We start from the raw sequence: 55,300 nt of genomic DNA, 5'->3' as shown, positions 1-55,300 counted from the left end.
TTTTTAGTAAGTGATATCGACGAACTCCACTATCACAACGGTCAGCTGATAGGAGGATATACCGAAGTAGATAGCGAGCGCAACGCCATATACCATTGGCTCATTGGCAAATCGACAAATTGACAAATCGGTATGTTTGAACTCAACAACGAACAACGCAAATACGTAGGCTTAGACCCTATATTACCTCATTGGGATAGGGTTTTATTGGCAGGCGACAAACACCGCCCAGAGAGCATATTGTATTTTGACGGCGATATCATCAAAAGGCAAATCATCTCCACAAAGGAAAAATATATTGAAAAACAGTACGAGGAAGCAACACGCAACCGCGAAACATTGTTACCTAAAACCTCAAAAGGTAAAGAAGTGCCTTTGCAAGCCAATCATTTTGAAAAACGCACCCCTATTGGCGTGTGGGTAGAAATCAAAAATGACCGGTTGGCAATAACGAGCTACACTTCCGAAATCACTTTTTACGACACTCTTTGGGAAAAGCCTTCCGATAGAAAGCAAACCTCTATCCCACAGCAAATAGCTGATTTTATCGCTCAATCACCAGCAAATCATTTAGAGGAAATAGCCGAATTTAAACAACAGAAACGCAAGCACGTAAAATTCAAAAAAGGCGATATTTTCTGTTTTAAACTCAATCGCACCCAATACGGATTTGGCAGAGTGGTTTTAGATATCTATAAGATTCAAAAAGAAAATATGATTCCTAAAAACCATTTTTGGAGATTTCTTTTTGGTCGAGCTGTGATGATACAGTTCTTTGTATATGCTTCCGATACTAAAAATGTAGCTATAGAAGTATTGCAACAGCAGAAAACAATGCCCTCTAACGTGATGATGGACAACAATTTGTTCTATGGCGAATACGAAATTATAGGCAACGTTCCTATCCCCGATGAAGAATACGACTTCCCTATCAACTTTGAAGACGATGGATTTATGTTATACGGCGGTCCTAAATATTTTTTGCAATGGGGATTGATACAATTAGGAATGAGTGAAGCCGCCTTTGATGAAAGAGCCGAAAAACTCAAAACCCTCACCGATAATTTGGATTATAACAATAGAGGAAATGGTATTTCACCACAGATGTATAGAAAACATCGTTTAGCGCAAATGCTCAGTGGCGAGGACTTATGCTGGTGTGATAGAGATTTGCGCGCTCCTTTCAACAAAGCTATCAAAGATGAAATCCTTACAATTTTCGGTCTTGACCCTACAGCAAGCTATGCCGCAAATTGCAAGAAGTTATACACAATACCCTTACCAAGTGAATTAAAAGATTAAGAAGATGAATTTAAAAGAAAAATGGGTTACTGCCTTCGAGGCATTCCCTCATAAAGACGATATATTAAAAGACATTCGCAAAGAAGCCCTTAGTTTCTTTGCCGAAAAAGGTTTCCCGCATAAAAAAGTAGAAGCGTGGAAATACACTTCACTCTCTGACCTCCAAGCTACTGATTACAGTTTGTGGCAACCTATTCACAATAAAACAACCCTCTCACCCGAAGTGTTGCACAAGTACGCTATCGCAGATTGCTATCAGCTTGTGTTTGTAAACGGCTATTACTGCCCCGAAATGTCGAGCAAAGAGATTGCAGGCGCTACTATTAGCCCTCTATTAGAGGCGTTGCACAAGGGCGGAGAAGCCTTTATCAAAAAATACTTCAACTCCAATACCGAAAAAGGTGATATATTCACAGCCCTCAACACAGCTTTTACCTCAGAAGGGCTCTATATAGAAGTACCTAAAGGAAAAATAGTAGATAAACCTATACAATTGTTATATTTCAACGACAGAAAAGAAACCACTTGTTATCAGCCGCGCAATATTATTGCCGTGGGAGAGAATGCACAGCTCAAAGTCATTGAAGTACACCAAAACCTATCGGATACTGCTACGGCTATCCTTACCAATGCAGTAACCGAGGCATTTGTAGCCAAAGAAGCTTTCCTCGACTATTACAAATTGCAAAACGATAGTCTTACCGCTTCTCTTATTGATAACACCTATATTTCGCAAGAAGCAAATAGCCACGCCAGCGTACATACCTTCTCATTTGGGGGCACACTCACTCGCAACAACCTCAATTTCTATCACCAAGGCGAGCATTTAGAATCTACCCTCAAAGGGTTGAGTATCCTCAAAGGCTCACAACACACCGATCATTATACGTTGGTGAACCACGCATATCCTAACTGTGAGAGTCATCAGGATTATAAGAGTATCGTAAGCGATGAAGCTACCAATGTGTTCAATGGTAAGATAATGGTAGAACAAATCGCCCAGAAAACAAATGCTTATCAGCAGAACGACAACATCCTCCTCTCCGATAAGGCAACAGTATACACCAAGCCCCAACTCGAAATCTTCGCCGATGATGTGAAGTGTTCGCACGGTTGTACTGTAGGCTCTCTCAGTGCAGACTCTTTATTCTATCTGCAAACACGAGGCATAGGCAAAAAAGAAGCGGCTGCCCTACTCACTTATGCTTTTGCTAATACTGTATTAGAAAGCGTAAAAATCCCCGCTCTTTCGGAGTATATCAATGCTATTATTGCTAAAAAATTAGGCGTAACCGTAGATTTTTAAGAGAAGAAGTATGAGCTAACAACGTGTAAAATACTCTTTAATAAACATAACCAACATAAGTATATGGCAGTAAAATCAAATGACACCAATCTTTCTGAATTGCTTAAGACAGTAGGCAATGGGAAAAGCCAATTACCCGACTTTCAACGTAGTTGGGTATGGGATGATATGAGAATTTGCAAACTCATAGAAAGTTTAACATCAGATTTCCCTATGGGAGCAGCAATGTTTCTTGATTATAGTGCAGATACAGGTATAAAATTCAAGTATCGTTTATTTGAGGGGGTAGACAAGCAATACGAGAGTGTAGTGCCCGATTCATTGGTTTTGGATGGACAACAGCGCCTCACCACTCTCTACCAAGTGTTTATGAGTAAAAATCCTGTTGTTACAAGAATGGACACAGATAAAGATAGTACCATCAAACGATACTATTATATTGATATAGAGAAAGCAATTGACCCAGAAATAGACCGATTAGATGCTATTATATCAATATCTGAGGATAAAATTAAGACAGAAAATATAGGACGAGAAATCATTCTTGATTTGCGTACAAGAGAAGATGAGTATAAGAATCTGATGTTTCCTCTTAACCTAACCTTTTCAGACACTATGGATTGGATATGGGGATTAATCACTTATAATAAAGACGCAATGCCTATTGTTCAAAAGTTTCAGCAAGAAATTTTGGAACCTTTGAAGAAATATACATTCCCTGTTATCACCCTTGCCAAAGATACTACTCCAGAGGCTGTATGCCAAATTTTTGAGAATGTAAATACAGGCGGTGTTACACTCACAGTATTCGAGCTTGTTACAGCAAAATTCGCTGCAATGGGCAGTAAAAATCTAAGAGAAGAGTGGAATAAGCTAAAAACAGATTTCAACGAAAGAAGCGACAAATTACTTAAAGACCTTTCAGGACCAAATTTTCTTACCTCAATGACATTGCTTTTATCATACTTAAAAATGAAAAAAGGAGTGCGACAAACAGTATCTTGTAAGAAAAAGGATGTGTTAAAGTTAGAATATGATGATTTTTTCACCCATCTTGAAGATTTGAAGCAGGGTTTCACTTGTGCCACTAATTTTATGGTTCAACAAGGAATCTACAAATCAATAGACATTCCCTATAGTACTCAGCTCATTCCACTTGCAGCCATTTTTGCATACGATAATTTGAATGGCAAAAAACTAAGTTTAATGCAAAATTTGGATTTATTAGCTAAATGGTTTTGGTGTGGTGTTTTTGGTGAACTTTATGGCAGTGCCAATGAAACTAGATTTGCCCAAGATATAGTAGGAATCTTTGAATGGATGGAGAATGAGAATGCTGTGCCTGAAACCGTTACAAGAGCAACTTTTGATGCTACTCGGTTATTATGGTTGCAAACTCGCAACAGTGCTGCATACAAAGGTGTTATGGCTTTAATCAACAAGCAACACCCTAAAGATTTTATGAGCGGACAAGATATGGAAATTGCTAATTATCTCTTAGAACTTACGGATATTCATCATATTTTCCCACAAGCATATTGCACAAAGGAAAATCTGCCACAAAGAAAATGGAACTCTGTAATAAATAAGACACCCATCTACGCTACAACCAATCGTTCAATAGGTGGTAAAGCTCCAAGTCTTTATATTCAGACCATTCGAAATAAAGGTATATCAGAAGATAAAATAGATAATGCTTTAGAATCCCATAATATAAACCCAACTTTACTTAAAATAGATAGTTTTGATGCCTTTATTGTAGATAGAGCGAAACGCCTTCTCAATCTAATTGAAAAGGCTATGGGCAAAGCTGTTTCTGGAAGAGAAAGTAATTCAACAATTCAACATTTTGGGCAAGCTCTAACTGAATAGTTATAAACAAGTTTGAACTATTTTTTAAAGATATAATACCTCTCTCAGTGCTATTTTACTATGATTATTGCTAAAAAATTAGGGGTAACCGTAGATTTTTAAGAGAAGAAGTATCAGCTAACAACGTGTAAAATGAGAAAGTTATACAAAATTTCCGTGTAGCGTATATACAAAAAACTGTAATTTCATTTTTCGGCACGAAGTATTAAAATTTTATTTAACGCTGATAATAAGCAACTTATATGTAAAACAGATAGACTTTCCATTTTTGGCACGCTATTTTCTATATAGTAAGTGTAAGTTTGACAGACGGGATGTTAGTAAAACTTGCAAGTGCATCATAAATCATAATAAATGATTATACTGAAAATTGCTTGAAAAAACTGAATTAAACAAATTACTGAAAAATTGCTATAAGAAACATTGTTAGATAAAGATTATTTCATTGAAAACAAGATTTTGAGAAACAGAGATTGCTAATATGTTAATCAAAATTGCTTACTATAAGAAACATCATTAAAGCAAAATTTGAAAAAAATTAAATTACTGAAAAAGATCATTTATTAAGCTATTTATAGACAAAATTTTATGAGAAAAACAAATACTTTTAAGTTCATAAAATTTTTTATAAGCTTAAAAGTATTAATTTTGGAGTTAGTAGTAGTATTTATATGCATTGTGAAAAAAGGCTCTTCCGAAAGGGAGAGTCTTTTTTTCATTAGCACATTCAACTAATTATCAATTAACAATTATTCGTTGTTTACTACAAGTCTTACGGTCTCTATTTTGGTTTGAGAACAAGCCTCTATAACAAAAGAAAATGGGGGAATTTGTATGAGATCGCCTTGGGTGGGGATACCCTCGTTGTGAAGTACTATAAAGCCGCCTAAAGTCTCGTATTCTTCACTTTCGGGAATTTCTAAGTGATAGGTTTCATTGAGGTATTCCACCTCCAAACGAGCTGAAAATAGGTATTCCGTTTCCGATAGTTGTTCTTCTATAAATTTATCTTTATCGTGTTCGTCTTCAATTTCGCCAAAGAGTTCTTCTACAATATCCTCTAAGGTTACAATCCCCGAGGTACCGCCATACTCATCGAGTACTACCGCCATACTTTTGCGTTTGCGGGTAAGAATATTCAACACTTCGTTTATCTGAATAGTTTCAGGGATATTCACGATAGGAATAAGCACCTCTTTGATATTTTTGGGTTTCTTGAACATATCAAACGAGTGTACATACCCCAAAATATCATCAATATTTTCGTTGTATATCAATATTTTAGAGAATCCTGAAGAGACAAAAGTAGCAATCAGATTTTCTATAGACTCATTGAGTTCTACAGCTACTATTTCGGTACGTGGTATCATTATCTCACGCGCTTTTACTCCCGAAAACTCTAAAGCGTTCTGGAACATCTGCACTTCACTATCCATTTCCTCTTTTTTAGGCACATTTTCGAGCTGTTCGGAGATGTAGTCTACTAATTCTACTTTAGTAAACGAAAGAGGCACGTAATCCCCTTTTGTTTTGAAGAATACTCGCAATACAAAATCGGAAATCCACATCACCAAACTTGAAAGCGGGTAGAACAACAAGTAGAAAAAGTAAGCAGGAATAGCAAACAGTTTCAACAACTGATTGGCGTAAATCTGGAAGAATACTTTAGGCATAAACTCTGCCGTGATGAGGATAATAAGAGTGGAAATGATAGTATGCCAAAGCACATTTTGGAAGAAATCGGGTAGAAGGGCGGTCATTACTTTGCCCATTTCAAACCCATAGACTACTAAGGCAACATTATTGCCCACGAGCATAGTAGCCAACAGTTTAGAAGGCTTTCGGGTGAGTTTAGTAAGGACATTTGCTATCACACCCTCTTGTTTTTTAAGGATTTCTAAGTGTACTTTGTTAGACGATACGTAGGCTATTTCAAAGCCCGAAAAAAAGGCTGAAAGTACCAGCGTAGTAAGGATAATAATTATAGAAATAGGTTCAACCATAAGAATAATAGAAAAAGGCAGTTGCTACCAACTGCCTTTTATTTATGAAAAGAATTTTTACTTGGTAGCCTTAGCTTTTACTACTAACTCTACATCATCGTTGATGAATTTGTCTTTCAAATCATCAAACACTGATTTAGAACCATAGTTTACTCCAAAATCTACACGATTGATTTTGAAAGGTTGAGAAGCGATGCTCACTTCATTATCGGTAATAGTAACAGTAGCAGGGAAAGACACTTCTTTAGTTTTACCTTTGATAGTAAGGTCACCAGTAAGGTTTTTACCATCGAATTTTTTGAACACGAAAGAAGCTGTAGGGAAATCTTTCACATTGAAAAAGTGGTCTACTTTTTCAGGATCAGTACCTTTAAGGTGAGCTTCGAGGTCTTCTTTACCTTTGCCAGCTTGAAGGTCGAGTACTGTAATGGTATTCATATCCAATACAAATTCGGCTTTGGTAATAGCTCCATTTTCTACATTTACACCCCCTTTGGTAACGTTTACAGTACCATTGTGTTTGCCAGCAGGTTTGCTACCTACCCATTCTACTACTGAAGTAGGATCAACTAAGTAAGCAAAAGCAGGAGCTTGAACAGCTTCAGGAGCAGTTGCTTGCTCGGTAGTAGGGGTAGTTGTTTCAGCATTTTGCTGAGTGTTTGTGTTATTGCAACTCACAAGTGCAACGCTTGCTATAACAGCTAAGCTCAAAACGATTTTTTTCATTAGTGTTTTTTATTTTAAGTTATTAATTGGGCAAAAGTATGAAATATATTTTATTCTGCCAAATTTATTTAGGAAACGAAAAGAGGCTTGCCGTGGCAAACCTCTTTATTTTTATTAACTTTAACAACTGTAATTATTCAGCTGCTTCAGCTTTAACTTCAGATTTTACTTCTGTTTTTGCTTCAGTTGCAGTTTCTTCAGTTGCTTTTTTTCTACCACGACGAGTAGTTTTCTTTTTAGCTGCTTTATTAGCTACGTTGTAAGTAGTGTTATAGTCTACGAACTCAATCATAGCCATTTCGGCGTTATCGCCTAAACGATTTCCTAATTTGATGATACGAGTGTATCCACCTGGGCGGTCGCCTACTTTCACTGCTACTCCTTTGAAGAGTTCGGTTACAGCGTATTTGTTGCGCAATTTACTAAAAGCGATACGACGATTGTGAGTAGTATCTTCTTTAGATTTAGTTACCAATGGCTCTACAAAAAGTTTTAGAGCTTTTGCTTTTGCCAAGGTAGTATTGATGCGTTTATGCTCGATAAGAGAGCAAGCCATATTGGCGAGCATTGAATTTCTATGAGCAGATTTTCTTCCTAAATGATTAATTTTATTTCCGTGTCTCATTTTTCCTTAGTTAAAATATCGCAAGAGCGAGTTAATCTTTATCCAATTTATACTTTGAGGTATCCATACCGAACACCAAACCTTTGTTAGCCACTAATTCGTCGAGCTCGATGAGAGATTTTTTACCGAAGTTTCTAAATTTCATCAAATCGGCTTTGTTGAATGACACTAAGTCGCCTAATGTTTCTACTTCAGCGGCTTTCAAGCAGTTGAGAGCGCGCACTGAAAGGTCCATATCTACCAATTTAGTTTTGAGTAACTGACGCATGTGCAATGATTCTTCATCGTAAGCATCGGTTTGAGCTACTTCATCGGCTTCGAGGGTAATTCTCTCATCGGAGAATAGCATAAAGTGGTGGATAAGTGTTTTAGCGGCTTCAGTAAGCGCTTGTTTAGGGTGGATGGAACCGTCGGTTTTAATTTCGAAGACTAATTTTTCGTAGTCAGTTTTTTGTTCAACACGATAATTTTCAATGGTGTATTTCACGTTTTTGATAGGAGTAAAGATTGAATCGGTAGCAATCACTCCTATAGCGGCGTTTGGTTTTGCGTTTTCTTCGGCAGATACGTAACCACGACCTTTTTCAATGGTAATTTCCATTGTAAAGGATGCAGAAGTTTCCATATTGCAAATTACCAAATCGGGGTTTAGCACTTGAAAACCTGAAAGAGTTTTTTGAAAATCACCGGCAGTCAATTGTTTTTTACCAGAAACAGTAATGGTAGCTGTTTCATCTTCTACGTCTTCCACTTGGCGTTTGAAGCGAACTTGTTTCAAGTTGAGAATGATTTCGGTTACATCTTCTCTCACGCCTGGTATAGTAGAAAATTCGTGGTCTACTTTATCAAATTTCACAGAGGTAATAGCGAAACCTTCGAGAGAAGAGAGCATAACTCTGCGCAATGCGTTACCTATAGTTAAACCATATCCTGGTTCCAAAGGGCGAAATTCAAATCGCCCTTCGAAATCAGATGATTCAATCATTATAACTTTATCTGGTTTTTGAAAGTTAAATAATGCCATATTTTGACTGCTGTCTTTTTTATTTATTATTTAGAGTACAACTCTACGATTAACTGTTCTTTAATATTTTCAGGAATCTGAATACGTTGAGGTACAGCTACGAAAGTACCTTCTAATTTTTCAGGGTTCCAAGTGATCCATTCGTATACGGTGCTGTGAGCAGCCAATGAATTTTCGATCACGCTTAAAGATTTTGATTTTTCGCGAACGCCTACTACATCACCAGGTTTAAGGGAATAAGAAGGGATGTTTACGATGTTACCGTTCACAGTGATGTGGCGGTGAGACACCAATTGACGGGCGGCGCTACGAGTAGGAGCGATACCCATACGGTATACGACGTTGTCTAAGCGAGATTCGCAAAGTTGAAGAAGCACCTCACCGGTGATGTGTTTACTTCTTTTAGCTTTTTCATATAGGTTATGGAATTGTTTTTCGAGGATTCCATAAGTATATTTAGCTTTTTGTTTTTCTTGTAGCTGGATGGCGTATTCAGAGCGTTTTGCTCTACGGCGAGCCAAGCCGTGTTGTCCGGGAGGATAGTTTTTTCTTTCAAAAGATTTATCATCTCCGAAGATAGCTTCACCAAATTTACGAGCTATTTTAGTTTTTGGTCCTGTATATCTTGCCATTTTGAATTGTTTAAAATGAAAGGCAGTTATGAATTAAGGCATTCCTTCGATAACAACTCACCTTTCTTAAATGTTATTAAAAATTATACTCTACGTTTTTTAGGAGGGCGGCATCCGTTGTGAGGAAGAGGAGTAACGTCGATAATTTCAGTTACTTCGATACCAGCGTTGTGGATAGTACGGATAGCGGATTCTCTACCGTTACCTGGACCTTTTACGTATACTTTTACTTTTTTAAGTCCGGCGTCGAAAGCTACTTTAGCAGCATCTTCGGCGGCTACTTGTGCGGCGTAAGGGGTATTTTTCTTAGAGCCTCTGAAGCCCATTTTACCTGCTGACGACCAAGCAATTACATCTCCTTTTTTATTGGTAAGAGAAATGATAACATTATTGAAAGTAGCTGAAACGTGAGCTTCGCCAACAGATTCAACGACTACTTTTCTCTTTTTAGAGACTTTTGCATTTTTTGCATTTTGTTTTGCCATACTCTACTACTTATTATTTAGTTGCTTTTTTCTTGTTCGCAACAGTTTTTCTTTTACCTTTTCTTGTACGAGAATTGTTTTTAGTTTTTTGACCGCGCAAAGGTAATCCGTTACGGTGGCGGATACCGCGGTAGCAACCGATGTCCATCAAACGTTTGATGTTCAATTGGATTTCGGAGCGCAATTCTCCTTCGATTTTATAAGACGCAACGATTTCGCGAATACGGCTGATTTCGTCATCATTCCATTCGCTTACTTTAGTGTCTTCGTTTACTTGAGCTCTACTTAAGATTTCTTTAGCTCTACTTTTTCCGATACCAAAAATGTAGGTTAAACCAATAACCCCTCTTTTGTTTTTTGGTAAGTCAATACCTGCAATTCGTGCCATAATTATCCTTGTCGTTGTTTAAATTTAGGATTTTTCTTGTTAATTACGTACAATCGTCCTTTTCTGCGCACAATGATGCACTCGGAACTTCTTTTTTTAATTGATGCTCTAACTTTCATTTTGTTTTGTTTATATCAATAGAGTGTGCAAAACTACAATTTTTTTTTGTAATAGCCACATTTTTAGTGTACAAAAATTTCATTTTGCATTTAATTCACTCGTTTTTGAGCGTAAATTTTATATTCAACAAATTGAATACAAATGTTTTACGCTAAAAATACCACAAATAAAAAATTCTTATTTTATGATTGTAATTTCTCACAGATATAACTAAAATGGTTTTATCTGTGAGAAATTATCAACCAAAATATTGGAAGAATTCTCTTAATTAAAACTAATAACGGTAGGTGATGCGAGCTTTGCTTAGGTCGTAAGGGCTCATTTCGAGTTTTACTTTATCGCCTGGGAGTAGTTTGATGTAGTGCATACGCATTTTTCCTGAGATGTGTGCAATCACTACGTGTCCATTGTCTAACTCCACTCTGAACATTGCATTAGACAGTGCTTCTACAATAGTTCCGTCCTGTTCAATTGCTGCTTGTTTAGCCATAAATTTTAATTAAGATACTTTTCTATTTTTACCTGTTTTCATCAAACCATCATAATGGCGATTGAGCAGATATGAATTTACTTGTTGCATAGTATCAATAGCAACCCCTACTAAGATGAGTAGTGAGGTACCTCCGTAGAACAATGCCCATTGGTCTTGCATACCAATAATTTTGAGCAGTGATGGGAAGATAGCTACCAAGGCTATACATATAGAACCAGGGAATGTGATGAGCGACATAATTTTATCTAAATAGTCGCCTGTTTCTTTACCTGGGCGTATACCTGGGATGAAACCTCCGCTGCGTTTTAGGTCATCGGCCATTTTATTGGTAGGTACTGTGATTGCAGTATAGAAATACGTGAATAGTATAATCATAGCTGCGAATAGCAGATTGTACCAAAAACCGAAGACATTAGAGAAGGCTGCTTGAACGCTTTTAGCAAATTCGGATTGTGATAATCCGGCTACAGTGGCTGGAATGAACATCAGGGCTTGAGCGAAGATGATAGGCATTACCCCTGCAGCGTTGAGTTTTAAAGGAATGTATTGACGAGCGCCAAATATATTTTTCTCGTTAGCGACTCCTCCGTCGGCTGTTCTACGGGCGTACTGTACTGGGATTTGTCGTACTGCTTTGATCAGGTAGATACATAGCAGGATGATGACGAACCAAAGGATTATCTCGATTAGGATTAAAAGAGGTCCTCCAGTACCGGTAAGTCTAGAAGCGGTTTCGGAGAGGAATGCGCGAGGGAGGCGTGCGATGATACCTACCATAATGAGTAGGGAGATACCGTTACCAATTCCTTTATCGGTGATTTTTTCACCTAACCACATTGCGAAAATAGTTCCTGTTACTAAGATAAGCACCGCTGGTACTATAAAAGAGAGTCCCTTGCCTAAAAGGAAGGCAGCATCAGGGACTCCTAATCTATTGATACCGTATAGGTATACGGGTGCTTGTACAATACATATTGCAATAGTAAGCCATCGAGTGATTTGGTTTATCTTTCGGCGTCCGCTTTCACCTTCTTTTTGTAGTTTTTGGAGATAAGGAATAGCGATTCCCATCAACTGAACGACGATAGAAGCTGAGATGTAGGGCATAATCCCGAGGGCGAATACTGAGGCATTAGAGAAAGCGCCACCAGTAAAAGCGTTGAGGATGTCGAGGAGACCACCGCCAGAGGTTTTAGTAGACAACTCGTGCAATTGAGCGGAGTCGATACCAGGGAGGACGATGTGAGCTCCGAAGCGATAAACTAACAAAATTCCGAGAGTTAAAATGATTCTATTTTTTAACTCTTCAATTTTCCAAATATTGGTCAGGTTCTCGATAAACTTCTTCATAAATTGAATATTACAAGGTTACTGCTTCGCCACCAGCAGCTTCGATAGCGGCTTTAGCACTTGCAGTAAACTTATGAACAGATATTTTTAGTTTAGATTTTAGTTCGCCACCACCTAGTATTTTGACTAAGTCAGATTTTTTAGCTAGGTTTAGTTGAACTAAGGTTTCGAGGTCGACTTTATCAGTAATTTTGCCGTTATCAACGAGTTCTTGGATGCGACCCAAGTTGATACCGACGTATTCTTTACGGTTAAAGTTTTTGAAACCGAATTTTGGTACGCGTCGTTGTAGGGGCATTTGACCACCTTCGAAGCCAATCTTATTAGAAAAGCCAGAACGAGATTTAGCTCCTTTGTGACCGCGGGTAGAAGTTCCTCCTTTACCAGAACCTTGACCGCGACCTACGCGCTTCCCTTCTCTGTGAATTGAACCCTGTGCGGGTTGTAAATTACTCAAGTTCATAACTTTGTATAAAAATATTATTTAACTTCTTCTACAGAAATTAAGTGTTTTACCTTATTGATCATACCAAGGATGCTTGGTGTAGCGTCGTGTTCGACAGTTCTACCGATACGAGTAAGACCTAATGCTTCGAGAGTAAGTTTTTGGTCTTTAGGGCGTTTGATGCTACTTTTAATTTGAGTTACTTTAATTTTTGCCATAGCTATATAAATTAACCTTTAAACAATTTTTCTAAAGAGATGCCACGTTGAGCAGCGACAGTTTTAGCGCTACGCAATTGTAATAAAGCGTCGAAAGTAGCTTTCACCACGTTGTGAGGGTTAGAAGAGCCTTGAGATTTAGAGAGTACGTTATGGATACCTACGGATTCCAAAACGGCACGTACTGCACCACCAGCAATAACTCCAGTACCATCGGTAGCGGGTTGTAGGAATACACGGGCACCGCCGTATTTTCCTTTTTGTTCGTGAGGCAAGGTAGTACCGTTGAGGGGGATACGCACTAAGTTTTTCTTAGCGTCTTCCACAGCTTTAGCGATAGCTTCGGAAACCTCTTTAGATTTACCTAAACCGTGACCTACGACTCCGTTTTCGTCGCCAACTACAACGATAGCGGAGAAACCGAAAGCGCGACCACCTTTAGTTACTTTAGTAACACGTTGTACTCCTACCAAACGGTCTTTCAATTCCAAACCACTTGGTTTTACATATTCTACATTTTTATATTTCTGATACATAGTTATTAGAATTTAAGTCCGCCTTCTCTAGCACCGTCGGCTAATGATTTTACACGTCCGTGGTAAAGGTATCCTCCGCGATCGAAGGATACTTTTTCGATACCTTGTTTCAAAGCTTTTTCAGCAATAGCTTTACCGACCAATGCTGCTTTTTCAGTTTTAGTACCTTTGGCGGCACTAATTTCTTTATCACGTGAAGATGCAGCCAACAGGGTAGTACCTTTAGTATCGTCTATGATTTGGACATAGATTTCGTTATTACTTCTGAAAACAGCCAAACGAGGTTGTTCAGCAGTACCTTTTACTACTTTTCTGATTCTGCTTTTAATACGTTGTCTTCTTTCTATTCTTGATAATGCCATTGTTCTAACTATTAAGCTGATTTACCTGCTTTTCTTCTCAACACTTCGCCTACGAATTTAACGCCTTTACCTTTGTAAGGTTCAGGTTTACGGAAGCTACGGATTTTAGCCGCTACTTGACCGAGTAGTTGTTTGTCGTGAGAAGTTAATTTAATGATAGGGTTTTTACCTTTCTCGTTGATTGTCTCGAGTTTAATTTCGGTTGGCAATTCGAGAATGATGTTGTGAGAGAAACCAAGGGCTAAGTCTAGCTTTTGACCTTGGTTAGCTGCACGGTATCCAACCCCTACTAACTCTAATTCTTTAGTGAAACCTTCAGAGACACCTACGACCATATTGTGTACTAAGGCACGGTATAGACCGTGTTTAGCGTTTTGGTCTTTGGTAGTATCTGTAGTTTCAAACACTAAATGTCCATCTTCTTGCTTTACAGCAATGTCTTTAACCTCTTGGGTTAATTCGCCTAATTTCCCCTTTACTGTTACGACGTTATCTTTGATAGTAACGGTAACTCCTGCGGGAATATTGATGGGTGCTTTACCTATTCTTGACATTGTTTATTGTCTTTTTATTGATTAGTAAACGTAACAAATTACCTCTCCACCGATATTGAGTTCTCTAGCTTTTTTACCTGTCATCACGCCTTGTGATGTAGAGATAATAGCGATACCCAAACCGTTTAATACGCGAGGTAGGTTATCAGCGCCAGCGTACTTTCTCAGACCTGGGCGGCTGGCTCTTTCAATATGCCTAATAACGGGTTCTTTGGTTACTTTGTCGTATTTCAAAGCTATTTTGATGGTACCTTGTACGGTAGAGTCATCGAATTTATAGCTAAGGATAAACCCTTGGTCAAAAAGGATTTTAGTAATTTCCTTTTTGAGTTTAGAGGCTGGGATCTCAACGACTCTGTGACCAGCGCTATTAGCATTTCTAATTCTTGTTAAATAATCTGCGATAGGATCTGTATACATAAATTTTGTCCTTTTAAATTATTACCAACTTGCTTTTTTTACACCAGGAATTAATCCTTTGTTTGCCATTTCGCGGAATAACACACGTGAAATTCCAAAGGTGCGCATATACCCTTTAGGGCGACCTGTAAGTTTGCAACGGTTATGCAGACGGACAGGAGAAGCATTTTTAGGGATTAGCTGAAGTGCTTCATAATCACCAGCTTCTTTTAGAGCTTTGCGTTTAGCAGCGTATTTAGCTACTAACTTTTGACGTTTCACCTCGCGGGCTTTCATTGATTCTTTAGCCATATACTTAGTTCTTTTTAAAAGGTAATCCTAATTCGCTTAATAATGATTTAGCTTCTTTATCAGTGTGAGCTGAAGTAACGAAGGTAATATCCATACCTGCGATCTTGTTGATTTTATCAATGTCGATTTCAGGGAATATGATTTGTTCGGTAACGCCTAAATTGTAGTTACCTCTACCATCGAAGCCATTTGCTTTCACGCCTTGGAAGTCTCTTACACGAGGAAGAGCTGTAGTGATAAGGCGGTCTAAGAACTCATACATTCTTTCGCCACGAAGGGTAACTTTGGCACCGATAGCCATACCTTTACGGAGTTTGAAAGAAGCTACGTCCTTTTTAGAATAAGTGGCAACAGCTTTCTGACCAGTAATTTTGGTAAGTTCGTCTACAGCATAGTCGATTTGTTTTTTATCGGCTACTGCAGAACCAACACCGCGGCTCACAACTATTTTTTCAAGTTTAGGAACCTGCATTACATTTTTATAGCCAAATTCTTCTTTTAGAGCCGCAACGATGCGCTCTTTGTATTCTTGTTTTAATCTAGGTACGTAAGCCATATTATATTACTACATTAGATTTTTTAGAAATTCGCACTTTTTTACCGTCACGTTCTTCGATACCTACACGAGTAGTTTTTTTCGTTTTAGGGTCGATGAGTGCGAGGTTAGAAATGTGAATAGATGCTTCTTTTTCTACGATTCCACCTTGAGGGTTTTGAGCGTTAGGTTTGGTGTGTTTTTTGACCAAGTTTAGCCCCTCAACAATCGCTCTGTTCTTCTCGCGATCTACACGTAATACTTTGCCTTCTTTACCTTTTTCTTCTCCAGCAATTATTTTTACGGTATCTCCAGTTTTAATTTTTAGTTTCATCATTTACTTTATTAAAAATTAAAGCACTTCTGGTGCTAATGAAACGATCTTCATAAATTGTTTATCACGAAGTTCTCTCGCTACGGGTCCGAATACACGGGTACCTCTCATTTCACCAGCTGCGTTCAAGAGAACGCAAGCGTTTTCATCAAATCGGATATAAGAACCATCGGCACGGCGTACTTCTTTTTTAGTTCTTACTACCACCGCTGTAGAAACTTGTCCTTTTTTTACGTTTCCGTTAGGAGTAGCTTCTTTGACGGTAACTACAATCTTATCGCCTACTGAGGCATATCTGCGCTTGGTACCACCGAGTACACGGATAGTAAGCACTTCTTTAGCGCCAGTATTATCGGCTACTTTTAGTCTTGATTCTTGTTGTACCATAATTACTTAGCTCTTTCAATGATTTCTACTAATCTCCAGCATTTGGTTTTGCTCAATGGACGTGTTTCCATTATACGCACAGTATCACCAATGTTGCAATCGTTTTTTTCGTCGTGCGCAACATATTTTTTAGTGCGCAACACGAACTTACCATACATAGGGTGTTTTACACGTTTCACTTCTGAAACTACGATAGATTTATCCATTTTGTTGCTTGTAACAACCCCTATTCTTTCTTTTCTTAAATTTCTTTTTTCCATAAGGCAGGTTCGAATTATTGTAATTCTCGTTTAGTTAGCTCACAAGCCAATCTCGCGATAGTTCTTCTTACGTTACGTAATTGAATTGGTTTTTCCAATGACGAAATTGCGTGTGCCATTTTCAAATCTGCATACGATTTCTTAAACTCACCAAGCTTTTCTTGTAGCTCAGTTATTGTCAATTTGTTAATTTCAGACTGTTTCATTGTTCTTTAATTAATTTTGATAATCTCTTGCTACAACGAATTTTGTTTTTACGGGTAGCTTTTGAGCTGCGAGGCGTAGCGCTTCTTTAGCTACGTCGAGCGGCACGCCGCCTACCTCAAACATTATTCTTCCTGGTTTTACTACGGCTGCCCAGTATTCTACGGCACCTTTACCTTTACCCATACGTACTTCCAAAGGCTTTTTGGTAATAGGTTTATCTGGGAAGATTTTGATCCAAAGTTGACCTTCACGTTTCATATAACGGGTAGCAGCTACACGAGCTGACTCGATTTGGCGAGAAGTGATGAATGCTGAATCTAACGATTTAATTCCGAAAGTACCATTAGAAAGGAGCGCACCGCGGTGAGCTACGCCTTTCATTCTGCCTTTTTGTTGTTTACGATATTTCGTTCTTTTTGGCTGTAACATCTTTCTTGTTCTTTAAAAAATTACTTTTTGCGACGCGCTCTTTTGGGTGCACCAGCAGGCTTGTCAGTTGATTTACCAGAGAAATTTCCGCCAGTGGCTTTTTTAGTCATACCTACGAGTGGGGAGAGTTCTCTTTTACCATAGATTTCGCCTTTCATAATCCACACTTTGATGCCCATACGGCCATAAGTAGTGTGAGCTTCGTCAATAGCGTAATCGATATCAGCTCTAAAGGTTGAAAGAGGGATACGACCTTCTTTAAAGCTTTCGGAACGTGCCATTTCGGCTCCATTCAAACGACCTGAAATCATTACCTTGATACCTTCAGCGTTCATACGCATAGCTGAAGCGATAGCCATTTTGATAGCGCGTTTGTAAGAAACACGACCTTCGATTTGGCGGGCGATGCTTGCTGCAACGAGAGCTGCGTCGAGTTCAGGGCGTTTGATTTCAAAAATGTTGATTTGGATGTCTTTACCGGTGATTTTCTTAAGTTCTTCTTTCAACTTGTCTACCTCCTGACCGCCTTTACCGATGATGATACCAGGGCGAGCGGTGGTGATAGTAACGGTTACAAGTTTGAAAGTACGTTCGATAATCACGTGAGCAACACTAGCTTTAGATAAACGAGCGAGAACATATTTTCTGATTTTGTCGTCTTCAGCGAGTTTATCTCCGTAATCATTGCCTCCATACCAGTTAGACTCCCATCCTCTGATAATTCCTAGGCGATTTCCGATTGGATTTGTCTTTTGTCCCATAGTTTATCTTAGCTTTCTGTGTTAAAATTTTTAGCTCCAAGTACCAAAGTTATGTGGTTAGAGCGTTTTCTAATTCTGTGTGCTCTTCCTTGTGGGGCTGGGCGTAAGCGTTTAAGGATAGCGCCACCATCCACGCGGATTTCTTTGATGAATACTCCTGCTTCTTCCAAGTTAGCGTCCTCGTTTTTAGCTTGCCAGTTAGCGATAGCTGAACGCAACAATTTTTCTAAACGAGCTGCTGCTTCTTTTTGGTTGAATTTCAAAATAGCCAAGGCTTTGTCTACTTGCTGTCCACGAACTAAATCCGCTACTAAGCGCATTTTTCGAGGAGAAGTAGGGCAGTTATTTAACTTCGCGAAAGCCAAGCTTTTTTTAGCTTCTTTAATTTCGTCTGCTCTTAATTTTTTTCTAACTCCCATAGCCTTAATTATTTTTTACCTTTATTTTTTGCACCTGCGTGTCCACGGAAGGAACGAGTAGGTGAAAATTCTCCTAATTTATGTCCCACCATATTTTCAGTGATGTATACAGGGACAAACTGACGACCGTTGTGAACTGCAATAGTTTGGCCAACAAAGTCTGGAGTAATCATAGAAGCGCGTGACCAAGTTTTGATAACGTTTTTCTTACCAGACTGTATATTTTGTTGGATTTTCTTTTCCAAGCTATAGTGAACGTAAGGTCCTTTTTTTAATGAACGTGCCATTTGTTAGTCTCTTATTTTTTTCTGCGTTCTACAATATACTTATTACTTGCTTTGGTTTTAGAACGAGTTCTATAACCTTTCGCTGGAATGCCTTTACGTGAGCGTGGGTGACCACCGGTAGCACGACCTTCACCACCACCCATTGGGTGATCGACAGGGTTCATAACTACAGCACGAGTACGAGGACGGCGTCCTAACCAGCGTGAGCGACCTGCTTTACCTGAAAGTACCAATTGGTGATCAGAGTTTGATACGGCTCCTATGGTTGCTAAGCAAGTGAGGAGGATCATACGAGTTTCACCTGAAGGTAGCTTTACAGTAGCATACTTACCATCTTTTGCCATTAGTTGAGCAAAAGTTCCTGCAGAACGAGCGATGTTAGCTCCTTGTCCAGGGCGCAATTCAATACAAGAAATTACAGTACCGAGAGGGATTTGAGAGAGCGGCATTGCGTTACCGATTTCAGGGGCGATGTTTTCTTGACCTGAAACGATTACTTGATCTACTTTCAAACCAGCGGGAGCGATGATGTAACGCTTTTCACCGTCGGTGTATTGAACGAGAGCAATAAACGCTGTTCTGTTTGGGTCGTACTCGATAGAAACTACTTTGGCGTCTACGCCGAATTTGTTTCGTTTGAAGTCGATGATACGGTACTTTTTCTTATGACCACCACCAATGTAACGCATGGTCATTTTTCCTTGATTGTTTCTACCACCGGTCTTTTTCAACGGAACGAGCAAGCTCTTTTCCGGCTTATCAGTAGTAATGGTGTCGAATTCGTTTACTACTCTAAAACGCTGACCAGGGGTAATCGGTTTTAATTTTCTAACTGACATTTTTGTCTATTTGTTAAATACTTATATATTACTATAAAAATCTATAGTTCCATCTTCTACTTGCACTACTGCTTTTTTCACTGCGTTAGTTTTAGCGATTTGCAAGCCTGTTTTTGTATAACGAGTAGATCGTTTAGGACCGTAGTTAAGGGTACGTACGGATTTCACTTTAACGCCATAAGTAGCTTCAACTTCATTTTTGATTTGAATCTTGTTAGCGTCCTTAGCTACTACGAATGTATAGCAGTTTCTCAACTCGCTATTTTCGTTTGCTTTTTCTGTATTTACAGGTTTAATTAATACGCTCATTTTCTTCTTATTTTGTTAAAATTGACTCTAAAACTGCTACTGAGCTCTCAGTAAGTACTACATTTGAAGCGTTCACCAATTGATAAGTGTTTAATTCTGAAGCAGTTACTACGCTTGAAGTAGGTACATTACGAGAGGACAAATATACGTTATTATTTGTATTTGGCAACACAAAAATTGATTTTTTATTTTCTAAGCCCAAAGATTTTACAACAGCTGTGAAATCTTTAGTTTTTGGAGCGTCGAAATTTAAATCTTCAACTACAACGAGGGCTTGGTTTTGCACTTTAGCGCTGAGGGCAGAACGGCGAGCCAAGCGTTTTACGTTTTTAGTAAGTTTTTGTGTATAGTCTTTAGGACGAGGACCGAATATGCGTCCGCCACCCACAAATACAGGAGATTTTACGCTACCTGCACGAGCTGTACCAGTACCTTTTTGTTTTTTGATTTTGCGAGTACTTCCAGCCACTTCGTTTCTTTCTTTAGCCTTGTGAGTACCTTGACGTTTGTTAGCTAAATAGCGTTTAACATCTAAGTATACTACGTGATTGTTAGGCTCGATACCGAACACAGCATCAGAAAGGGTTACCTTTCTACCTGTTTCTTTTCCTTGTATGTTTAATACTGCTACTTCCATTATTTGTGAATAGTTACGTAAGCATTTTTGTGACCTGGAATACAACCTTTTACTACTAAAAGATTTTTCTCAGCAACCACTTTCAATACTTTCAAGTTTTGTACTGTTACCTTTTCAGCTCCCATACGTCCAGCCATACGCATACCTTTGAATACGCGAGAAGGGTAAGACGAAGCACCTACTGAACCTGGTGCTCTTAGGCGGTTGTGCTGACCGTGAGTAGTTTGGCCTACTCCGCCAAAACCGTGGCGACGTACCACCCCTTGGAAACCTTTACCTTTAGAAACGCCTGTGATATCCACAAACTCTCCTTCGGTGAAGAAATCTACGGTGATAGTATCACCTAATTTGTAATTGTCTTCAAAACCTTGGAATTCAACAACTTTTTTCTTTACAGAAGTACCTGCTTTTTTGAAGTGACCAAGCTCTGCTTTGGTAGCACGTTTTTCTGCTTTGTCATCGAAACCAAGTTGAAGAGCATCATAGCCATCAACCTCTTTGGTTCTGACTTGGGTAACTACGCAAGGACCTGCTTCGATGATGGTACAAGGAATATTTTTTCCGTTCTCATCAAAAATGCTGGTCATTCCTACTTTTTTTCCGATTAACCCAGACATAAAATTAAATATTAAATTAGTTATTAGTTTTTTATTTAGGAGTTAGGGGGCAGGTGTAAGGTATCAGGGAATGATACCTATAAATGTTTCAGGGTCAAAAAATGCCCGAGGCTTTTTAACCCTGAATCATTTTTATCCGTTTTTCCCTAACCCGCAGTTTCGGGACATTTTAGTAAAGTTACTTAAACTTTGATATCTACGTCTACACCGCTTGGTAATTCCAATTTCATCAAAGCATCGATAGTTTTAGATGAAGAGCTGTAGATGTCGAGAAGACGTTTGTGAGAGCTCAATTGGAATTGCTCACGAGCTTTTTTGTTTACGTGAGGAGAGCGCAATACAGTAAATATTTTTTTGTGGGTAGGTAGAGGAATAGGTCCTACTACTACAGCACCGGCTGCTTTTACTGTTTTTACGATTTTCTCAGCAGATTTATCTACCAAGTTGTGGTCGTAAGATTTTAACTTTATTCTTATTTTTTGTTGATTACTCATTTGCTTAATAATTTAGTTGCCTTTGGCTTTTTTAATTACTTCGTCTGCAATGTTAGATGGAGCTTCGGCGTAGTGAGAGAACTCCATTGTAGAAGTTGCACGACCAGATGAAAGGGTTCTAAGGGTAGTTACATAACCGAACATTTCGGATAGAGGCACGAATGCTTTTACTACTTTAGCACCATTACGGTCGCTCATATCGTTTACTTGACCACGGCGGCGGTTCAAGTCGCCTACGATATCACCCATATTTTCTTCTGGAGTAATAACTTCCAATTTCATAATAGGCTCCATCAATACGGCTTTTGCGGCACGAGCAGCTTCTTTGTAACCTAATTTGGCAGCCAACTCGAATGACAATGAATCTGAATCGACAGGGTGGAATGAACCATCGATAAGGGTAATTTTCATTGCGTCCATTTCGAATCCAGCTAAAGGTCCGTTTTTCATTGCTTCTTTGAAACCTTTTTCTACTGATGGCACATATTCTTTAGGGATGTTACCACCTTTGATTTCGTTTACAAATTCGAGACCTACTTTACCTTCTTCAGCTGGTTCCATACGGAATACGATGTCAGCAAACTTACCACGACCACCTGTTTGTTTTTTGTAGACTTCGCGGTGATCTGCTTTACCAGTGATAGCCTCTTTGTATTCAACTTGAGGTTCACCTTGGTTTACTTCCACTTTGAACTCACGTTTGAGACGATCGACAATGATATCCAAGTGTAACTCACCCATACCAGAGATGATAGTTTGACCAGAGGCTTGGTCGGTTTTTACTTGGAAGGTAGGGTCTTCTTCAGCGAGTTTAGCTAAAGCCATACCTAATTTATCAACGTCGGCTTTTGTTTTAGGTTCTACAGCGATACCGATTACTGGATCGGGGAATACCATACTTTCGAGAACGATAGGGTATTTTTCATCGCAAAGAGTATCACCTGTTTTGATATCTTTAAAACCTACAGCAGCACCTATATCACCAGCTTCGATGTATTCGATAGGATTTTGTTTATTAGCGTGCATTTGGTAGATACGAGAGATACGTTCTTTGCTGTTTGAACGGGTGTTCAACACGTAAGAACCTGCATCGAGGTGACCAGAATAAGCACGGAAGAATGCTAAACGACCTACATAAGGGTCGGTTGCGATTTTGAATGCCAAGGCTGAGAAAGGAGCATCAACAGCTGGTTTGCGGAGTGCTACTTCACCGGTATCGGGGTTAGTACCTTCGATAGCTTCTTTATCAAGTGGTGAAGGCAAGTAACGGCAAACAGCGTCGAGCATAAATTGTACTCCTTTGTTTTTGAATGATGAACCACATACCATAGGGATGATAGCCATATCCATTACGGCAGCGCGCAATGCTTTGTGGATTTCTTCCTCGGTGATAGAATGTTCATCTTCCATAAATTTTTCAAGAAGACCTTCGTCATAACCAGCTACTTCTTCGATCAATTGGGCACGGTATTTGGCTACATCTTCTTTCATATCTGCAGGGATTTCAACAACGTCGAAAGTAGAACCTGAGTTTTCTTCGTGCCATACGATGGCGCGGTTTTTAATCAAATCTACAACGCCTTTGAAATCAGCTTCGTCACCGATAGGCAATACGATAGGCACAGCGTTAGATTTGAGCATATCTTTTACTTGGTTGCAAACATTGAGGAAGTTAGCACCTTGACGGTCCATTTTATTAACGAAGCCTATACGAGGTACTTTGTAGTTATCAGCCAAGCGCCAGTTAGTTTCAGATTGAGGTTCCACACCGTCTACGGCAGAGAAGAGGAATACTAATCCGTCGAGTACACGGAGAGAGCGGTTTACCTCAACGGTAAAATCCACGTGGCCGGGAGTATCGATAATATTGAAGTGATACTCTTTAGCGTCGGCAGTAGGTTTACCATTTTCGGTAGGGAAGTTCCATTTACAAGTGGTTGCAGCAGATTGGATAGTGATACCGCGTTCAGCTTCTTGTTCCATCCAGTCCATAGTAGATGCACCATCGTGAACTTCACCGATTTTGTGAGTTTTACCGGTATAGAAAAGTATACGTTCGGTAGTGGTGGTTTTACCAGCATCGATGTGAGCGGCAATACCTATGTTTCTTGTATATTTTAAATCTCTACTCATCGTGTTAATTAGAATCTAAAGTGTGAGAATGCTTTGTTAGCTTCAGCCATACGGTGCGTATCCATTTTTTTCTTCACGGCAGCACCTTCTTCTTTAGAGGCAGCGATAATTTCAGCAGCCAATTTCTGAGCCATAGATTTCTCGTTACGTTTACGAGCGTACCCGATGAGCCATTTCATAGCCATAGAGACTTTACGGTCTGGGCGAATTTGCATAGGGATTTGGAAGGTAGCACCCCCTACACGGCGAGAGCGAACTTCTACGTGAGGCATTACGTTGCTAAGAGCGTCTTTCCAAACTTCTAATGCCGACTTTTCGTCGTTATTTTTCTTTTGTTCTACGATATCGATAGCGTCGTAGAATACTTTAAAAGCCACTGATTTTTTACCGTCCCACATAAGGTTATTCACGAAGCGCGTAACCAATTGGTCGTTGAACTTAGGATCCGGTAAAAGTGGGCGTTTTTTAGCCTGTCTTTTTCTCATTTCTTTTCAGTTAAAAGATTTTGTGTGTTAAATTACTTTTTCTTACCTTTAGCTGGTGCGGCAGCGGCTTGTCCTGGTTTAGGGCGTTTAGCACCGTATTTAGAGCGACGTTGCGTTCTACCGGCAACACCGGCAGTATCAAGTGCACCACGCACGATGTGATATCTAACACCTGGTAAATCTTTTACCCTTCCGCCTCGTACCAATACTATCGAGTGCTCTTGGAGGTTGTGACCTTCACCTGGGATGTAAGCGTTCACCTCATTGCCATTAGTTAAACGAACACGAGCTACTTTACGCATAGCAGAGTTCGGTTTTTTAGGCGTAGTGGTGTACACACGTGTACATACACCGCGGCGTTGTGGGCACGAATCCAAAGCAACCGATTTACTCTTCTTGGTAATTCTGGTTCTTCCTTTTCGTACTAATTGTGAAATTGTTGGCATAATTTACAATACTATATATTTATTTATTTGTTTACTTGAGTTGAGCCTTAAGTCGTAAGCCACTGGCTTTAAGGGATTGGACTTAATTATCCAAAGCGGGTGCAAAAGTACGATTATTTTTTAAAACTGCAAAACTATCTGAAAGATAAGAGGTAAGAGGGATTAGGGGTTAGATGTTAGGGGTTAGGAAGTAATAGCCAGTCATTGTGTTTGATTATCAATACCTTATATTAAAATTCTTTGTAGAAGTGATTATATTATAAGGAGTTATATATTTTTAATTTTGTTACAAATATCACAAAAAAGTTATTTTTTTAGGTAAGAGATAAGAGATAAGAAAGTGTAAGGTGTTTAAAATGTTTTGTTTGTAAGAGCGTTTGCAAAAGGGCGTTTACAGCACATACTCAGCTATCGCTGACTTTCCTACATAACATACTATAAAAGTGATTGATTATCACACCTCCACGAATTTTCACCTAATGGTGAATTACGAATCTATTTGTATTTATTATTAGAAAGTATTACCTTTGCTTTTATTTCTTTATTATTACCCTAAATACAGATAAACAAATGCCAAAAACTTACGGAAAATTTACACTGTCTCTCATAGGAAAGGACAGTCACAAGGTGAATATTACCCTAGGACAAGGACGCTTTACTATAGCCCCTAAGACCTTGGGAAAGAAAGCAGATGCTTATGTAGATGCTGACACCCCTATACAATGGGAGGTTTTCAACGATTTTAAAGTGCCCGCAGGAGGCAACTGGCCTCGTGTGATGGACTATGTGGGGAATGATACCCGCTTTATAAAATGGACAGAACAGCGCGAAATGGAGAGCTTTGACTGGACTCTAATGGCTCCTGCAACAGTAGATTTCTCTAAAGCAAAGATTGAATATTTATCGGTAGACAATAATGATTATCCTCTTCATATTAAGCTCGGTAACAAGTGGCTGAAGGGGCTTAGTTTGGAAGGAAATCCGCATAAGATAATGCTTGAAGTGGCAGTTCCTTTGAAGAGTATCTCGTTTGATATCAGTACTGAAAAGAAGAACAATACCCCTGTGTTCTTGCCTAAATTTGAAGCGCTAAAAGACATTACTACTATTAATATAAGCACACCAGTAGGGGGACAACCGTTTGACTGCGGGAGCTTGTTACAGTTCAAAAAACTCAAGACAGTGAGATTGGATGGAAATATGTGTAATATGGAAGCTTTGGGTAAATTAAACCTTAGCGGTATTGAGGTGCGTTATTGCCCTGATATGAGTGGATTACCCCCTTTGAGTACTTGGGCAGACTTCAGCTATTGTATTTTCTGGAATGTGGAAGAGGTAAGAGGTAAGGTACTGAGAAAAGAACTGAAAGAATTGGAGAAAACGCGAGAGTTGAGTGAATATGCTTCAGTCTCTAACTTGCACCCTAAGAGTTGGTTTGCTACAGAGTTCAACATTCCTTTTGCTTCGTGGGAAGGCAAGAATGGTAGAGAGGCAATGAAAGCCTATAAGGAAACCCTAAAAGCATTAAAAAAAGCTAAAGACGAAAAAGAAGTTAGAAGCTTATTAGAGGGGCTTATCGCTGTTATCAATGGGTTACCCAATATAGAAACCACTGAGCGAGAGGACACCTACGAAGCTGTATGTCAGCTAGCAGAAGTAGCGCCTTTTGCTATTGAGGAAGAGAAAATAACGCAGTGGTTTGACGAGGTGAGAGAATTTTAATTAACCATTGAGAATTCGTATTCCTTCTTTTGTAAAGGAAAGACGCAAACAGTTACGCCTTACACAGCCTGAATTGGCAATGCGAGCGGGCGTTGGGTTGCGCTTTGTACGCGAATTGGAGCAGGGTAAAAAAACCTTGCGTTTAGATAAAGTAAATCAAGTATTGGCTCTCTTCGGTGCCGAAGTAGGGGTCGTAAGTATTATTGAGGAATGAAACAAGTAGTAAGCATTACCTACTTGGCAACAGTGGATTGAGCGTAGTTTTCTTTCTGATTTTTCAACACAATATTATTACTCATTCTTTAACGTTTTGAATAACTTCATCATGAATACAACATTATTTTTAGTAGCCCTTAGTGGTATTTGTTGGACAGTGGTCTATGTAGATGCTATCCGAATAGGTTTTAGAAATAAAACTTATGCTATTCCTTTTTGGGCATTAGCTTTAAACTTTGCTTGGGAATTGCTTTGCACTATAATTGGTTATCAAGAAATTGGAATTAATGACCAAATGATTGCTAATATTGTATGGTTATTTTGTGATGCCTTTATACTCATTACTTATTTCAAATATGGAAAATTATACTGCCCTATAGTTGTTCAAAAATACTTTTATTTGAATGGAATTGTGATATTGTTTATTTCATTTGTAGTACAATATGCCTTTATCAGAGAATTTGGTTTAATAATGGGAAGTAGTTATTCTGCCTTTTTACAAAATCTATTAATGTCTATACTATTTATTGGTTGGGCATTAGACAATAATAGAATTTCTTCCCAGTCTATACTTATAGGCATATCTAAATGTATAGGTACATTAGCTCCCACTATATTATTTGGAATGATAGGCAGTGAACGTCTTGGAGGAGCTAATACCTTTTTATTATACATAGGATTGATAATTTTTGCGTTAGATATAGTGTATATTACTTGTATATTACTTACAAAAAGGAATACAAAATCCCGTACAATTGAAACCTATTAAAATCTTTCTTAATATGTCATATAACTTTGACGAACTCGACACCCTTACTAATCGCCTTATAGACGAGGAAATAGGAACGTATGACCTGCCTTATTATATAGAACCACTGCTTGAAGGTGCTACTCTTATAGATCTGCTCAAAGCTTATTTAAATGATGCCATTACCCATAAAAATGCCAGCCGTATAGAGTGTACTATCATTCTTGCAGGAGCATTGGGTGAGGATAAAAAGCTGTTGCCCCAGTACGAAAGCTTGCTTTTGGAAGATTGGCATCACAGTCACGAAGATCTTGTGGATATCATTGAATCTTATGGTAATGCCTCGAATGTTGCTACTTTACAGAAGGCTTTCAATCTCTACTTACCTTATATGGAGTATAACCATCATTATTCTTTTCACCGCAAGCTACTCTACGCCATCTTAAAGTTAGTCCCTCAGCAATTTACCCAAATACGCAAGGCTGTACAAGGCAAACTTTGTGGTACATTGAAAAAGGAATCGTTTAAATGATAATTAAAATGATTAGAAAAATAATTTATCTTTTCTTCTTTATAGGAATACTTGTCTCTTGTGATTTTATTAATAATCAAAGTAGTAGCAACCAAAACAAACAAGAGGAAGAATTAGATTGTGAAGGGATTATTTCAAAAATTGTACAATCAAGTTCTTTAGATTGGAAACATTACCCCAAAGCTTTCACAAGAATAGATCGCATTTCGGGAGATAGTATATTCATCAAAGTGTTTTTTGATATGGATATTACTGATGAGAATGAACCTAATACCAAACAAGTGGTTGAAAACACTATTGCTTGGTTATTGCTTTGTGTGAAGGAAAAAAAACTATACAATATAACTTATGATATAGAAAATCCTATTATTCTAACTTTCGACGAAAATTTACTTACTGCAGATAACATTCGAAAAATATGTAAGGAGAGTAATGAAAATAAAATCATATCGGAATCTGAAAGTAGTAACCATATCAAGGTAAAGAAAAATTTAGTAGATAAAAGATATGAGGGAAAATGGGAATGTTTTAAATATATTAAAGATGCTGGAAATGACAATGAAAAATTCAGTGAGAACTATGCTAAGCAATTTTCTCATTTTGCCCAATTTTCACTCAAAAAAGACTCTTTAATACTTTCTAACCAATGTGCTAAATACGTTTTTCAGTATAAATACCCCACAAAATTAAAAAAGGATAATGAGGAGGATAGTTACATAATATTTTTAAAACCTAAACAAGATAGTATTAGTTTTATCAAAGAGATTGATGATGATTTGCTGTGTGATAATATCTTTAATACATTGTGTCTCAATGATAGTACTATTATTTTCCGTGACCGAGGGTACTTCTTCTATTTTAAAAAGAAATACAAAGATGATTCTGCAAGTAAAAACTTCCATATAGAAGGAATTCCAGGTGATGACAGAAATTATTGGAAAGTAGAAAAAGAATATAATTTTAGCAACCTCCAAGAGGCATACAATTGCTTTTTAACTGATTTTCCTTATGCTTCAGAAAACTTATTGAATAAAATACCTCTAAAAAGTTTTTATGATAATAAACACTATATAAGTTACACAATACAGAAAAACAGTGTTATTATAGAAAAAGAAGTGCCCTTAGGAATTGTTTCAATCAGCTTAAAAAAGAAGAATAATGTATGTATTTTGTCTTATGAAATAAAGTATCCAGAGGAGTAATAAAATATGAAGAACAACAATGATACATAACTTATTTCAAAACATCTACAAACACCCTCTGATAGGGGCGCAAGAACTGCAACAAATACAAAAAGCCCATCAGCCTATTGTTTTTCGTAAAGGTGATTTTATCTTGCGCAAGGACGAAATAGCTCGTGGTTATCTCATCTTGCAGAGGGGAGTTGCTCGCGCCTTTGTGTATGACTATGAAGGGAATGATATCACTACCGACTTCTTTTGTGAAGGTGAAATTATCGTGCAAGAACTCTCTCTTTTTAAGCATTTGCCTTCAGCCGAAAATATCCAAGCCCTTACCGATTGTGAGGGCTGGCATATAGATTATGACCATTTTCAAGAACTCTATCACAGTTTAAAAGGATATTCGGAATGGGGGCGACTCTTTATGACAGAGAAATTGTTTGAGGCAAAGAAACGATCGCTTGAAATGATTACACTCCCTGCCAAAGAGCGCTATATGCAGTTTATTAAGGAAAAACCCAGTGCTATAAAGTACGCTCCCTTAAAACATATAGCCACTTATTTAGGCATCACAGATACTTCGCTAAGCAGAATACGAAAGGAGGTTTGTTGAGAAAATCTTGTCGTTTTAAAAATTACCAGTAGAGGCTTTCCGCTAATTTTGTACCCTGATTGAATTATAAAAAATGAAATACAGAGAAATAAAACCCATTGGGTTCTTGACGAACTTTATTCAAAGTTTTTGGGAATATGAAACCTTTAGTACAGAATTTGAACATACGATTATTCCAGATGGATACTTCGACCTTATTGTAGGATTTGAAAACAATTCATTTAAACAAATAAAACTAACTGGAGTTTGGATAATGCCTATTAATGTAGTGATACCGAAATCAACTAAACTTTTTGGCATTCGGTTCAAACTTTTGGCAGCTGAATATATATTTCAGCGAGAAATAAAATCTATTCTGAACACAAACATAATTTTACACGATACATTCTGGAATATATCAAGTTATCAAACCAATGACTTTGAAATATTTGTTTCAGAAATCTCGAATTATTTGGAAAATTCAATCAAACATTTTAAGGAAATAGACAACAGAAAACTCAAACTTTTTGAATTAGTTTACCAAAGGCAAAATTTATCTGTTGAAGAACTTTCAAAAAGTGTGTTTTGGAGCAGCCGACAGATAAATCGGTATTTTAATCAGATGTTTGGGTTTTCATTGAAGCTATTTTTAAACATTGTTCGCTGTAATGCTTCATATAAAGACATCTCGAAAGGAATTCTTTATCCAAGTGAAAACTATTTTGACCAAGCTCATTTCATTAAAGAAATAAAAAAATATACGGAAAAAACACCGAGAGAGTTGTCAAAAAACGAGAATGTCCGATTTTTACAATTAGCAACCAAGCGCAACGAGTAATTTTGCATTTTAAATTTAAAAGATTTATTATGAAGATTACAAAACTTACCCCAAATTTTGAAGTAACGGATGTGAAAAAATCGGTTGCTTATTATGAAAAAAACTTCGGGTTCAAATTGATTATGACTGTTCCTGCAACTCAAGACGGAATTGAACAAAGTTTTACCGAAGGTAAAGAATATGTTTATGCTATGATGCAAAAAGATAATGTTGAAATTTTCTTTCAACGTACCGATACATTTAAGGAAGATGTTGTTTTTGCAACAGGTTTGCCAATCGGAGCTTCCGTTTCTTTTTATATGGATATTGAGGGAATAGACGAATTTCATCAACAAATGAAAGCGAAAAAGTTAGAAATAACCGAATTAAAAACAACTTGGTACGGAATGAAGGAGTTTTACCTAAAAGACATTAATGGATACATTCTCGGATTTGCCGAAAAAGCTGAACAATAATGAATATTGAAGAATTGAGAAATTTTTGTTTATCATTAAAAGGCGCAGAAGAATCTATGCCTTTTGACGATAAAACGCTTGTGTTTTCCGTAAAAGGGAAAATGTTTTGTGCCACCGACATAAATACTTATGAGTTTGTTAATTTAAAATGTGATCCTGATAAAGCTATTCAGTTACGAGAACAATATAACGAAGTAATTGAAGGATATTATATGAATAAGAAACATTGGAACAGTGTAAAAACCAAAGGGAAAATTACTGACAAACAGTTTCAAGAATGGATAAAAGATTCGTATGATTTAGTTGTATTAGCTCTTCCAAAGAAAATACAAAAAGAACTCAACGATGAATAAAAACGCCATATAACAGGCGTTTGGTTATTTTTGGACAACCCAACAGCCGAAGATGATTTCTGGGGATAAACATTCATCATTGAAAACTTAAAAATCTTGTCTTATGGCAAGATTTTTTTTGTTTGAAGGCAGTACTTTTGCCCCCGATTTCTAAAAAACATTTAAAAATGACAAAAACAAAACACTTTGATTTTCTTTTATCCATTCGCAAAAACCTATTGACTTACTTAGATAATCTTACTCCTGAACAATTAGGTTATATCCCAACAGGTTTTTCTAATAATATCTTTTGGAATATAGCACATTGTATTGCTGTACAGCAATTCTTATGTTATCAGCTCAGTGGAAATAAACTGCTAATCAGCACTGATTTTTTAGAGAAATACAATCGTGGTACCTTTCCTCAAAAGATTACACCTTCAAAGGAAGAAATCTACCAAGTAAAGGAATTGTTACTCAGTACGGCAAATCAATTACAAGAAGATTATCAAGGAAGGCTATTCAATGAGTTCCCAACGGTTAAGGTAGGTTTATTTTCTATTGATACTATAGAAGAAGCTATGTATGTAAACAATATGCACGAATCGAGACATCTGGGAACTATAGTAGCTTTAAACTATTTTAGTTCAAAAATCTAATAAATATGGCTTATAGTATAACACTTGCGAATAGAGTTCGCGAATATTTGGCAAAAATTCCTCATATTACAGTGGAAGAAAAAGCGATGTTTGGCGGTTTGGCTTTCTTGGTGAATAACAAGATGTGCATCAATATAGGAGAGGATACCTTAATGTGTAGGTTTGACCCTGAGCAGACAGAAGAAATTGCTGAAAGGCAGGGCTTCTCGCCAGTGGTAATGAGAGGCAAAGAACTCTCTGGCTATTGCTATGTAGACCCTACGGGATACAACCAAAAAAAAGACTTTGATTTTTGGTTAGAACTCTGTTTAGAGTTCAACAGCAAAGCAAAGAGTTCTAAGAAAAAGAATAAAAACAACTAATTTTCAATAATATATGTTTGATTTCCTTACAGAACTTGCAGAAAACAACAATAAAGAATGGTTTGATGCTCATAAAGCTCGATACGAATCCGCTAAATTGGAAGCCACTACACTTTTTAAGCATATTTATTCTATACTTACTGAGAATGACACTTTGGCTTCACTAAAAATATATCGCATTCATCGCGATTTGCGTTTTTCTAATGACAAAACACCTTACAAAACACACTTTGGATGTTATATACAGCGCAAAGAACCCTACTATCTCGGTGGGTATTATGTATGTATCAGTCCGCAAGAGACTTTTATAGGGGGTGGTTTTTTTGAACCCAATAAAGATGAATTATTACGTATCCGTCAGGAGATATCATTTAACGCTGAGAAATTTAGGGCAGTAATGAAGAATGAGGGCATACAAAAAGAATTTGGCGGACAATTATGGGGAGAAGAACTCAAAACAGTCCCTAAAAGTTTTCAGAAAGACGATCCAATGATAGACTATCTGCGTAAAAAACAGTTTCTTCTCAAGCACGATTACTCTTTAGAAGAAGCTAAAGCAACTAACTTTACTGAGAAAGCAATTCAAGGATTATTAGCTATGCGTCCCTTTTTTGACTTTATGACCGAAGCTCTCACTACAAATCTCAATGGAGAACAGCAGTTTTACAGATAAGTTTGGCATTGGCTGGATGTTTTTATGCTAATATTTTAAAAACTAAAAAATCCTCGTGCGGTGATACCTCACGGGGATTTTTTATTACTTATCAATTAGCCACCAATCATCATAAATTATATATCACAAAATTTATTTGTAAAAAAAAATATGATTCGAAATATTTGTTGTATCTTTGTCTCTCAAAAATAAAGTCAAAAAAAATAAATAAGAATTATTATGAAAGCATTGTACACAGCAGTGGCTACCGCTACCGGTGGTCAAAAAAGGAAAGTAACTTCCGATAATGGCGTGTTGAGCCTTGAACTGCGCTCTCCTAAAGCCTTAGGTGGGGCTAATGATGATTATACCAATCCTGAGCAGATTTTTGCAGCGGGCTATGCAGCTTGTTTTGATACTGCCCTGAATTTGGTTATCAAGCAAGCTAAAATAACCACTGACGAGACCTCTGTAACGGCACACGTATCTATAGGGAAGCTCGATAATGGCGGGTTTATTTTTGCAGTAACCTTACAAGTAAACATACCCGAGGTATCCCTTGAACAAGCTGAAGAACTTGCCGCTAAAGCGCATCAAGTTTGTCCGTATTCTAACTCTACTCGTGGAAATATAGAGGTTACTACAGAAGTTACCAATAACTAAAAAAAATCCCTGTGAGGTATGATACCTTACGGGGATTTTTCTATTAACTAACTTGCTAATCACCTATTTATTCTTACTTTTGCGCCTTGAAAAGAAAACATTAAGTACAATGAGAAAATTACTTTATGTGTTATTAACACTATTATCTTCGGCTTCTGCCTACTCACAGATGCTTTTTTCGGAAAATCTCACGATGACGATAGACAGTACCAAAACCTTACAAGGTAGCTTGATGCCTATCTTGAACTTCAAAACCGAAAAAGAGAATATTTTCACAATTAAAAATACTGCTAACCTCAACCTGCTCATCAATCGCAATAGGGTTATCAATGTAATCAACAAATTTGAGCTTTCTACTTATGGTAGTCAAATAATCTTAAGTGGTGGGTATATACATTTGGAATATCGCTACTTGTTAGACCACGCTTTTGAGGTGTACCCTTATGCCGAATCACAATGGGCAGAGAGTAGGGGGATGAATCACAAAATTTCTACGGGTTTGCAGTCGCGCTATCGATTAGTAAACACTAATTCCTCACTGATGTTTGCTGCTGCGGGTTTGTTCTTTGAGTATGAAAAATGGCAACACCCAGCCCCTGATGCCAATACCCCTGATCACGCTTATAGTCGTAGTATCAAAACTCATTTATCGCTCAGCTACAAACTTCGATTAAATGAAAAATGGGAACTTATCACCACTGCTATACATCAAGGGAAACCTGATAGCACTTACTTCAAAGAAGCGCGTTTTGGCGGGGCACTCGACCTCACTTATAACATCACCCCTACCATAGGTATTGTGGGCACTTACCGACTTATCTACGACACTGCCCCTATTGTACCTATAAAAAAAGACTATCATTCACTTGAAGTTGGGCTTAATATTTCATTCTAATTATCAATTTGTCAATTAACAAATTGTCTCATCAATAAATCAACTTTATGTTTACAATTCCTTATATTGAATCTGAGGAGTTTTTCTACTTAGATGTATTCCTAAAACTGCTCTTAGGATTGTTGGCTATTGCCCTAATTATCAACAAATCGGGCAAGGGTAATTTAGCGCCCACTTCAGCTATGGATCAAGTACAAAACTACGTACTTGGGGGTATCATTGGGGGCGTAATTTACAGTCCGTCGGTTACGCTCTTTCAGTTTGCTATTGTATTGATTATTTGGGCATCACTCATCATAGGGTTACGCCAGCTGAAAACTAAAAACCACGCTTTTAGGAAGTTTATAGATGGTAACCCCGTGATTGTTATCAATCGTGGCAAGATAGACATTGCGGCTTGCAAAAAAGCTAAAATTACAGCACACGAACTCGCTTTCAAACTCCGCAAAGAAGGGGTTTACTACATCAGGGATGTAAAAAGAGCCGTACTTGAACAGAATGGCGAGCTCATCATTGTATTATCGGGTGAAGAAAATCCTAAATACCCTATCATCACCGATGGTATTATCCAAAAAAGCGTATTGGAAGATGTAGATAAAACCGAAGAATGGTTGCTTGCGAAGCTACAAGAATTAGGCTATAACAGTCCGTCAGAGGTATTTTTAGCAGAATACGAAAGCGCACAAATAAAAGTCATACCGTATGATAATTAGCAAATTTGATAATTATTTAAAACAAACTTATGAAACCATATAAAATTACAGATTTTACACAGCACACTGATGACCCTACTTCTTATGATGGGACGGTGGTTATCAATGGAAAAGAATTAAGTGTGGACATCATCCTTGAAGATGAAGGCGAAACTGAAAAGATAGAACAGCAGATGAACTCTTTTTTCAGTGAGATAAACACCCTTCTGCCCAAAGCCAAAGAATGTATTGCCGAGAAATATTTAGACCTGTACAATGACAATTGGCGTTTTGGCGATGATGACGAGGATGATCCTGATAAACCTGAGCTTACTAAAGAGGAATTTATGGAAGCCCTTAGCTTGCAAAGTCTCTTGTTTTACAGCGAGGATATAGAAGTTTTCTTTGATGACAACGATATGTTCTTGGGACACTCACTTATCGCCTCAGAGTTTGACGGTGAGAATTTTAATGATGCCCAAATGTTTGGTTAGAATAATTGATTGAAAATGAACTTAGAAACTATCATTACCCATTACAGAAATTGCTTAGCGGCATTGCCCGATGCCATACTTATAGGCGAAATCCCCGAAGGAGCTGAAAATATTCCCTCAGAGGTGTTACAACTCATAGCCCCTGCACATTGTGCTTTTTTAAAACTTTGCAATGGTGGGTCTTTTGGCGATATCATTCTGTGGAATACAGAGGAACTACTAGATAACCAATACCGCGTCCCTGCCGAACAGCCCTCGTGGTATGAAATAGGGCAGTTGCTGTATGAACCTCTTTTTCTTGACAAACACACCCAACACGTAATTTTCCCTGCCGATAGCTATGAAGGTATTGAGGAGATTGATGTTGATTTCAATACTTTTGTAAGCGAATACATCTTTGGCAGTAAGTACAAGGAAAAAATTATAGGCTATGACAATGCCGATGATGATTGGTCAGTATTTTTAAACAATTCTTCTATATGTTAAACCGCTATATAGTGGAGTTACAGGGCATAAAAACATCAAAAAATGGATAAGGAAAAAGCAATTATGGAGGTTTTATATTCTAAATATGGATCTATTTTAGAAAAGTATGGTTATAAACCTAATAAAGCGAAAAACAAATACAGCATCAAAACAAAAAACAATCTATCAGAGGTTAGTTTTCTTTTTTCTAAACGCAGTAATATCCTGCATCTTGTATATTCGTATACAGATTTGAAAGCAGGAAAATTACATATAGATATAGAAAACCAAATCCGTATAGAAGAAGGAGAAAATGCGCTTAAATTTCTGCGACCCACCTTTATCATCACCGATTGGAAAGATATCTTTACCTTGTATGGTTATGACTATCGCGAAATGACAGGTTGGTTTTCTTCAATTGAAACTATTGAACATTTGGAGGAAAAAACAAAAAATACATTTCCACAAGCCTTAGAAATAATCATTGATTTAGATGAGAAATTTAAAACATTGGATGGGATATTAGATGTTTTATGGAAAAAGAACAATATAAATGAATATATGGATGTTTATGATGCCATCAATATATTGGTAATAAACAAATTAAAAAGTGAAGAAAATCTATTAGAATCCTATCAAAATATCATTTCTTGCTCTCAATATAAAAGCCTTCCAGAGAACACCCTACAAGAAATTACAAAATATTTCAACACACTGAAAAAATCTAATTCCTTATACTAAAAAGAAACATTTCACAGCTCCCCTACCCTTACAGCAATGAATTAAAAAATAAGTTTTTCGTATGCAAATAAAGAATTTTCCTGTAAACTCTAAAAACTCTTATGTCGTTTTTGAAAATAATGACAAAATAGAAGAATTAGAACCTTTTATGAAGGAAAACAAGCTATCACGCATTATTTTCTCAGGATTTTTAGGGTATAACAAATCTGTTCTTCCCTTCAATGAGAACATAGATTTGATTGAAGAAATTTCCCTTCAATGTTCAAAAATAACTGATTTGACCCCTCTTTATCATTTAAGTAACATTAAAAAAATCAGTATAGAAGAAAATGTGGCTCTTGCTCATCCGTTTGATATTAGAAAAATAGCTAACCTCACTGATTTCTTTACCGATGACACGCTTGAAATAGACGGTTTTTTTGACCACCCTACACTGAAACAGCTACATATAGAGCCTAAAAAAACAAAAAAATTAGACATACATAACGAAAATAATATTTTAGAAAGTCTTAGCATTGCCAATAGTCATATACTAGATTTATCCAATTGCAAGAAACTCACCCAGCTGAAAGGTCTATATATAGCTTATTTGCCTAAAATTGAAGATATTAACTTCATTTTAGATATGCCTACACTCACAGATATTGAAATATGTTCCTGCAAAAAAATTAACAACTTGATTGCTACACTTGCTCAAAAAAATAACTTAGAAAAACTAACTCTTTGGAATCAAGGCAATTTAGACAGTATCATTCCATTATCAAAATTAGAACATCTAACCACCCTTAACATTTGGGAGCAAACCAAAATTATTGATGGAAAGATTTTATTTTTGGAAGAAATGCCAAATCTAAAAAAAATAGATATAAGAAAATATACACACTACCATTAAAGCTAATTTGCTAATTAGCAAATTATTACTATCTTTGCCCCTAATATTTAAACTAACATCATAAATACTTAACATTATGAGTTTTTTGAAAAACCTACTTAATCTGCACCAAGGCGAAGAAAAAAAAGAAAAAGTAATAGAAGATATTCTTAGCAATATCTCTCTTCGCGGTGCCAATCTATGGATTTTGGCTTGTGCTATTGTTATTGCATCTATCGGACTAAACGTCAATTCTACGGCAGTCATTATCGGGGCGATGCTTATCTCTCCGCTTATGGGGCCTATTGTGGGGGCAGGCTTTGCATTAGCTACCTACGATTTTGACTTATTGAAAAAAACAGGACGCAGTTTGCTTATCGCTACGGTAGTGAGCCTTATAGTATCGTTTATCTACTTCTATATCAGTCCGTTTAAGGATGTGCAATCGGAGCTTTTAGCCCGTACCTCGCCTACTATTTACGATGTGTTCATCGCTTTTGTGGGTGGGTTGGTAGGTGCTATCTCCCTCACCCGTCAAGACAAAGGAAATCCTATCCCAGGGGTGGCAATTGCTACTGCTTTGATGCCTCCACTTTGTACAGCAGGCTTTGGTTTGGCAACAGGCAATATTAGTTTTTTTTTAGGGGCTTTCTACCTCTATAGCATCAACTGTTTCTTCATTGGGATTGCTACTTTCCTCATCATCAAATACCTGAAATACACTCCTAAAAACACGGGTAATGAAGCGCTTAACAAGCGTTTGCGCGTTGTTATCACCACATTGGTCATCCTCATTGTTACCCCCAGTTTGTATTTGGCATATAGTCTTTTGAAAGAGAAGGAATTCCACGAGAATGTAGCTCATTATATCACTGCCGAGTTCGAAAACAACGGTTATACCATTATTTACAAGAAAATACACTACAATACGAACCCTAAAAGCATTGAATTGGCTTTTTTAGACAAGAAATTTACCGATGAGGAAGTAAAAACACTACAAAGTAACCTCAAAAACTTCAAATTACATAATACCAAACTCATCATCAGACAAAAAGAATCGGAAATTGATAAAGAAATACTATCGGAAATCAACAAAAACAAGTCGTCGCTCTCTAGTAAAGATGTGATGATAAAGAACCTAACTGACGAGCTGGAAAAATACAAGCCTACTGATGCTACTTTTGCTAAAGAAATGCAGGTATTATTCCCAAGCATAGACGATTTTTATTTTGGTAAGCTGAACCTCTTGTCTAATAAAGATTCTCTACAAACGGCTACTGTACTGCTCTACACCCTGAAAAAAGATACTATAAAGGGCAAAGAAGTGACTAAAGAAATAGATGCCGCGCGATTGCAACAATGGCTCGCTGAGAAGTTTGGCGATAAGAAAGTGATTTGCCGAGTAGCAGATTAGGTCGTAGCACAACAAGCTATAAAAAAATCCCCGTGTAGTGAATAACTGCACGGGGAGTTTTTTATTTGCTAATTTTTACTATCTTTGTCCCCATAGAAGAATTTCAATCGTTATAGAGGTATAATATTAAATTTAAAAATATATGAAAGATTTTGTATTGATTTTTCGTTTGAACAACATCGCTGATTTCAAACCTACTCCTGAGCAAATGCAAGAACGTATGAACTGGCTTGCGGGTATCGCTTCACAAAACAAATTAGCCGACAAAGGCAATACCCTTTTGCCTATTGCAGGCAGTGCCAAAACTATCAAAGCCGATAAGGTTGTAACCGATGGACCTTTTACCGAAATTAAAGAGTTTATCAGTGGCTATGTAGTAGTGAAAGCCGAAAACATTGATGAAGCAGTAGAAATGGCTAAAGCTAACCCTATTTTTGAACAAGTAGGAGGTAGCATCGAAGTGCGTGAAGTGCTAAAAAGAGATTAAAATGCCTCACTCACAACTTTTATCCGATTTATTTCGAAAAGAATACGCTAAAATGGTGGCAGTGTTATGTCGCCATTTTGGCTTTTCTCATTTGGAAATTGCTGAAGATATTGCGAGTGATACTTTCTTAAAAGCCTATGAATTATGGGAAATGCAGTCCTTGCCTGCTAACCCTACTGCGTGGCTTTACACCGTCGCCAAAAACAAAGCTAGGGACTATGAAAAACACGTAGCTATATTTGAAGATAAAGTAAAAAAGGCACTTACACCTACTGAAAAAAGCGAAGAACTTACCTTTGAAACTTCTGAAATAAACGACAGTCAGTTAGAAATGCTTTTCAATATATGTGACCCTTCTATTTCTGTAGAATCACAAATAAGTTTGGCTTTGCAAATACTCTGTGGTTTTACAGTAGAAGAGATTGCCAATGCCCTACTCACCCATACCGAAACTATAAAAAAACGACTTCTTAGAGCTAAAAGCAAACTCAGAGAGCATCATTTTCAAATCAAAACCGTAAGCCCAGCCGATATACAAGCCCGATTAGAAACTGTACTGCGCTGTTTGTACTTATTTTTCAATGAAGGCTATTTTTCAGAAACTAACAATCAGTTCATACGAAAGGAGTTCTGCAAAGAAGCCTTACGTCTTACGCTCTTACTTGCCGAGCACCCTCAAACTGACACACCACAAGTGAATGCTCTTTTATCGCTGATGTGTTTCCAAAGTTCCAGACTTGAAGCTCGTATCAATACCACTGGTGAAAACATTCTTTATGAACAACAAGATAAAAGCAAATGGGATAAAGAACTTATACACAGAGGCAACTATTACTTAGTAAAAGCCTGCGAAGACTCTCAAATCTCTAAATATCACTTAGAAGCTGGTATTGCCTATTGGCATACTACCCCTACCGATGAAAATAAGTGGGAGTATATTCTTCGCCTATATAACCAACTCATTATCATTGAATATTCTTCTGTAATAGCCTTAAATAGGACTTTTGCTTACGGCAAGGTGTATGGCAAAGAAAAAGCTATTGTAGAGGCTGAAAAATTAGGATTGCAAAACAATCGTTACTACCACGAGTTATTAGGATATTTGTATACTGATATCAATAACCAAAAAGCAATTGCTCACTACCAAAAAGCGATTGCTCTTTCTAAATCGGCTAACGAGCGAGCTACACTGCAAAAACAGATAGAACAATTAGTGGAATAAGAGGAGTAGTTTTATTTGGAAATTATTACTATCTTTGCCAACAAAAACCTTAGGACGATATGTTAAAAAACTTTACTCTTATCATTGCGCTCTTGCTCACTTCTTTAGCGCAAGCACAAAAAGAAACTTCAACCCGTCATATCGATATCCTCGCTTATAACTCTGATGGGGGACTTTATTTTTATACTCAAAAACAGAAAGACAAGTTTTCAGAGTTAGAATTTGATGCTCAAGAAGATGAAAATCTAGATACCGATACCGAAGTCTACGATCTCAAATTGGTTGATTATAATGAGGAGATTTTAGAGACCCTGAGCGAGATAAAAGAGGACGACAACAAAATTATCTACCTCAAAGATATACAACGCACTACCCCTAGCGATTTTGTAGGCAAAACCTTTAACACACTTCCTCCTATCTATGACGAGGATACTCAAACAATTGTCAAGATACTTACCCCTCACTTGGTTTTGTTATGTGATATAGACACAGAAGAAGAAAAACCTTATCAAAGAACAGACTATTATGCACTACACACTATCCATCTAAAAAAGGGGCGAAACATTTACCTCTTGAGTGATGGAGGAAATATCGAGGGTTTTATGGTACCCTTAAAAGATAAAACCTTGTTTTTAACTGACAGAGAGACAACGGTGCTTGCGCCAACTCAATTCCCTTCGTCCTATAAAGATGACTTTATAGATTATGAGCCAGAAGAGCATCTCATACTTCGCCCCAAAGGCAAGCGTTATGAGCTTATGAATACCTATAAAGAAAAAGTGCTTTCAGGCAGATACGATACAATCTATTATGACAAATTTGGCGTTATAGCCAGAAGAGGAAGCAAATTCACTCTCTATGATAGTTACTTACAAAAAAAATCGTTCAAAGGGATGCGCAGTGCTTATTTCTACCGCGATGGCATTGAAATGCTTAACAAGCAAGGAGCAGCATATTACACAATAGAAGGCGAACGTATCGAGAAATTTCCAAAAATCAGTTACTCACTCTGCGGAACAGTATATGAAACGCGTTATTCATTGAAAAAAGACCCTGAAAAATCAGAAAACCCACATTATATGCTTTATGGTTTTGGAGGCTTTGCTTCAAAGTTCGAAGCCGAAAAACGAAACTATCTTTCTGATAGAAGTGCCGATGAAACACTTTCTTTCATTAATGGTAGTAGGTATTTTGAATGGGATGAGAATGACTTTTTTGTCGATAACATTTATCATCACCCAGAGCTTATACGTGTGCAACGCGGGAACAAATACGGACTGTTCAAATACAATTATCAAAAGATTTCAGAAAAAGAATTATATATTGAGGGAATAGAGGAGGATAAAGAAAATGAAGAAGAAAATAGTTTTAAACGCAATGTACGCAAATATGCTTCAGCACATCTCATAGGAGACGAACAGCTCCCTATCATCTACGATAATATTCAGCAACATAAGGATGGACTTATCTATTTCTACAAAGATAATAAGATAGGAATCTACCCCCAGCATAAAAAGGTTATATACGAAAAAATAGAACCCCAAACCCACTCTTTCTATCAGATTGTAAAGAAAGGTAAAAAAGGTTATCTAGACATCAGAACAGTGAAAGAGTATTTTTAATCCTTCATTACTTTTATACTTTAAGATTACAATTTCCTCACTGTATTAGCAAATGAAAATGAAAAAGATGTATATCCTTATCACCATACTATTGCTCTTGCTCGTGGCAGGGGCTTACTATATATTTCGCCCGACCCTTTTTGCAAAACCTACAGGCAAGTATGCTGTTGGCACAGTAACCTATTGTGTAACCGACCCTAATAGGGAAGAAATTTTCATCACTGATAAACACCAAGCCAGACAAATCCCCATACAAGTGTGGTACCCTGCCGAAAATACCTCTCACCCTGATTACGCCCCTTATATCCCTGAAGCTACAAAGGTGAGCGAGGCTATTTCACAGCTTTTGCACATCCCAAAGGCATTGCTTTATCCATTGCAATTCAAGCGTTCGAATGCCTTAGTAAAAGCTCCTGTAAACAAGGAAAAAGCGCAATATCCTGTACTTTTGTACCTCACAGGACTTTATGGTCACCGATGTATAAATACTTTTCAGATACAAGAGTTGGTCTCTCAAGGCTATATAGTAGTGGGTATTGATTGTCCGATAGCGGTAGCCTTGGTGACTTTCCCCGATGGCAGTACGCTCAAAAGCCTGCCGCGAACACTCATCGACCCTATGCTCAATGAGAGCTTAACAGAAGAAAATCCTCTTCTGAGTTATAATGGAAAAACTTTTGAAGGGGGATTGATAGCCTACTTCGCCAAAGATGTATCGCAAGTAATAGATTTCCTCACCACACTGAATACCAACGACCCTAACAATCTTCTTTACAATAAACTCAACTTGGATAAATTAGGAGCTTTTGGGGTCTCCCTCGGAGGAATTATCGTATCAGAAGCCTCGTGGAAAGACCCCCGTATCAAGGCTAATTTGATTATGGAATCACAGATTCCGCTAAAAATAGCACAAACGGGCTTGCGTGTTCCTACAATGGTGATCACACGTCCGGCAGAAGCTATGCGCACAGAAAGAGAACGCTCAGGGGGGTGGACAGAAAGCGATATTCAAGAGCACCTCAGCACAATGGAAAACCTATGCAAAAACACAGCCGAAAGTGAATTTGTACAAATCCCTGATATCTTCCACGTAGATTTTACCGATGCGCCTTTGTGGGTGCCTTTTCCTCATCTTTTGGGATTTAGTGGCAAAACCCCTATTGAGGAGACCCACCACAAGCTAAATGAACTTACCCTTACTTTCTTTGCAAAACATTTATAATAAACTATATGAAACACTTAATTATCTTCTTATTATTCCCATTCTTAGCTGCGGCACAACCTATTATTAGCTGTACAGATATGATAAAACCTTATGCTGATTTTGAGAGTCCATTGGCTTTTGAAGAGACTGTAGCAGCACTTCAGAAAACACTGAACAGCAAAGGGATTACCATTTTTGCTACTATCAAACACCACAAGGCAGCCGAAGCAGTAGGCGAAAATATGCAGCCCGCGACTGTACTTATAGTGGGCAACCCCAAAGTAGGTACTGCTCTAATGCAAGAAAACCCTCGCTTGGCTATTGAACTTCCTTTGAAAATTCTCATCTACAAGGAGGAAAAAATTGTACGCATACGCTACGAGAAAATCTCTGCTATCGCCGAAAAATACCATATAAAGCAAAACTTCGCTACGGCAGAAAAGATAGACACCGCAATGCAACATTTGATTAAATTAGCAATTGAAAAATAAGCAAATTAGGTCGTAGCACGAGTCATAGCACAACACACAATAAAACAACTCCCCGTAGCGCAAACAGCCTATGCAGCTGGCACCACTGGGAGTTTTAGTATTATTGATTTTATTTAGGCATGTCACGCGAAACCCTTAGCCGTTTGTATTTTGCCTTATCCCAAAAAAAATGATATACCTCTCAGCAATATACATATTTTAGATGTATCTTTGCCCCGAATTTTAAAAAGAAAAAACAATGAAAAAATTAGTAGTATTGCTCACCCTTATCTACAGTGTAGCTGGGGTAGCACAGAACAAAAAAGTACTTTTTGTAGTAACAAACCATACCCAACTGGGAAATACAGGTGAAACTACAGGCTATTTTCTATCGGAAGTGACTCACCCCTTAGAAGTGCTTACTGAGGCTGGCTATAAGGTCGATTTTGTAAGTCCGAAAGGTGGTAGCACTACTGCCTATGGTGTGAAGTTAGACGACCCTATCAATAAAAAATATTGGGAAAGTACCGACTATCAAAAACAATTAGCTCATACCCTTGCCCCTTCGCAGGTAAAAGCTAAGGACTATGCCGCTATCTTTTATGCAGGAGGACACGGCACAATGTGGGATTTTGCTAGCAGTGAAGCCCTTGCTAAAATAGCGCAACAGATTTACGAAAAAGGGGGTGTAATAGCTGCAGTGTGCCACGGGCCATCGGGTTTAGTGAATATTAAGCTCTCTAACGGCAAATATTTAGTAAGTGGCAAAACTTTGAGTCCTTTCACCAATGAAGAAGAAGAGGCTGTAAAACTCAGCCAAGTAGTGCCTTATTCGTTAGAAAACAAGCTCAAAGAGCGCGGGGCTATCATTGATAAAGCGGGCTTGTGGCAAGACAAAGTGAGCGTAGATAATCGCGTAATCACAGGGCAAAACCCGCAATCAGCTAAGAGTGTAGGCGAAGCAATCTTAAAAGAACTGCAAAAATCACCTCTCCGCTTTGATGCTTCTAAATACACTACCCAACAAGTAACACAAGGTAACCAGACCCTTGCAGTACGCGCGTATGAAGGAATTGTATATGTAGCCAATCCGGTAGAAGAGCAATACCAACAGTTGAATATTTACATTCCTGAAGCCTACTTCAATGGCGAAACAATCAACGGCTTTAATGCTCAAACTGCCCCTATCTTCTTTCCTAATGGTGTAGGAGGCTATATGCCTGCCAAGCCTCTTTCGCTTACTGGAGGTAAGTTTAAAGACACAAATAATTCGCTTATTGTGGCTCTTAGCAGAGGTTTTGTGGTTGCCTCACCTGGTGCGCGCGGACGTACCTCGGCTACCGGCAAAGCCCCCGCTGTAATTGTCGATTTAAAAGCTGCCGTGCGTTACCTCAAATACAACGATAAAGAAATACCAGGCGATGCCAATAAAATCATTTCTAATGGTACGAGTGCAGGAGGCGCCTCATCTGCCCTTTTAGGAGCTTCGGGCGACCAAGCCGATTACGAGCCTTACTTAAAGGAATTAGGTGCTGCCCCTGCTACCGATGCTATTTTTGCCGTATCAGCCTACTGCCCTATTACCAACTTAGAGAACGCCGATAAAGCCTATGAATGGCAGTTTGGTAACCTTAGTCAGTATAAAACGATGGAGGTTTCTATGCTTGATTACAACGTACAACGCACTTATAAGACAGGGACTTTTACCGCTGAGCAAGCTAAAGTTTCTGCTGACCTTAGAAAAGACTTCCCCGCTTACCTCAATAGTCTAAAGCTAAAAGACAGTAAAGGCAAACAGCTTACTCTAAACTCCAAAGGCGAAGGTAGCTTTAAAGAACTACTAAAACAAACGGTTATAGCGGCTGCCGAAAAAGCACAAAAAGAAGGTACTGATCTTAGTCAATATTCTTTCCTTACCCTTAAAAACGGTAAAGTTACGGCTATCAATTGGGAAGGCTACATCACTTATATGGAGCGACACAAAAGTCCTCCAGCCTTCGATGCCCTCGACCTAAGCACAGGAGAGAACCAACTCTTTGGCGATAGCACCACCGATAAAAAGCATTTCACCCCTTATGCTTTTAAGAACAGTATTGTAGAGAGCCAAATGGCAGATGCCAATATCGTAAAACTGATGAACCCAATGAGTTTTATAGGTAAAAAGAATGCTCATTTGCCAAAATATTGGCGCATACGCCACGGGGCTAAGGACAGTGATACCTCAGCAGCTATATCCTTAATTCTTGCTACTACACTCCAAAATCACCGCTACGCTGTAGATTATGCCCTCCCTTGGGATAAACCTCATAGTGGTGATTACGACCTCGAAGAACTCTTCGATTGGGCTGAGAAAATTAGTAAATAAACGCATAAAATCCCTCGTGTAGTACCTGCTACACGGGGGATTCTTAGTTATTGAACTACCTAATAATTCATTATAAAATTACATTGTGCAAAATTTATTTGTAAAAAATTTTGTTGTTTAAAATATTAATTATACTTTTGCCCCCGAAATCAAGAAGTGATGATAGAAGAAAACTTACAATTAAGCGCTCAGGTATGCTTTCCGCTCTATGCGGCTTCGCGTAAGATTACACAGCAATATGCTAAATATCTTACCCCCTTAGACCTTACCTATCCACAGTATTTGGTACTTTTAGTACTCACGGAAGAAGGCTCTCTCACGGTGAATGCCATAGGAGAAAGGCTCTACTTAGACAGTGGTACCCTTACCCCTTTGCTTAAGCGAATGGAAGCCAAAGAATTGCTCACTCGTATCCGCTGCAAGAAGGACGAACGCATTATGTGGATAGCACTGACCGAAAAGGGGCAACAGCTACAAGAAACCATCAAAGACATTCCTTCGCGATTGAAAGAGTCAATAGCACTTACCGCTGAAGAATTAGAGACTCTTAGGACATTAGTAAACAAATTATTAAATCATAAATAAAAAAGAAGACAGATGACAGCAATGTACACAGCAGTGGCTACCGCTACCGGAGCCCCTAATAGAAAAGTAACTTCCGACAATGGCGTATTAAGCCTCGAACTTCGCTCTCCTAAAGCCTTAGGAGGAGCTAATGATGATTATACCAATCCAGAGCAACTCTTTGCAGCAGGGTATGCAGCTTGTTTTGATACCGCACTGAACTTGGTTATTAAGCAAGCTAAAGTAACCACAGGGGTAACTACTGTAACAGCACACGTATCTATAGGAAAGCTTGATACTGGTGGTTTTATCTTTGCTGTAACCTTACAAGTGAATGTACCTGGGGTATCACTTGAGCAAGCCAAAGAACTTGCGGACAAAGCACACCAAGTATGTCCGTATTCTAACTCTACTCGTGGGAATATAGAAGTAACTACAGAGGTAACAAACAACTAATTATAAGAAATAGAAAATATGAATTTTTTAGAAATCGCACAAAAGAGATATGCTGCCAAAGCATATCGCAATGAGAAGATAAATGAAGCTAAAATCAAAGAATTGGCAGAAATTCTCCGCTTAGCTCCTTCTTCAGTAAATAGTCAGCCTTGGAAATTTGCTATCATAGGTGATGAAGCCCTCAAAGCCGACTTGGCAGCGCATTCATTCTTCAACGAACAGAAGATAAAAGAGGCTAGTCACCTCATCGTGTTTTTCGCTTATGATGATACAGCCGCTTTTGAAAACCATTTCAAAGCCAATCAGCCACAACCTGTAGTAGATTATTACGAAAGTGTAAAAGCTGGTGATGATGAAAAAGCGAAGGCGTGGTTTCAAAAACAAGTGTATTTGGCAACAGGTTTCTTTGTAGCCGCTTGTGGAACAGAGGGTATTGACGCTACCCCTATGGAAGGAATTGATACGGCTTATTACACTGAAAAATTGCAAGTAAAAGGCTGTAAAGCGGTACTTGCTGTAGCAGTAGGCTATCACAGTGAAGCCGATGGCAACCACCCAAGTAAGACTCCTAAGAAGAGACTTCCACTGGAAGAAGTAGTGGAAATTCGCTAATTAAGTCATAGTACAACACTCAATAAATAAAACTCCCCGTAATGCAAACTGCCTATGTAGCTCGCATCACGGGGAGTTTTCGTAACTCGTCTCTCGTCATTCGTCTCTCGTCATTCGTAATTTCCTCAGCCACAGACCTACACCAAGGTACAACAGACAAGGGATAATCCCCGAAACTGGCGAAATGAGTATATGTTTGCCCGTTTCTATAAAAATATGTTTGTCGTATATCAAGCTGTTGATAGTCGTATCCTCAATAGCGTGCATCCACACCCCTGCCCATATCGACTTGGTAAGGCGAAAAAGTTCGGTATACATCACCGTCCACGAGATGCAGCACACCAATGCCATTACGCAAAAAGTAACCTTATCATAAGGGAATACGGCAAATATTTGTTCCGGTTTTATGAAGTAGAAAAAGTAAGGCCAATGCCACGAGCACCACACTACCCCCACAATGAGGTAAAGCCACACGTCTTTAATATGCAAACTGAGCAAACGAGCCGTAAGATACCCCCGCCACGACGATTCTTCAAAGAAATTCTTTACAAATTCGGCTACTACAAAAATACCAAAGCCCGCAAAATAGTCCGTCCACCGGATTTGCACGTCCAGCCAGCCTAACAACTCGCCTATAAGCAGGGTAACGGCAATCACCGCAGGGTAAATAAGGGTTGCCACCCCATACCAACGCAGGTTTTTCTTGATAAGCGGACGCAACCCTGCATCGCTCCAACCATCACCCATAAAAGTGCGCAACAAGAGCCAAGTAAGCAGGGGAGCCACTATAAAAATACCCATTCCGCTAGTACCATTGTTGGTATCGCTGAAATCGCCTGTCGTTTCCCCCGTAAGCGAATCTACCCACACGCCTATCCAGCCACAACTAAGGGCTACGAAAATAAAAATACATAAATTCCTAATGGTTCGTGATTTATTCTTCATCTTTTAAAAATATTTGATTATCTTTGGCGCAAAATTACGCCGGTGCACATCACTACACAATACTGAATAATAACCATTTTTTAAGATGACAACCGATAAAAGCATAGAGGAAATAGCCCAAGAATACATTTCTTATATGAAAATCTTGGAACAAGCAGGTAGTTTTGCCGTTTTTCTATCGGATAAATTCGGGCATTACTATTATGTAACCGAATATATTGAAGCATCTCAAGAGCTCAATATTGAAAATTTGGTACATCCCGATGATTTAGAGGTGGTAAGAAGAATTGATAAAAAAGTATGGGAGTTTTTAGATACACTCCCCGAGGAAGAAAAGCTAACTTACAAATACATCTATGAAATGAGAGTTTTGGATAGAAGAAAGTATGTACGAATGATTTACCAAATGCGTATATTAGCCTTTAAAGACGATAATTTTTTGGCTATGGGTATGATAGACCTCGCTCCCGAGCAATCAGCCAATACTTCTGTCCGTTTTCAGATAAAAAACTGCCTTACCGATGAAGTAGTACCTTTCACTATCGAAAGTGCTACCGATGTCCTGCTCACTCCGCGCGAAAGAGAGATACTCGCCCTTGCTAAAGAAGGAATGTTCAGCAAAGAAATCTCCGAAAAACTGAACATCAGCATACATACCGTAAACCGCCACCGCCAAAATATCCTCGAAAAACTACAAGTAGATAATATGATTGAAGCAATAAGATAATTGGTTGTAGCGCGAGTCGTAGCACGACAAGCAGTAAATAAAATTCACTCAGGGCAGGAACTCGAAATCTTATCTCCTCCATTCAAAACGACATTTATCAGTTTTATAGTGTAAAGTAAAACTACACAAGTTTTTACTAAAAAATATCCTCATCATCACTTGCTCATCACAAAAAAAGTATTACCTTTGCAATAAATTTAAAAACTCATTTAAACACTATTTAAAAGAAACAGAGAAAACAATTACATAAAGACATAAATTAGCGTTTCGCTTTACATTTTCCTTTTATAGAAAACGACCATTTTTTTAAGTAACTAAAGGAAAGTAGAAGTGGAAATGCCTACGTTTAAGCGTGGGCATTCCTTTTGCTTTAGTTACTGCCTTTGGTCGGGCTTCTATAAAAGTATAAGGAATGTGCCCGCGTTTTTTTATGTACTTATGTGAACGATAAAGGCGGAACCCGAAAAGCCTGTAAAAGAGTAGGAATAATAAACTTTTTTAGCTAACAAATGAAAAAACTTATTGCAATTTTATGTACTTTATGCTTTACTTTTATTAGTAATGCACAAGAAAATGAAGATATAGCATCTTTAAAAGAGGATGCTGAAAAAGGAGAAGTGGGGGCTCAACTCAAATTAGCTGGCTATTATTTCTTAGGACAAGGAGGATTAGAACAATCCTATGAAAAAGCTTTCTATTGGACTAATAAGGCTGCAGAACAAGGAAATACACTTGCACAAGCTACTATAGGAAACTCATATTTTACAGGAAGAGGAGTGATACAATCAGATGAAAAAGCATTCTATTGGGCAAAAAAATCTGCAGAAGGGAATAATGAAATAGGACAAAGTCTATTAGCCACTTTGTATTTTTTAGGGAAAGGGGTGGCTAAATCTAACGAAAAAGGAATTTATTGGGCAAAGAAATCTGCAGAACAAGGATATCCCGACGCTCAATACTTATTGGCTCTTTGCTATAGTGAAGGAAGAGGAGTTAAGAAAAATAAACAACAAACTATATATTGGCTTAATAAAGCGTGTGACAATCTCTATTGGATCAGTAAGAATTCCCCCTACAACAATAGTAGTAACAAAGCTTGTGAAATGTTAAAAGAAATTAAATAAGACTATTAGCAATGAAAGAAAGAATATTAAAGGAAATGAGTCGTTATGACTTTGAAGGAGAGGTGTCATCAATGTTTTATTCTTATCGCGTATGGAGTGATACCTATACTTACTCTATGTTGAAGTCCTCACATATAACCAAAAGCAAAGATTTCTCACTCGCTCATCATTTGGATACAAGAGATGAAATCCTATTGGCTTTCCAAAATGGAATGAGTGAAAAAGATTCTGTTCTTTTTACCGAAAAAGCTATTTCAATTGCTCAAAGTAATTGGTTTAGTAAGAATGTAGTAGAAAAAATTTCTTGGGCAGACATAAAGAAGATAGAACTAATAAACCATTCTCTGATATTCACTTTAGAAGGTGAAATAGAAAAAGTCTTCAATGTAGATGACATTTTTTCTAAAAACTTAGACAAGGTAGATAAAATAATAAAACTACTTCAACGACTTCTAAAAATTATTAATGGAGAAAACGAGTTTCTACAAGATAGTAGCACTTACAATGTTAGTAAAGCAAGAAAAAAGAAGAAAATCTATATTACAATAGGAGTTATTTTTGCTGTTTTGTTTATCGTAACGATTATTCAAGAATCATTTAGAGAGAAAATTCCTACGATGAGTTACACTTCTCCTTCATCATTCTCTGATGATAAAGATGAGGTAAAAGTAGATAGTAATGCTTTTGAAAAACAAAAAGCTAAAGAACCTATTATTCAAATAGACACACTTTGGAGTGATACTTCTGTGAAAGGTTACAAAAAAATAACTATGTACAAAACTGTTAATGTTTTTAATGAACCTTATTCTGTAACAATGAAAAGTAAAGGTTTTTTAGATAAACTTGTTGATGAAACTAATACTAAAATTGTCATTCCTGTTGAAATTCCAAAAAACACAAAGTATTGGATATATCGTATAATTCTTTCAAATGCTTTAATTGAAAGTGGAGAACAAACTCAATTAGTAAAAGAAGTAGATGAAAACATAAAAAAAACTAGCTTTTTTGGAGAAGTAAATATAGCTTATGAAATATATGGAGATGTAAAAAGTTTATTTAATAATCTTTCAGCTCCTTCTAAATTAAAACCTTATGCCAATGTTTATTTCATCTATAATAAAAAGGAAGCTGAAAATTTTCAAGAGCATAAAAAGTTTAAGTATGACATTGATAACTCTATCAAAAATACTCATTCTCGTAATGGTCTTATCAAATTCAACAAAAATCAATTTGTATATTTAGGCTTAGAGGATGCTGGGTATGAAGATACTATCTATGTAAATTTAGAAGTTGTTGCTATTGTTGAAATTACTAAATATTACAAAGTAGAAGAAAAAACAATTGAATAGAACATTATGAATAAATGGAATGACTTGTGCTTTATAGTAAGCACACATCAAAAAAAGAATACTAAAGAAAATATTCTTCAAATAGAAATTGAAAATTTCTTAGAGAAGTTGGGCTGGTCAAGAAGACAAGGAGAAGTCGTTACTCAAAAGCATATCAGTGTAGGAAGTAATCAAACACTAATCCCTGATATTACTATAGAGAGCAATAACAAAGTTCTTTTTGTAGTAGAGCTAAAACACCCTAATGAGTCTGTGGAAAAACATAAGAAACAACTCATCTCTTATATGCGACAGCTAAAACTTCGCTTTGGGGTGCTTTTGGGGGACAAATTTCAATTGTACTATGATGATACTACAGAAGACGGCACAGAAGCTCAAAAAGTATTTGAGGCTGCATTCACTGAGAATAATCCAGAAGCTGAAGAACTACTATCTCTACTTACTAAAGAGCAGTTTGGAAAGGATAAACTTCTTGTCTTTGCTGAAAAACAATTGGAGAAAATACAAGAAAGTGAAGTTATGAATGAAATCCAAGAGTATGTGGAAGAACAGCTTTCTCATTTGCAAGATAAACTATACAAAGAACTACAAGAGGAATATGATTCTAAGCTTGTAAAAAAAGTGTTTGAGCATTTGAATATTGCTATCTCACCCATTGCTGTTGAAGAGGTATCTTTGAACAACCTTGACAATACTTCTGTTGAAAAACTGCCTATTGAGTTTGTTCCTAATGATTTAGAAGCTTTTAAAAAATTACTTTTAGAGAAAAAAGTAGGAAAAATAGAGTGGCACTATAACAACGGAAAAGTAGAACACAAAACTTGGAAAGCATCACGATTTAAACAAAAATCTTCTTTGTTAGGCAATGTATATTCACGTCCTGAAGCTAAAAATGGCAAATGGAAAGAATTAGGACTTACAAAAGTAGTTTACAAAATTGACTAAGCTAATCTCTCGCTAACACTCCCCTTGCAATCTCTCTTTGCACGGGGAGTTTTATTTTCTAACGAATGAGTTTTATTGAGTGTGATTTTTTATTGAGTTCTACCTAACTTTATTGAAAAAAAAAATCTACAAAAACTACCAACTCCTCTGTAACAATTATTTGACAAAATTGTTTATCTTTGCAGAGTCTAAAAACTAAAAATAAGAATTACAAATGAAAAACATTGAGTTAAACAATGGGGTACAAATGCCCCTATTGGGGTATGGTGTATACCAAGTAAACCCCGAAGAATGTGAGCGTTGCGTAAGCGATGCTATTTCGGTAGGCTACCGAATGATTGACACTGCCCAAATCTATCGCAATGAAGAGGGTGTAGGTAACGCTATTAAGAAAAGTGGTATCGACCGCAAAGAGTTCTTTATCGTTACCAAAGTGTGGATAAGCAATGCTGGTTATGAAAAGGCAAAAGCCTCTATCGAAACCTCTTTGCATAAACTCCAAACTGATTATATCGATTTACTGCTCATTCACCAACCTTTTGGCGATTATTACGGCTCTTATCGCGCTATGGAAGAAGCCTACAAAGAGGGCAAAGTGCGCGCTATTGGCGTCAGCAACTTCTATGCCGATAGATACCTCGATTTGGCATACCACTGCGAGATAAAACCTGCTGTAAACCAAATGGAAACACACGTATTCTACCAACAGCAAGACCTCCAAGAGCTAATGAAGAAATACGACACCAAGCTAATGTCGTGGGGACCTTTTGCCGAAGGCAGAAACGATTTCTTTGCCAATCCTACGCTCAATGCTATTGGTGAAAAGTATCACAAAAGTGCTGCCCAAGTAGCTTTGCGCTATCTCTTGCAACGCGATATTATCTGCATTCCTAAGTCGGTGCGCAAAGAGCGTATGGAACAAAACCTTAATGTATTTGACTTCCAACTCTCAGCGGAGGATATGAGCCTAATAGCCGCTCTCGACACTAAACAAACGCTCTTCTATTCTCACCAAGCCCCTGCCTTTGTAGAGATGATATTACAATATGGTAATTAGCAAATTAGCAAATGTGCTAATTAGTAAAATTCCCGTGTGGTAGTACCACACGGGAATTTTTAATAAAACATCTAACTTGTATCTATTTGCTAAATTCTACTTCAGCATTTAGTTCAGTTATCTTTTCTTGCAATTTAGTGATGTCTTTTTGCAATTTCTCAATACGGCGATTACTTTTGGCTAATTGCTTATTAGCTTTACTAGCTTTGCGCAAAGCCTTTTCAGCTTTGTTCGCTTTTTTAGCACTTGCTGAAGCCGAACTCGCATCACTAAAAGCATCCGTGCGATCAGTAGCTTCTTCATTAGCCTGTGTAGCCTCAGTTTGCAACGACTGATTATTGGTTTGCTCTTGTGTGAGTTTCATTTGCAATTCGTTGAGCTCGGTATTGAGTTTCAAGGCTTGTTGTTGTTTTTCCAAGCGTTTCATCTCTGGTGATTTAGCTGTACCACAACCCGCTAACATAAAGGAAGCTAACACTCCCATTAAAAATACTTTTTTCATAATTATATTATTAATATTTTAATGCCACAAAAGTAATACTTAATTGCCTAATATGCAAATTCGCTAATTTACTAATTTGCTAATTATCAAATTATCACTACCTTTGTATTTAGAATAACTTAAAAACAATACAATATTATGAGAAAAACTTTTATTATTTTATGCATTTGGAGCATCATTGTAGGTTGCTCTCAAGAACAAAAAGAAGATGACACCTCTTCTAAAGAAAAAGAGGAATGGAAATTAGTTTGGGAAGACGATTTCAACCGCGATGATATTTTCGCTACCGGTATATGGTCTAAAATATGGGGATGCCCTACTTCAACAGCCGACTGGTGCAAAACAATGAGCCAAGACCCTAGTTTGTTTGAAATAAAGAATGGTAATCTTATTC

The 55,300-nt window shown here is 37.6% G+C and carries 75 protein-coding genes (2 of these 75 running past the window's edge); 39 read left to right on the top strand and 36 right to left on the bottom strand.

The genetic code is table 11. The features are described from left to right. From CGC57_RS09295 to CGC57_RS09280, 4 genes are all read left to right on the top strand, one after another. Window positions 1–123 carry the 3' end of a hypothetical protein gene (locus CGC57_RS09295; protein WP_095898897.1) on the top strand. Its footprint begins 738 nt before the window's first position, so the window shows 123 of its 861 coding nt (coding positions 739–861); the start codon falls outside the window, past its left edge; it ends in the stop codon at window positions 121–123. Between the two features lie 9 nt (window positions 124–132). Beyond that, window positions 133–1,302, top strand: a complete 1,170-nt coding sequence (locus CGC57_RS09290; RefSeq protein WP_088595126.1) for an immunity 26/phosphotriesterase HocA family protein — start codon at window positions 133–135, stop codon at window positions 1,300–1,302. Window positions 1,303–1,306: 4 nt separating this feature from the next. After that, on the top strand, window positions 1,307–2,608 hold the full coding sequence (sufD, locus tag CGC57_RS09285) for a Fe-S cluster assembly protein SufD (protein WP_095898896.1): 1,302 nt from the start codon (window positions 1,307–1,309) through the stop codon (window positions 2,606–2,608). A 63-nt stretch (window positions 2,609–2,671) separates the two neighbouring features. Then, entirely contained in the window at window positions 2,672–4,480 is a 1,809-nt protein-coding gene (locus tag CGC57_RS09280; protein WP_095898895.1) for a DUF262 domain-containing protein, read from the top strand. 749 nt (window positions 4,481–5,229) lie between these two features. Here CGC57_RS09280 and CGC57_RS09275 read toward each other — a convergent pair. The 34 genes from CGC57_RS09275 to rpsL all read right to left on the bottom strand — a co-directional run bounded on the left by CGC57_RS09275 (window position 5,230) and on the right by rpsL (window position 24,731). Beyond that, window positions 5,230–6,483 carry a hemolysin family protein gene (locus CGC57_RS09275; RefSeq protein WP_095898894.1) on the bottom strand — a complete coding sequence of 418 codons (1,254 nt, stop codon included), beginning with the start codon at window positions 6,481–6,483 and terminating at the stop codon, window positions 5,230–5,232. A 57-nt stretch (window positions 6,484–6,540) separates the two neighbouring features. Beyond that, a complete protein-coding gene (locus CGC57_RS09270) occupies window positions 6,541–7,209 on the bottom strand; it encodes a YceI family protein (protein WP_095898893.1) in 669 nt (222 codons plus the stop codon). 133 nt (window positions 7,210–7,342) lie between these two features. Further along, window positions 7,343–7,834: a 50S ribosomal protein L17 gene (rplQ, locus tag CGC57_RS09265; RefSeq protein ID WP_095898892.1), complete on the bottom strand. Its 492-nt coding sequence runs from the start codon at window positions 7,832–7,834 to the stop codon at window positions 7,343–7,345. A gap of 31 nt (window positions 7,835–7,865) precedes the next feature. Continuing rightward, the gene (locus tag CGC57_RS09260; protein ID WP_002679221.1) at window positions 7,866–8,858 is read right to left on the bottom strand and encodes a DNA-directed RNA polymerase subunit alpha; all 993 of its coding nucleotides are present in this window, start codon (window positions 8,856–8,858) and stop codon (window positions 7,866–7,868) included. A 26-nt stretch (window positions 8,859–8,884) separates the two neighbouring features. Continuing rightward, entirely contained in the window at window positions 8,885–9,490 is a 606-nt protein-coding gene (rpsD, locus tag CGC57_RS09255) for a 30S ribosomal protein S4 (protein WP_002679534.1), read from the bottom strand. 83 nt (window positions 9,491–9,573) lie between these two features. Then, window positions 9,574–9,975 carry a 30S ribosomal protein S11 gene (gene rpsK / locus CGC57_RS09250; protein ID WP_002679512.1) on the bottom strand — a complete coding sequence of 134 codons (402 nt, stop codon included), beginning with the start codon at window positions 9,973–9,975 and terminating at the stop codon, window positions 9,574–9,576. Between the two features lie 13 nt (window positions 9,976–9,988). Next, entirely contained in the window at window positions 9,989–10,363 is a 375-nt protein-coding gene (gene rpsM, locus CGC57_RS09245) for a 30S ribosomal protein S13 (protein WP_002679429.1), read from the bottom strand. Window positions 10,364–10,365: 2 nt separating this feature from the next. Further along, window positions 10,366–10,482: a type B 50S ribosomal protein L36 gene (ykgO, locus tag CGC57_RS09240; protein WP_002676536.1), complete on the bottom strand. Its 117-nt coding sequence runs from the start codon at window positions 10,480–10,482 to the stop codon at window positions 10,366–10,368. 275 nt (window positions 10,483–10,757) lie between these two features. Continuing rightward, window positions 10,758–10,973: a translation initiation factor IF-1 gene (infA, locus tag CGC57_RS09235; RefSeq protein WP_002675066.1), complete on the bottom strand. Its 216-nt coding sequence runs from the start codon at window positions 10,971–10,973 to the stop codon at window positions 10,758–10,760. Window positions 10,974–10,982: 9 nt separating this feature from the next. Continuing rightward, window positions 10,983–12,326 carry a preprotein translocase subunit SecY gene (secY, locus tag CGC57_RS09230; protein WP_002679405.1) on the bottom strand — a complete coding sequence of 448 codons (1,344 nt, stop codon included), beginning with the start codon at window positions 12,324–12,326 and terminating at the stop codon, window positions 10,983–10,985. A gap of 10 nt (window positions 12,327–12,336) precedes the next feature. After that, window positions 12,337–12,789 (bottom strand): 50S ribosomal protein L15, encoded by a 453-nt coding sequence (gene rplO / locus CGC57_RS09225; protein WP_002679513.1) that lies wholly within the window; start codon window positions 12,787–12,789, stop codon window positions 12,337–12,339. 17 nt (window positions 12,790–12,806) lie between these two features. After that, window positions 12,807–12,989, bottom strand: a complete 183-nt coding sequence (gene rpmD, locus CGC57_RS09220; RefSeq protein ID WP_002679387.1) for a 50S ribosomal protein L30 — start codon at window positions 12,987–12,989, stop codon at window positions 12,807–12,809. Between the two features lie 11 nt (window positions 12,990–13,000). Then, window positions 13,001–13,525: a 30S ribosomal protein S5 gene (rpsE, locus tag CGC57_RS09215; RefSeq protein ID WP_002679388.1), complete on the bottom strand. Its 525-nt coding sequence runs from the start codon at window positions 13,523–13,525 to the stop codon at window positions 13,001–13,003. Window positions 13,526–13,530: 5 nt separating this feature from the next. Next, window positions 13,531–13,887, bottom strand: a complete 357-nt coding sequence (gene rplR, locus CGC57_RS09210; RefSeq protein WP_002679484.1) for a 50S ribosomal protein L18 — start codon at window positions 13,885–13,887, stop codon at window positions 13,531–13,533. Window positions 13,888–13,898: 11 nt separating this feature from the next. Beyond that, window positions 13,899–14,441 (bottom strand): 50S ribosomal protein L6, encoded by a 543-nt coding sequence (gene rplF, locus CGC57_RS09205; protein ID WP_095898891.1) that lies wholly within the window; start codon window positions 14,439–14,441, stop codon window positions 13,899–13,901. 21 nt (window positions 14,442–14,462) lie between these two features. Continuing rightward, window positions 14,463–14,861, bottom strand: coding sequence for a 30S ribosomal protein S8 (rpsH, locus tag CGC57_RS09200; protein WP_002675052.1), 399 nt, complete (start codon window positions 14,859–14,861; stop codon window positions 14,463–14,465). Window positions 14,862–14,882: 21 nt separating this feature from the next. Continuing rightward, window positions 14,883–15,152, bottom strand: coding sequence for a 30S ribosomal protein S14 (rpsN, locus tag CGC57_RS09195; protein ID WP_002675050.1), 270 nt, complete (start codon window positions 15,150–15,152; stop codon window positions 14,883–14,885). Between the two features lie 4 nt (window positions 15,153–15,156). Then, complete coding sequence (rplE, locus tag CGC57_RS09190) at window positions 15,157–15,708, bottom strand: 50S ribosomal protein L5 (RefSeq protein WP_002679281.1); 552 nt, start codon at window positions 15,706–15,708, stop codon at window positions 15,157–15,159. 1 nt (window position 15,709) lies between these two features. Further along, window positions 15,710–16,024, bottom strand: coding sequence for a 50S ribosomal protein L24 (gene rplX, locus CGC57_RS09185; protein ID WP_015782341.1), 315 nt, complete (start codon window positions 16,022–16,024; stop codon window positions 15,710–15,712). Between the two features lie 15 nt (window positions 16,025–16,039). Beyond that, window positions 16,040–16,408: a 50S ribosomal protein L14 gene (rplN, locus tag CGC57_RS09180; protein ID WP_002675043.1), complete on the bottom strand. Its 369-nt coding sequence runs from the start codon at window positions 16,406–16,408 to the stop codon at window positions 16,040–16,042. 2 nt (window positions 16,409–16,410) lie between these two features. Continuing rightward, window positions 16,411–16,668, bottom strand: a complete 258-nt coding sequence (gene rpsQ, locus CGC57_RS09175) for a 30S ribosomal protein S17 (RefSeq protein ID WP_002675041.1) — start codon at window positions 16,666–16,668, stop codon at window positions 16,411–16,413. A 14-nt stretch (window positions 16,669–16,682) separates the two neighbouring features. Next, window positions 16,683–16,874, bottom strand: a complete 192-nt coding sequence (gene rpmC, locus CGC57_RS09170) for a 50S ribosomal protein L29 (protein WP_002675028.1) — start codon at window positions 16,872–16,874, stop codon at window positions 16,683–16,685. 10 nt (window positions 16,875–16,884) lie between these two features. Further along, a complete protein-coding gene (rplP, locus tag CGC57_RS09165) occupies window positions 16,885–17,304 on the bottom strand; it encodes a 50S ribosomal protein L16 (RefSeq protein ID WP_002679503.1) in 420 nt (139 codons plus the stop codon). Window positions 17,305–17,324: 20 nt separating this feature from the next. Beyond that, window positions 17,325–18,065 (bottom strand): 30S ribosomal protein S3, encoded by a 741-nt coding sequence (gene rpsC / locus CGC57_RS09160; protein ID WP_002679516.1) that lies wholly within the window; start codon window positions 18,063–18,065, stop codon window positions 17,325–17,327. A gap of 8 nt (window positions 18,066–18,073) precedes the next feature. Further along, entirely contained in the window at window positions 18,074–18,484 is a 411-nt protein-coding gene (gene rplV / locus CGC57_RS09155) for a 50S ribosomal protein L22 (RefSeq protein ID WP_095898890.1), read from the bottom strand. A gap of 8 nt (window positions 18,485–18,492) precedes the next feature. After that, a complete protein-coding gene (rpsS, locus tag CGC57_RS09150; protein ID WP_002675018.1) occupies window positions 18,493–18,771 on the bottom strand; it encodes a 30S ribosomal protein S19 in 279 nt (92 codons plus the stop codon). Window positions 18,772–18,782: 11 nt separating this feature from the next. Then, window positions 18,783–19,610: a 50S ribosomal protein L2 gene (gene rplB / locus CGC57_RS09145; RefSeq protein WP_002675016.1), complete on the bottom strand. Its 828-nt coding sequence runs from the start codon at window positions 19,608–19,610 to the stop codon at window positions 18,783–18,785. Window positions 19,611–19,631: 21 nt separating this feature from the next. Beyond that, window positions 19,632–19,919: a 50S ribosomal protein L23 gene (rplW, locus tag CGC57_RS09140; RefSeq protein ID WP_009417396.1), complete on the bottom strand. Its 288-nt coding sequence runs from the start codon at window positions 19,917–19,919 to the stop codon at window positions 19,632–19,634. Between the two features lie 7 nt (window positions 19,920–19,926). Then, on the bottom strand, window positions 19,927–20,556 hold the full coding sequence (gene rplD / locus CGC57_RS09135) for a 50S ribosomal protein L4 (protein WP_002679296.1): 630 nt from the start codon (window positions 20,554–20,556) through the stop codon (window positions 19,927–19,929). Further along, window positions 20,556–21,173 carry a 50S ribosomal protein L3 gene (rplC, locus tag CGC57_RS09130; RefSeq protein WP_002675012.1) on the bottom strand — a complete coding sequence of 206 codons (618 nt, stop codon included), beginning with the start codon at window positions 21,171–21,173 and terminating at the stop codon, window positions 20,556–20,558. The genes rplD and rplC overlap by 1 nt, the downstream gene beginning before the upstream one ends. Before the next feature lie 182 nt (window positions 21,174–21,355). Next, a complete protein-coding gene (gene rpsJ / locus CGC57_RS09125) occupies window positions 21,356–21,667 on the bottom strand; it encodes a 30S ribosomal protein S10 (RefSeq protein WP_002679460.1) in 312 nt (103 codons plus the stop codon). A 12-nt stretch (window positions 21,668–21,679) separates the two neighbouring features. Then, window positions 21,680–23,800, bottom strand: a complete 2,121-nt coding sequence (gene fusA, locus CGC57_RS09120; RefSeq protein WP_002679399.1) for an elongation factor G — start codon at window positions 23,798–23,800, stop codon at window positions 21,680–21,682. Window positions 23,801–23,808: 8 nt separating this feature from the next. After that, a complete protein-coding gene (gene rpsG, locus CGC57_RS09115) occupies window positions 23,809–24,285 on the bottom strand; it encodes a 30S ribosomal protein S7 (RefSeq protein ID WP_002679527.1) in 477 nt (158 codons plus the stop codon). A gap of 32 nt (window positions 24,286–24,317) precedes the next feature. Continuing rightward, window positions 24,318–24,731, bottom strand: a complete 414-nt coding sequence (gene rpsL, locus CGC57_RS09110; RefSeq protein ID WP_002679283.1) for a 30S ribosomal protein S12 — start codon at window positions 24,729–24,731, stop codon at window positions 24,318–24,320. 570 nt (window positions 24,732–25,301) lie between these two features. On the opposite strand from rpsL, the gene CGC57_RS09105 reads away from it, so the two are divergent. From CGC57_RS09105 to CGC57_RS08965, 29 genes are all read left to right on the top strand, one after another. After that, window positions 25,302–26,453, top strand: a complete 1,152-nt coding sequence (locus tag CGC57_RS09105) for a hypothetical protein (protein ID WP_095898889.1) — start codon at window positions 25,302–25,304, stop codon at window positions 26,451–26,453. A gap of 13 nt (window positions 26,454–26,466) precedes the next feature. Then, the gene (locus CGC57_RS09100; RefSeq protein WP_095899495.1) at window positions 26,467–26,667 is read left to right on the top strand and encodes a helix-turn-helix transcriptional regulator; all 201 of its coding nucleotides are present in this window, start codon (window positions 26,467–26,469) and stop codon (window positions 26,665–26,667) included. A gap of 111 nt (window positions 26,668–26,778) precedes the next feature. Beyond that, complete coding sequence (locus CGC57_RS09095; RefSeq protein WP_095898888.1) at window positions 26,779–27,438, top strand: transmembrane-type terpene cyclase; 660 nt, start codon at window positions 26,779–26,781, stop codon at window positions 27,436–27,438. 13 nt (window positions 27,439–27,451) lie between these two features. Further along, window positions 27,452–27,949, top strand: coding sequence for a hypothetical protein (locus CGC57_RS09090; protein WP_095899494.1), 498 nt, complete (start codon window positions 27,452–27,454; stop codon window positions 27,947–27,949). 8 nt (window positions 27,950–27,957) lie between these two features. Then, on the top strand, window positions 27,958–29,151 hold the full coding sequence (locus tag CGC57_RS09085; RefSeq protein WP_095899493.1) for a hypothetical protein: 1,194 nt from the start codon (window positions 27,958–27,960) through the stop codon (window positions 29,149–29,151). Between the two features lie 19 nt (window positions 29,152–29,170). Then, window positions 29,171–29,743: a Crp/Fnr family transcriptional regulator gene (locus CGC57_RS09080; RefSeq protein WP_095898887.1), complete on the top strand. Its 573-nt coding sequence runs from the start codon at window positions 29,171–29,173 to the stop codon at window positions 29,741–29,743. A gap of 73 nt (window positions 29,744–29,816) precedes the next feature. Continuing rightward, on the top strand, window positions 29,817–30,560 hold the full coding sequence (locus CGC57_RS09075) for a helix-turn-helix domain-containing protein (protein ID WP_009733817.1): 744 nt from the start codon (window positions 29,817–29,819) through the stop codon (window positions 30,558–30,560). 29 nt (window positions 30,561–30,589) lie between these two features. Then, window positions 30,590–31,015, top strand: coding sequence for a VOC family protein (locus CGC57_RS09070; RefSeq protein ID WP_002666885.1), 426 nt, complete (start codon window positions 30,590–30,592; stop codon window positions 31,013–31,015). Beyond that, window positions 31,015–31,368, top strand: coding sequence for an MmcQ/YjbR family DNA-binding protein (locus tag CGC57_RS09065; protein ID WP_002679424.1), 354 nt, complete (start codon window positions 31,015–31,017; stop codon window positions 31,366–31,368). The genes CGC57_RS09070 and CGC57_RS09065 overlap by 1 nt, the downstream gene beginning before the upstream one ends. A gap of 167 nt (window positions 31,369–31,535) precedes the next feature. After that, window positions 31,536–32,006, top strand: a complete 471-nt coding sequence (locus CGC57_RS09060; RefSeq protein ID WP_095898886.1) for a DinB family protein — start codon at window positions 31,536–31,538, stop codon at window positions 32,004–32,006. Between the two features lie 5 nt (window positions 32,007–32,011). Further along, a complete protein-coding gene (locus tag CGC57_RS09055; protein WP_095898885.1) occupies window positions 32,012–32,368 on the top strand; it encodes a TfoX/Sxy family protein in 357 nt (118 codons plus the stop codon). Between the two features lie 13 nt (window positions 32,369–32,381). After that, window positions 32,382–33,041 carry a DUF2461 domain-containing protein gene (locus CGC57_RS09050; protein WP_095898884.1) on the top strand — a complete coding sequence of 220 codons (660 nt, stop codon included), beginning with the start codon at window positions 32,382–32,384 and terminating at the stop codon, window positions 33,039–33,041. A gap of 219 nt (window positions 33,042–33,260) precedes the next feature. Continuing rightward, window positions 33,261–33,683 (top strand): organic hydroperoxide resistance protein, encoded by a 423-nt coding sequence (locus tag CGC57_RS09045; RefSeq protein ID WP_095898883.1) that lies wholly within the window; start codon window positions 33,261–33,263, stop codon window positions 33,681–33,683. 109 nt (window positions 33,684–33,792) lie between these two features. Further along, window positions 33,793–34,578, top strand: coding sequence for a DUF481 domain-containing protein (locus CGC57_RS09040; RefSeq protein WP_095898882.1), 786 nt, complete (start codon window positions 33,793–33,795; stop codon window positions 34,576–34,578). A gap of 47 nt (window positions 34,579–34,625) precedes the next feature. Continuing rightward, window positions 34,626–35,291, top strand: a complete 666-nt coding sequence (locus CGC57_RS09035) for a DUF421 domain-containing protein (RefSeq protein ID WP_095898881.1) — start codon at window positions 34,626–34,628, stop codon at window positions 35,289–35,291. Between the two features lie 29 nt (window positions 35,292–35,320). Continuing rightward, entirely contained in the window at window positions 35,321–35,764 is a 444-nt protein-coding gene (locus CGC57_RS09030) for a DUF2262 domain-containing protein (protein ID WP_095898880.1), read from the top strand. A 15-nt stretch (window positions 35,765–35,779) separates the two neighbouring features. Continuing rightward, a complete protein-coding gene (locus CGC57_RS09025) occupies window positions 35,780–36,250 on the top strand; it encodes a hypothetical protein (RefSeq protein ID WP_095898879.1) in 471 nt (156 codons plus the stop codon). A gap of 42 nt (window positions 36,251–36,292) precedes the next feature. Next, window positions 36,293–36,970: a hypothetical protein gene (locus tag CGC57_RS09020; protein ID WP_232747229.1), complete on the top strand. Its 678-nt coding sequence runs from the start codon at window positions 36,293–36,295 to the stop codon at window positions 36,968–36,970. A gap of 61 nt (window positions 36,971–37,031) precedes the next feature. Further along, window positions 37,032–37,862: a hypothetical protein gene (locus CGC57_RS09015; protein WP_095898878.1), complete on the top strand. Its 831-nt coding sequence runs from the start codon at window positions 37,032–37,034 to the stop codon at window positions 37,860–37,862. 76 nt (window positions 37,863–37,938) lie between these two features. Further along, window positions 37,939–39,255 carry a DUF389 domain-containing protein gene (locus CGC57_RS09010; RefSeq protein WP_002679510.1) on the top strand — a complete coding sequence of 439 codons (1,317 nt, stop codon included), beginning with the start codon at window positions 37,939–37,941 and terminating at the stop codon, window positions 39,253–39,255. 142 nt (window positions 39,256–39,397) lie between these two features. Further along, on the top strand, window positions 39,398–39,742 hold the full coding sequence (locus CGC57_RS09005) for a YciI family protein (protein ID WP_002666814.1): 345 nt from the start codon (window positions 39,398–39,400) through the stop codon (window positions 39,740–39,742). Between the two features lies 1 nt (window position 39,743). Beyond that, on the top strand, window positions 39,744–40,964 hold the full coding sequence (locus CGC57_RS09000; protein WP_095898877.1) for an RNA polymerase sigma factor: 1,221 nt from the start codon (window positions 39,744–39,746) through the stop codon (window positions 40,962–40,964). Window positions 40,965–41,023: 59 nt separating this feature from the next. Continuing rightward, complete coding sequence (locus CGC57_RS08995; RefSeq protein WP_095898876.1) at window positions 41,024–42,586, top strand: hypothetical protein; 1,563 nt, start codon at window positions 41,024–41,026, stop codon at window positions 42,584–42,586. A 52-nt stretch (window positions 42,587–42,638) separates the two neighbouring features. Then, a complete protein-coding gene (locus CGC57_RS08990) occupies window positions 42,639–43,808 on the top strand; it encodes an alpha/beta hydrolase (protein ID WP_095898875.1) in 1,170 nt (389 codons plus the stop codon). A gap of 8 nt (window positions 43,809–43,816) precedes the next feature. Beyond that, on the top strand, window positions 43,817–44,281 hold the full coding sequence (locus CGC57_RS08985) for a DUF302 domain-containing protein (RefSeq protein ID WP_095898874.1): 465 nt from the start codon (window positions 43,817–43,819) through the stop codon (window positions 44,279–44,281). A 238-nt stretch (window positions 44,282–44,519) separates the two neighbouring features. Beyond that, window positions 44,520–46,625: a subtype B tannase gene (locus tag CGC57_RS08980; RefSeq protein ID WP_095898873.1), complete on the top strand. Its 2,106-nt coding sequence runs from the start codon at window positions 44,520–44,522 to the stop codon at window positions 46,623–46,625. Between the two features lie 159 nt (window positions 46,626–46,784). Continuing rightward, window positions 46,785–47,210: a MarR family winged helix-turn-helix transcriptional regulator gene (locus CGC57_RS08975; protein ID WP_095898872.1), complete on the top strand. Its 426-nt coding sequence runs from the start codon at window positions 46,785–46,787 to the stop codon at window positions 47,208–47,210. Window positions 47,211–47,222: 12 nt separating this feature from the next. Next, complete coding sequence (locus CGC57_RS08970; protein WP_002679235.1) at window positions 47,223–47,645, top strand: organic hydroperoxide resistance protein; 423 nt, start codon at window positions 47,223–47,225, stop codon at window positions 47,643–47,645. An 18-nt stretch (window positions 47,646–47,663) separates the two neighbouring features. Further along, complete coding sequence (locus CGC57_RS08965) at window positions 47,664–48,257, top strand: nitroreductase family protein (RefSeq protein WP_095898871.1); 594 nt, start codon at window positions 47,664–47,666, stop codon at window positions 48,255–48,257. A gap of 96 nt (window positions 48,258–48,353) precedes the next feature. Here the strand turns inward: CGC57_RS08965 and CGC57_RS08960 are convergent, their stop codons facing one another. Next, entirely contained in the window at window positions 48,354–49,202 is an 849-nt protein-coding gene (locus CGC57_RS08960) for a CPBP family intramembrane glutamic endopeptidase (RefSeq protein ID WP_095898870.1), read from the bottom strand. 85 nt (window positions 49,203–49,287) lie between these two features. Here CGC57_RS08960 and CGC57_RS08955 point away from each other — a divergent pair, with 85 nt between their 5' ends. The 5 genes from CGC57_RS08955 to CGC57_RS08935 all read left to right on the top strand — a co-directional run bounded on the left by CGC57_RS08955 (window position 49,288) and on the right by CGC57_RS08935 (window position 54,404). Further along, window positions 49,288–49,929 carry a helix-turn-helix transcriptional regulator gene (locus tag CGC57_RS08955; protein WP_095898869.1) on the top strand — a complete coding sequence of 214 codons (642 nt, stop codon included), beginning with the start codon at window positions 49,288–49,290 and terminating at the stop codon, window positions 49,927–49,929. A 509-nt stretch (window positions 49,930–50,438) separates the two neighbouring features. Next, window positions 50,439–51,053: a tetratricopeptide repeat protein gene (locus tag CGC57_RS08950; protein WP_095898868.1), complete on the top strand. Its 615-nt coding sequence runs from the start codon at window positions 50,439–50,441 to the stop codon at window positions 51,051–51,053. Between the two features lie 11 nt (window positions 51,054–51,064). Then, the gene (locus CGC57_RS08945) at window positions 51,065–52,402 is read left to right on the top strand and encodes a hypothetical protein (protein WP_095898867.1); all 1,338 of its coding nucleotides are present in this window, start codon (window positions 51,065–51,067) and stop codon (window positions 52,400–52,402) included. Between the two features lie 6 nt (window positions 52,403–52,408). Beyond that, a complete protein-coding gene (locus CGC57_RS08940) occupies window positions 52,409–53,347 on the top strand; it encodes a type I restriction endonuclease (RefSeq protein ID WP_095898866.1) in 939 nt (312 codons plus the stop codon). A gap of 214 nt (window positions 53,348–53,561) precedes the next feature. Next, window positions 53,562–54,404, top strand: a complete 843-nt coding sequence (locus CGC57_RS08935; protein WP_095898865.1) for an aldo/keto reductase — start codon at window positions 53,562–53,564, stop codon at window positions 54,402–54,404. A gap of 82 nt (window positions 54,405–54,486) precedes the next feature. Here CGC57_RS08935 and CGC57_RS08930 read toward each other — a convergent pair whose 3' ends face one another. After that, window positions 54,487–54,906 carry a SlyB protein gene (locus tag CGC57_RS08930; protein WP_095898864.1) on the bottom strand — a complete coding sequence of 140 codons (420 nt, stop codon included), beginning with the start codon at window positions 54,904–54,906 and terminating at the stop codon, window positions 54,487–54,489. A gap of 138 nt (window positions 54,907–55,044) precedes the next feature. Here CGC57_RS08930 and CGC57_RS08925 point away from each other — a divergent pair, with 138 nt between their 5' ends. Continuing rightward, window positions 55,045–55,300, top strand: partial view of a glycoside hydrolase family 16 protein gene (locus tag CGC57_RS08925; protein WP_095898863.1) — the 5' end (the start) only. The gene runs 566 nt beyond the window's last position; only the first 256 of its 822 coding nucleotides appear in the window; it begins with the start codon at window positions 55,045–55,047; its stop codon lies off the right edge, out of view.

Origin of the sequence: Capnocytophaga sputigena, from assembly GCF_002302495.1 — a bacterium.
Taxonomy (GTDB): Bacteria; Bacteroidota; Bacteroidia; order Flavobacteriales; family Flavobacteriaceae; genus Capnocytophaga; species Capnocytophaga sputigena.
This window is presented reverse-complemented; position numbering and strand designations above follow the sequence as displayed.

Coding starts and splice junctions, on each gene's coding strand:
- rpsL (WP_002679283.1), bottom strand. CDS start 24,731: ATGCCAACAATTTCACAATTAGTACGAAAAGGAAGAACCAGAATTACC.
- rpsS (WP_002675018.1), bottom strand. CDS start 18,771: ATGGCACGTTCATTAAAAAAAGGACCTTACGTTCACTATAGCTTGGAA.
- CGC57_RS09035 (WP_095898881.1), top strand. CDS start 34,626: ATGTTTACAATTCCTTATATTGAATCTGAGGAGTTTTTCTACTTAGAT.
- fusA (WP_002679399.1), bottom strand. CDS start 23,800: ATGAGTAGAGATTTAAAATATACAAGAAACATAGGTATTGCCGCTCAC.
- CGC57_RS09280 (WP_095898895.1), top strand. CDS start 2,672: ATGGCAGTAAAATCAAATGACACCAATCTTTCTGAATTGCTTAAGACA.
- CGC57_RS09025 (WP_095898879.1), top strand. CDS start 35,780: ATGAACTTAGAAACTATCATTACCCATTACAGAAATTGCTTAGCGGCA.
- rpsE (WP_002679388.1), bottom strand. CDS start 13,525: ATGTATCAGAAATATAAAAATGTAGAATATGTAAAACCAAGTGGTTTG.
- CGC57_RS09055 (WP_095898885.1), top strand. CDS start 32,012: ATGGCTTATAGTATAACACTTGCGAATAGAGTTCGCGAATATTTGGCA.
- CGC57_RS09290 (WP_088595126.1), top strand. CDS start 133: ATGTTTGAACTCAACAACGAACAACGCAAATACGTAGGCTTAGACCCT.
- CGC57_RS08955 (WP_095898869.1), top strand. CDS start 49,288: ATGACAACCGATAAAAGCATAGAGGAAATAGCCCAAGAATACATTTCT.
- rpsM (WP_002679429.1), bottom strand. CDS start 10,363: ATGGCACGAATTGCAGGTATTGACTTACCAAAAAACAAAAGAGGGGTT.
- rplX (WP_015782341.1), bottom strand. CDS start 16,024: ATGATGAAACTAAAAATTAAAACTGGAGATACCGTAAAAATAATTGCT.
- rpsD (WP_002679534.1), bottom strand. CDS start 9,490: ATGGCAAGATATACAGGACCAAAAACTAAAATAGCTCGTAAATTTGGT.
- CGC57_RS09010 (WP_002679510.1), top strand. CDS start 37,939: ATGAGTTTTTTGAAAAACCTACTTAATCTGCACCAAGGCGAAGAAAAA.
- rpsC (WP_002679516.1), bottom strand. CDS start 18,065: ATGGGACAAAAGACAAATCCAATCGGAAATCGCCTAGGAATTATCAGA.
- rplC (WP_002675012.1), bottom strand. CDS start 21,173: ATGTCTGGGTTAATCGGAAAAAAAGTAGGAATGACCAGCATTTTTGAT.
- CGC57_RS09080 (WP_095898887.1), top strand. CDS start 29,171: ATGATACATAACTTATTTCAAAACATCTACAAACACCCTCTGATAGGG.
- CGC57_RS08935 (WP_095898865.1), top strand. CDS start 53,562: ATGAAAAACATTGAGTTAAACAATGGGGTACAAATGCCCCTATTGGGG.
- rpsH (WP_002675052.1), bottom strand. CDS start 14,861: ATGTATACAGATCCTATCGCAGATTATTTAACAAGAATTAGAAATGCT.
- rplE (WP_002679281.1), bottom strand. CDS start 15,708: ATGGCTTACGTACCTAGATTAAAACAAGAATACAAAGAGCGCATCGTT.
- rpmD (WP_002679387.1), bottom strand. CDS start 12,989: ATGGCAAAAATTAAAGTAACTCAAATTAAAAGTAGCATCAAACGCCCT.
- CGC57_RS09005 (WP_002666814.1), top strand. CDS start 39,398: ATGAAAGATTTTGTATTGATTTTTCGTTTGAACAACATCGCTGATTTC.
- infA (WP_002675066.1), bottom strand. CDS start 10,973: ATGGCTAAACAAGCAGCAATTGAACAGGACGGAACTATTGTAGAAGCA.
- CGC57_RS08965 (WP_095898871.1), top strand. CDS start 47,664: ATGAATTTTTTAGAAATCGCACAAAAGAGATATGCTGCCAAAGCATAT.
- rplD (WP_002679296.1), bottom strand. CDS start 20,556: ATGGAAGTAGCAGTATTAAACATACAAGGAAAAGAAACAGGTAGAAAG.
- rpsQ (WP_002675041.1), bottom strand. CDS start 16,668: ATGGAAAAAAGAAATTTAAGAAAAGAAAGAATAGGGGTTGTTACAAGC.
- CGC57_RS09020 (WP_232747229.1), top strand. CDS start 36,293: ATGGATAAGGAAAAAGCAATTATGGAGGTTTTATATTCTAAATATGGA.
- CGC57_RS09090 (WP_095899494.1), top strand. CDS start 27,452: ATGTCATATAACTTTGACGAACTCGACACCCTTACTAATCGCCTTATA.
- rpsG (WP_002679527.1), bottom strand. CDS start 24,285: ATGAGAAAAAGACAGGCTAAAAAACGCCCACTTTTACCGGATCCTAAG.
- CGC57_RS09270 (WP_095898893.1), bottom strand. CDS start 7,209: ATGAAAAAAATCGTTTTGAGCTTAGCTGTTATAGCAAGCGTTGCACTT.
- rplP (WP_002679503.1), bottom strand. CDS start 17,304: ATGTTACAGCCAAAAAGAACGAAATATCGTAAACAACAAAAAGGCAGA.
- CGC57_RS09000 (WP_095898877.1), top strand. CDS start 39,744: ATGCCTCACTCACAACTTTTATCCGATTTATTTCGAAAAGAATACGCT.
- CGC57_RS08985 (WP_095898874.1), top strand. CDS start 43,817: ATGAAACACTTAATTATCTTCTTATTATTCCCATTCTTAGCTGCGGCA.
- CGC57_RS09065 (WP_002679424.1), top strand. CDS start 31,015: ATGAATATTGAAGAATTGAGAAATTTTTGTTTATCATTAAAAGGCGCA.
- CGC57_RS09260 (WP_002679221.1), bottom strand. CDS start 8,858: ATGGCATTATTTAACTTTCAAAAACCAGATAAAGTTATAATGATTGAA.
- CGC57_RS08960 (WP_095898870.1), bottom strand. CDS start 49,202: ATGAAGAATAAATCACGAACCATTAGGAATTTATGTATTTTTATTTTC.
- rpsK (WP_002679512.1), bottom strand. CDS start 9,975: ATGGCAAAACAAAATGCAAAAAATGCAAAAGTCTCTAAAAAGAGAAAA.
- CGC57_RS08940 (WP_095898866.1), top strand. CDS start 52,409: ATGAATAAATGGAATGACTTGTGCTTTATAGTAAGCACACATCAAAAA.
- CGC57_RS08945 (WP_095898867.1), top strand. CDS start 51,065: ATGAAAGAAAGAATATTAAAGGAAATGAGTCGTTATGACTTTGAAGGA.
- CGC57_RS09275 (WP_095898894.1), bottom strand. CDS start 6,483: ATGGTTGAACCTATTTCTATAATTATTATCCTTACTACGCTGGTACTT.
- rplV (WP_095898890.1), bottom strand. CDS start 18,484: ATGGGAGTTAGAAAAAAATTAAGAGCAGACGAAATTAAAGAAGCTAAA.
- rplW (WP_009417396.1), bottom strand. CDS start 19,919: ATGAGCGTATTAATTAAACCTGTAAATACAGAAAAAGCAAACGAAAAT.
- CGC57_RS08980 (WP_095898873.1), top strand. CDS start 44,520: ATGAAAAAATTAGTAGTATTGCTCACCCTTATCTACAGTGTAGCTGGG.
- CGC57_RS08975 (WP_095898872.1), top strand. CDS start 46,785: ATGATAGAAGAAAACTTACAATTAAGCGCTCAGGTATGCTTTCCGCTC.
- rplF (WP_095898891.1), bottom strand. CDS start 14,441: ATGTCAAGAATAGGTAAAGCACCCATCAATATTCCCGCAGGAGTTACC.
- CGC57_RS08970 (WP_002679235.1), top strand. CDS start 47,223: ATGACAGCAATGTACACAGCAGTGGCTACCGCTACCGGAGCCCCTAAT.
- secY (WP_002679405.1), bottom strand. CDS start 12,326: ATGAAGAAGTTTATCGAGAACCTGACCAATATTTGGAAAATTGAAGAG.
- CGC57_RS08990 (WP_095898875.1), top strand. CDS start 42,639: ATGAAAATGAAAAAGATGTATATCCTTATCACCATACTATTGCTCTTG.
- CGC57_RS09085 (WP_095899493.1), top strand. CDS start 27,958: ATGATTAGAAAAATAATTTATCTTTTCTTCTTTATAGGAATACTTGTC.
- rplQ (WP_095898892.1), bottom strand. CDS start 7,834: ATGAGACACGGAAATAAAATTAATCATTTAGGAAGAAAATCTGCTCAT.
- CGC57_RS08950 (WP_095898868.1), top strand. CDS start 50,439: ATGAAAAAACTTATTGCAATTTTATGTACTTTATGCTTTACTTTTATT.
- CGC57_RS09015 (WP_095898878.1), top strand. CDS start 37,032: ATGCAAATAAAGAATTTTCCTGTAAACTCTAAAAACTCTTATGTCGTT.
- CGC57_RS09030 (WP_095898880.1), top strand. CDS start 35,321: ATGAAACCATATAAAATTACAGATTTTACACAGCACACTGATGACCCT.
- rpmC (WP_002675028.1), bottom strand. CDS start 16,874: ATGAAACAGTCTGAAATTAACAAATTGACAATAACTGAGCTACAAGAA.
- CGC57_RS09070 (WP_002666885.1), top strand. CDS start 30,590: ATGAAGATTACAAAACTTACCCCAAATTTTGAAGTAACGGATGTGAAA.
- CGC57_RS09050 (WP_095898884.1), top strand. CDS start 32,382: ATGTTTGATTTCCTTACAGAACTTGCAGAAAACAACAATAAAGAATGG.
- rplR (WP_002679484.1), bottom strand. CDS start 13,887: ATGGCATTATCAAGAATAGAAAGAAGACAACGTATTAAAAGCAGAATC.
- rplO (WP_002679513.1), bottom strand. CDS start 12,789: ATGAACTTGAGTAATTTACAACCCGCACAGGGTTCAATTCACAGAGAA.
- rpsJ (WP_002679460.1), bottom strand. CDS start 21,667: ATGAGTAATCAACAAAAAATAAGAATAAAGTTAAAATCTTACGACCAC.
- rpsN (WP_002675050.1), bottom strand. CDS start 15,152: ATGGCTAAAGAATCAATGAAAGCCCGCGAGGTGAAACGTCAAAAGTTA.
- sufD (WP_095898896.1), top strand. CDS start 1,307: ATGAATTTAAAAGAAAAATGGGTTACTGCCTTCGAGGCATTCCCTCAT.
- rplB (WP_002675016.1), bottom strand. CDS start 19,610: ATGTCAGTTAGAAAATTAAAACCGATTACCCCTGGTCAGCGTTTTAGA.
- CGC57_RS08995 (WP_095898876.1), top strand. CDS start 41,024: ATGTTAAAAAACTTTACTCTTATCATTGCGCTCTTGCTCACTTCTTTA.
- CGC57_RS09060 (WP_095898886.1), top strand. CDS start 31,536: ATGACAAAAACAAAACACTTTGATTTTCTTTTATCCATTCGCAAAAAC.
- CGC57_RS08930 (WP_095898864.1), bottom strand. CDS start 54,906: ATGAAAAAAGTATTTTTAATGGGAGTGTTAGCTTCCTTTATGTTAGCG.
- CGC57_RS09045 (WP_095898883.1), top strand. CDS start 33,261: ATGAAAGCATTGTACACAGCAGTGGCTACCGCTACCGGTGGTCAAAAA.
- ykgO (WP_002676536.1), bottom strand. CDS start 10,482: ATGAAAGTTAGAGCATCAATTAAAAAAAGAAGTTCCGAGTGCATCATT.
- CGC57_RS09040 (WP_095898882.1), top strand. CDS start 33,793: ATGAGAAAATTACTTTATGTGTTATTAACACTATTATCTTCGGCTTCT.
- CGC57_RS09095 (WP_095898888.1), top strand. CDS start 26,779: ATGAATACAACATTATTTTTAGTAGCCCTTAGTGGTATTTGTTGGACA.
- CGC57_RS09105 (WP_095898889.1), top strand. CDS start 25,302: ATGCCAAAAACTTACGGAAAATTTACACTGTCTCTCATAGGAAAGGAC.
- CGC57_RS09075 (WP_009733817.1), top strand. CDS start 29,817: ATGAAATACAGAGAAATAAAACCCATTGGGTTCTTGACGAACTTTATT.
- rplN (WP_002675043.1), bottom strand. CDS start 16,408: ATGGTACAACAAGAATCAAGACTAAAAGTAGCCGATAATACTGGCGCT.